A 55147-nucleotide genomic window follows, 5' to 3' on the forward strand; every position below is an offset into this window, starting at 1 on the left:
CGGCGTCTTCCAGGTGGAGAGCCGTGCGCAGCTGGCCACCCTGCCTCGCCTGCGCCCCAAGAAGTTCTACGATCTCGCGGTCGAGGTCGCGCTCATCCGTCCCGGTCCGATCCAGGGCGGTTCGGTGCATCCCTACATCCGGCGCAAGAACGGCCAGGAGAAATGGGATTTCGACCATCCGAAACTGGCGGGCGCGCTGGAAAAGACCCTCGGTGTCCCGTTGTTCCAGGAACAGATGATGCAGATCGCCCTCGATGTCGCCGATTTCACTCCGGCGGAGGCCGATCAGCTGCGACACGCCATGGGGGCCAAACGGTCCGAACGGAAAATGGAACGGCTCAAACGGCGCTTCCTCGAAGGCGCAGCGAAGAACGGCATCGAAGCGGAACTCGCGGAGAAGATCTTCGGCAAGCTCAAGGCGTTCGCGAATTTCGGCTTCCCGGAAAGCCACGCGCTGAGTTTCGCCTTGCTGGTGTTCACGAGCGCGTATTTCAAGTACTATCACCCGGACGCGTTCCTGGCCGGTCTGCTGCGCGCCCAGCCGATGGGGTTCTACTCGCCGCAGTCACTGGTCGCCGACGCGCGGCGGCACGGGGTGAAGGTGCTCGGCCCGGACATCAACGCGAGTCTCCCGCACGCGACGCTGGAACCGTTGCCGGAAGGGGGAGAACCGCTCGCCGTGCGGGGTGGTCTGTCCACCGTGCGGATGATCGGCGAGAACCTGGCGAAGGAGATCGTCGAGGAACGCGCACGCGGCGGCCCGTTCGCGGATCTGCCCGAAGTCGCCCGGCGGGTGCGGCTGACCAAACCACAGATCGAGGCACTGGCCACGGCCGGCGCGTTCGGCTGTTTCGGCGAGAGCAGACGGAGCGCGCTCTGGGCGGCGGGCGCGGTCGCCGACGAAAGCCTGGAGAAACTGCCCGGTCTCACCACCGGGGCCAAGGCGCCGATGTTGCCGGGTATGGACGAAATCGACGTCGCGGCCGCGGACGTCTGGGCCACCGGCGTGTCCCCGGACAGCTTCCCGACCCAGTTCGTCCGGGGCCACCTCGACGAACTCGGTGTCGTCACGGCGGCGGGCTTGCGCGAGATCCCGCACGGCACCCACGTGCTGACCGGCGGCGCGGTGACCCATCGCCAGCGGCCGGCGACCGCGGGCGGCGTCACCTTCATGAACCTCGAAGACGAGACGGGGATGATCAACGTCATCTGCACGATGGGGGTGTGGCAGCGCTACCACCGGGTGGCCCGAGGCAGTCCCGCGCTGCTGGTCCGGGGCGTGGTCGAACGCACCGGCGAGGTGGTGAACGTCCTCGCCGAACAGATCCGGCACCTGCCGCTGCGGATCACCGCCAAGTCCCGTGATTTCCGCTGACCCCGCTTGACGACCGGGTGACGTTCATGCTGTAGTTCGATCAACGTCGCAGTGCACCCGGCAAAGAGACCGTCGTGGGCGCGGAGGCGTCGGACCATGGGAAATCATGGAAACCCCTTCTTCATCGAACGGCCGGCTGACGGCGTTCGGAAATCAACTCGTTCAGGTTCATCAGTGGCTGCGTAAAGAGCTGGCCGGACTGCACGACGACCTCGGGTCGGTCGCGGCAGGCCGGGCCGGGCGACTGCGCGATCTGCGTGCGCATTGCCTTACCTTCTGCTCGGCGCTGACCAGGCATCACACCGGGGAGGACGGCGGCGCTTTCCTTGTGCTGTCGGAGAAATTCCCCGAACTACGGCCGGTACTCGAAGAACTCGCGCATGACCACGACGTCATGACCGGGATCATCGAACGACTCGAGGAACTCGTCGGCGGCGTCGGTCCGGACTCGAGCCCGGCCGAAATCCTGCACGTCCAGCGGGAACTCGACGGGCTCACGGCGATCATGGAAACGCATTTCCGCTACGAGGAGAAGCGGATCGTCGAGGCGCTCAACTCGCTGAACATGCCGGAGTGGCGGGAGACGAAGCCGTCTTTCCTGCTGAAATCGCATTAGGACACGTCCTGTCCTATACGGTCATTAGGGTTCTCCTCAACGCACTGAAACGACCGAGGAGAACCCTGATGACCAGCGCGAACACCGCCGCCAGCCCGATTCCCGCCGGCTACCACTCGGTGACCCCGTGGATCATTTCGCGCGACACCGCGGGCATGATCGACTTTCTGAAGCGGGTCTTCGACGCCGAGCCGCTGGGTGAACCGGTGTACGTCGAGGGCGGGAAGATCGGGCACGCCGAGGTCCGGATCGGTGACTCCGTCGTCATGCTGTTCGATGCGCAGGACGACTGGGTCGACACCCCGGCGTACCTGCGGCTTTACGTCGAGGACAGCGTGGAGACGCAGCGCCGGGCCGTCGAGGCGGGCGCCGAAGAGGTCACCAGGCAGACAGAACTCTTCTTCGGCGACCGTGTCGGCCGGGTCCGCGACCCGTTCGGCAACCTGTGGTGGATCCAGACCCGGCTCGTCGACCTCGAGTACCCGGAGATGGAGCGCCGCATGAACGACCCGAAGTTCATCGAGGCCATGCGGTACGTGTCGGGCTCGAAGATCGTCCCGGCCCGGTATGCGATCCTGGAGGGGTGACCGAGACTGCGGAAGACTACCGAGAAGCCGTCCTTTCCCAGCAATGGTGGGAAAAACGTAGTTTCGTCGGTTGCGACTTCACCGAGGCGGACCTCCGCGGGCTCCGTACCCAGGGGTGCACCTTCGATCAGTGCGACTTCACCAAGGTCGACTTCGAGGGCTCGCGCCACGAGGCGTCGGCGTTCCGCTCGTGCACCTTCGATCGCAGTGTGCTCGCCGGTACCCGGTGGAGCTCCTGTTCGATGCTCGGTTCGTCCTTTGTGGACTGTCGATTCCAGAAGATCGCGTTCACCGAATGCGATCTGTCGCTGGTCTCGCTGAGCCGCAATCGACTGTCCAAAGTGGATCTGTCCGGGTTGCGGCTGCGGGAGGCCAACCTGACCGAGGCGGATCTCACCGGCACCGATCTGCGCGGTGCCGACCTCACCGGGGCCCGGCTGGCGGGCGCGAAACTCGAGGGTGCCGACCTGCGCGGCGCCCGGCTGGACGCCAACGGCCTGGTGCAGGCGAACCTCTCGGGTGTCCACGTGGACACCGAGACCGCCGTGGCCTACGCCGCCGCGCACGGCCTCGTCATCCACTGACCCCTGAACGCTATGAAAGGTCCTTTCCTCGCAAATTTTGCGAGGAAAGGACCTTTCATAGCGCTTGAGGGAGCTAGTCGATCGGCGGTTCGCCCGGGTCCAGCTCGATGAGGTCGCCCTCGGCGAGCAGTTCCTCGATGGAAGCCGGCAACAGGTACGCCGACCCGCCACCGGGCTGGTTGAACCACGGGATCGCGACACCGGCGAGCGCTTCGAGCGGACGCTGCACGCGATACACGTGGTACGGCCGGTTCACCCACTCCGGCACGAGCGAGCGCTCCTCGAACGGCGTCCCGGCCGCGTAGGTCAGGTTGCCGTTCGGGCCGCCGAAGCGGTCCAGCTCGCTGCCGGCGGGCAGCTCACGCAGTTCCTTGCCGCGGAACAACGTCAGCGGCGGTTCACCGCTGAGCGGCGAGATCGGCCAGTTCTGCTTGGCGTCGGGCTGCCCAGCGTTCGCCGCGGCGGCGGCAGGCGGACGCGCCGGTTCCTCGCGCCGCATCGGCGGCGGAGGCGGCGTCACCGGCGGTTCGCGCCGGGGCGGGACGGGCGGCGGGCTCGACAGCGTCGGGTTCGGCCGCACCGGGGGAGCCGGCGGGACGGGAGCCGGAGCGGGCTCGTCGTCCAGGTCGTCCCCGAGCAGTTCCTCCGCCGTCGTGAACGCCGTCTGCTCCTGCGCCGGGATCGACTCCTGCGGCGGCACCGGATGCGAACCGGTGGCGATCTCGGGGGAGAGCGTCGCCAGTACCGGCGGTGCCGGAGCAGGCGGTTCCTCGGCAGGCTGCTCTTCGACAGCGGGCCGTTCGTCGAAGGACTGCTCGGCGGGGGGCGGAGCGCCGTTCGGGTTCAGCAGGACCTTGCCGAGCATGAACGCGGCCGCGTCCTCGGCGTCGCCGAACACCGCCGGGTTGGTCAACTTCCCGTCGTACCAGCCGACCCGCCAGCCACCGCCGTCGACCTGCTCGACACTCCAGCCGTGGTCGGCGGGCGAGCCGATGCGGTAGACGTCGTCGGGCACGTCGAGTTCGTCGAACTTCGACTGCAGCTCGTTCAGCACCGGCACGGGGTGCTCGGCGCGGCGCGGCCGCCGGTGATCCTGGGGTTCCGGGGCGGCACGACGCGGGGTTTCCTCGCGCCGTGGCTCGGGTTCCGGCCGGGGCAGATGCGCGGCCGCCACCGGGGCGGGCTGCTCCTGCGGCGGAGCGTCGACCTGCGTGACCTCGGAGTCCGACGGCGGGGGCACATTCGGTGCCTCCGCGTCGTGCGTGAGGAGGGGCAGGGAATCGGCGTCCGCCTGCTCGACCGGCGTGTAACCCGCTGTCGTCTCGGTGTCGTCCTCGTCGTACGAAACGTCCTCGGGTCGCGTGTCCTCGTGCTGCTGGGCGTAAGAGTCGCCCTGCAGAGGCCGCGCGTACGTCGTGGCCTCGGGATCGGCGAGTGGCCGCTGATGCGGGGCCTGCGGCTCCTGCTCGGGCTCGGCGCGCTGGTGCGGCTCCTCGTCCTGCCGGGCTTCGTCGGCGTAGACGTCCTGTTCGGACTCGTGGAACTGCGCCTCTTCGTGCGGATACTGCTCTTCGTAGCCGTCCGCGTACTGCTGCTCGGCGGCGGCTTCGTGGAAGTCCTGCGCCTGGTAGTCCTGAGTGTCGTAGTCCTCCTCGTACCGCTGGGCCTGCTCGGCCTGGTCCGGGAGGGTGTTCTCGGCCGCGGGAACGGCAGCGGCGGCCGCGACCGGTGCGGCCGACGCGGCGGCCACCGAAGCGGCGTCCGGGCCCTGCTGGTGCGAAGGCGGGACGGGCGGCTGAGCGGCCTGGTTCGGGCCGGGACCACCCGGACCCGCGAGCCCGTTGGGGCCGGGCTGACCGGGACCGCCCTGGTTGACCGGGGACTGCTGCGGCGGCACCGGACCGTTCTGGACCGGGCCGTTCTGCGGCGGACCCTGCGGCGGCGGGCCACCGGGGCCACCAGGGCCACCGTTGGGTCCACCCGGCCCACCGGGACCACCCGGGCCGTTCGGCCGCTGCTGAGGGGGCTGATTCCCCCGAGTGAGGTACCCCGCCGCGGCCTGCAGCGTCGGGTCGTCGACCTCGGGCAGCGTGAAACCGTTCTGCCGGACGTGCTCGATCAGGTCGAGTTCCGGCGAGACGCCGTACTCGCGCAGGTAGAAGTTGACGGCGGCGGGCCAGATCCACTGGCCGTCGCTGTGGAAGGCGACCGGGACGGTGGCCTCGGGAGTCTGCGCGAGCCTGTCGATGTCGTAGCCGCGCTCGGTGACCACCAGCGGCGCGTGGTCCAGGTATTCGAGCAGCCTGTCCTGCTCCTCGATCTCCAGATCGGGCCGGTTGATCACCGGACGACCGGCCGGGCCGATGGTGTCGAAGATGCGGGCGATGCGGAAATGCGGTCCCGGCTGCTCGGGGCCGAGACCGGACATGCGCCGGATCAGCCATTCGGGCACGTTCTCCTCGGAGCGGGGGAACATGCGGAGCTCGTCGGAGTACGCCTGCGGAGGCGGCGCGAGGCGCCACTGCGGCTCGTCGCGGTTGTACTCGAGGTTGTAGCTGGAGGGGTGGTCGAGCTGGTAACGAGCGTTGAACCAGGTGCCGCGGCCGTCGCGATACATCCCGGCACGGAGCCTGCCGAACAGCGTCGCGATGTCGTGCGTCGCGACCCATTCGTGCGCGGTGCCGTCCTCGGTGATGATCTCGCCGGTCATCTCGTGGTACCTGCCGACGGCTCGGTACTCGGCGGTCACCTTCCGCCAATCACGCGGCGCGGCCCGCAGCAGGGCGAGGCCGATCTGCTTGACCAGGGTGTCCTGCTCGGTCGCGTTCAGCTGAGTCGTCGGTTGTGCCACGGTCACATTTTGACCGTATCCGCGTCCGCGTGCACCCCGCATGTGGGTTTTGCCGCTCTTGACAACTCCGAAGACGCCCTGACCTGGTGTCCGGTTACTCACCCGGGATACTGACGAGGTGAACCGATTTGCCCGCGAGGCCATGAAGGACGAGGACTGATGGCGGTGGCCGGACAGCGGCGTGACCGTGGGGCACTGCTCCGTCACCTGCCGTTCCTGCTGGTGATGCTGGTGGTGGCCGTCGCGGCCCTGCGGATCGGCCAGTACCACTGGCGCCAGGGCGCCGTGCTGATCGGCGGGGCACTGATGCTCGCGGGTCTGCTGAGGGCGGTCCTCCCCGACGTGAAGGCGGGGCTGCTGGCGATCCGGGGCAAGCCGGTCGACGTCCTGACTTATGGCGCGCTTTCTGTCTTGATCCTTTTCATCGCCTTCACGATCACCGGCGGTCCCCTGTCCTGATGCGCGTGAAAGCCCCCATCCCTCAGTTGAGTCGAGGGAAGGGGGCCTTCACGCGCTTTGGGGGTCAGGAAGCCATCGCGGGGACCCGGGCCTCGCGGCGGTCGAGACCGCCGGAGACCGCGGCCAGGGAGAGTCCCAGCACGGCCAGCGACGCGCCGACCCAGTTGGGCGCGACCAGGCCGAGCCCGCCCGCGATCACCAGGCCGCCGAGGTAGGCGCCGATCGAGTTCGCGATGTTGAACGCCGACTGCACCGCGGCCGAGACCAGCGACGGGGTCCCGCCCGCCTTCTCCATGATCCGCGCCTGCATCATCGGGCCGATCATGAAACCGGCGAGGCCGACGAAGAAGATCGTCACCGCGGCGCCGACCTTGCCGTTAGCGGTGATCGTGAAGATCGCGAGCACCGTCGCGAGCCCGGTCAGCGCGACGTAGAGGCTCGGCATCAGCGCCTTGTCGGCGAGCCTGCCGCCGAGGTAGTTGCCGATCGTCATGCCGACCCCGGCCAGCGAGAGCAGCAGGGTGACGTTCGACGGCGAGTAGCCGGTGACGTCGGTCAGCATCGGCGCGATGTAGGACAGGCAGGCGAACACGCCGCCGAGGCCGAAGGTGACGATCGCGAGCGCGAGCCACACCTGCGGACGGCGGAAGGCGCCGAGTTCGCCGCGCAGCGACGGTTCGGCCGGTTTGCCCTGGTGCGGAACCAGTTTCGCGATCGCGGCAATGGCGGCCAGGCCGATCAGGGCGACGACGCCGAACGTCGCGCGCCAGCCGACCTTCTGGCCGAGCAGTGTCCCCAGCGGCACGCCGACGACGTTGGCCAGCGTCAGGCCCATGAACATCATCGAGACGGCCTTCGCGCGTTCGCCCTGCTTGGCCAGGCTGGACGCGACGACCGCGCCGGCGCCGAAGAACGCGCCGTGCGGCAGGCCCGCGAGGAACCGGAAGGCGACGCCGAACTCCTGGTTCGGCGAGAGCGCGAAGAGGGCGTTGCCGAGCGTGAACAGCCCCATCATCGCCAGCAGCATGGTCTTGCGTGGCAGCCGGACCGCGGCCGCGGTGAGCAGCGGGGCGCCGACCACGACGCCGAGGGCGTAGCCGGAGATGAGGTAACCGGCGGACGGGATCGACACGCCGAAATCAGTGGCGGCTTCGGGCAGCACGCCCATCATGACGAATTCGGTGGTTCCGATGCCGAAGGCACCGATGGCGAGCGCGAGCAGCGCGACGGGCACGGCTCTCCTTCCGGGGTCGTACGTGAGTAAACGATTACTCGCCCAGCGTCGCGGATGGGGAGCTGAATCGATTTAGGTCTCGGGCACAAAAGAAGACAGCGCGTGCGGCCCCAGCGTCGACGAGCTGTCCTGCATCCAGTTCAACGGATCAAGGGTGCCTTTGTCATCCCGGTTTCGGGTGAGGCTGACCACCCTCAGCGGCGAGCGGCGAGCACTCCTTGGAGCAGTCCGGGGAAGAGCTCGTCGAGATCGTTGCGGCGCAAGGAGTTGTAGCGGGTGGTGCCCTGCTGGCGGCCCATGATGACGCCCGCTTCGCGCAGGGTGCGCAGGTGATGGGTGAGTGTGGACTTGGTCACGGCGACGTCGAATCCGCTGCAGGAGATCTCGGTGCCGGGCTCGGCCAGCTGGCGGACCATGTCGAGGCGCACCGGGTCGGCGAGCGCGGCGAGGACCGCCTCGATCCGGATCTCGTCCTGCCCGGGGTAGACGTACTGCGGTGTCGTGGTCGCGGCCATGAGTCCATAGTACGACGCCCCTCGAACTTCTCGAAGGTTCGTAGTACGGTCGGCATCGAACTACGACAACCATCAAACAATGACCCCTGAGCGACTTTCGCCCCCTAATCGCGCTCCGGCGCCAGCCGAGCGCCCCGGGACCCAGGTCGCCTTTAGCGGGCTAAACGCGCTCCGTGGGGCACCTGGGCGACTGGGGCCCGGAGCGACTTCCGCCCCCTAATCGCGATCTGGGCCGGAAGCGGGAGGTGACGTGAAAAGGGGTCTAGAGCTGGGGAGTCCATGACTTTCGCACCACCTAGGACCTCGGTGCTGGCACTCGGCACCTTCGCGGTCGGCACCAGCGGCTACGTCGTCGCCGGGCTGCTGCCCGCGCTGACCGGCGAGCTCGGCGTCTCCGAGACGGCCGCCGCTCAGCTGGTCACCGCCTTCGCCATCGCGTACGCGGTCGGCTCGCCGCTCTTCGCCGCGGTCACGGGTCGCTGGGAGCGGCGCACCCTCCTGGTCGCCGCCCTCGTCGTCACCGCCATCGGCAACGCCCTCGCCGCCCTCGCGCCCGGCTACGTGACCCTGCTCCTGGCGCGGGTCGTCACCGCGATCGGCGCGGCCGTGTTCACTCCCGCCGCCAGCGCGGTCGCCGCCGAACTCACCACACCCGAACGCCGGGGCCGCGCCGTCGCGCTCGTCTTCGGCGGCCTGACCATCGCGACCATCCTCGGCGTCCCGCTCGGCAGCGTCCTCTCACAGAGCGTCGGCTACCAGGCCGTCTTCGCGCTCGTCGCGGCCTTCTCACTCCTTGGCGCCTTCGCGGTCCGAATGGTCCTGCCCGCCGTCCCGGCGCCGCCTCCGGTCCGCCTGGCCGAACGGTTCACCGTCGCCAAGGACCCGCGCGTACTCGCCATGCTCGGCGCGACCGTGCTCGGCTGCCTCGCCGCGTTCTCCGTCTACACCTTCATCTCGCCGGTCCTGTCCGCCACGGCGGGCGTCCACGGCACGACGGTCAGCCTGCTGCTGTTCGTCTACGGCGCGGGCGGCGCGCTCGGCAACATCCTCGGCGGCCGCGCGACCGACCGCTGGGGCGCCAAGGGGCCACTGCTGGTCGTGTTCGGCGGCATCACCGTGGTGCTCGCGATGCTGCCGCTCGTGGCGACCACCGTCGCGGGCGCGGGCGTCGTCCTCTTCCTCTGGGGACTGGCCACCTGGTCGATCAATCCGCCGATCCAGCACCGGCTGATCGAGTTGTCCCGGGAGAACACGGGGCTCGTCCTCTCGCTCAACGCGTCCGCCATCTACCTCGGCGTCGGCCTTTCCGGCCTGGTCGGGGGAGCGGTGCTCAGCGGCGGCGGCCCGCTCCTGCTGCCCGAAATCGCGGCGGTGCTGACCGCCCTGGGCGCGGCCGTGGTCGTGACGGGCTGGCGGAGCCGCGTGCGGCGGCCCGCGCTGGCCGAGTGACGCCTAATCGGCGCGAGACCGGACTTCGCAGTCGGGCCCGGGGAAGACCAGTCCTTCGTGCCCGTCGGCGAACCGGACGAGATACGGCGGGGCGCCGTGTTCTCCGCGTACCTCAAGGATTTCGCCGCGCTGCTCAGCCGAGCCCACCGTGCGTCCGTGCACGTGGATCTCGTCTCCGATGGTCGCGTGCATGAAAACCACCTCCGACGCTTCAAGGTTAGGAGCGTCGGAGGTGTTCGTACAGGTGCCTGCCACGATCGGCCGAGGGCTTCGGCGAAATTCGCGGGCTCGTCGTGACCGCCCTCGATAAGCTGCCCGGATGACCGACGTACTCGACGTGGTGGACGGGAGGAGCGGCGAACTCGTGCTTCGCCGCGCGGGCGAGGATTTCGAAGTCATCGCCAACGGAGTCTTCCTGATGGACACGCGCAACGGTGAATCCGAACGGTTGCTCGTCTCGGTGGCGGCGGATCTGGTGCCGGGCAAGGCACGGATGCTGATCGGCGGCCTCGGTGTCGGCTATTCGCTGCGCGCCGCGCTGGACCACCCCGGCGTCGGCGAGGTCGTGGTCGTGGAGCGCGAGCCCGCCGTGATCGGCTGGAACCGCGAGGGGCCGCTCAAGGATGTCCACGGCGACGCCCTCTCCGACGAGCGGGTCACCGTGGTCGAGGCCGATCTGGTGAAGTGGTTACGCCGGACGGAAGAGCGGTTCGACGCGCTGTGTCTCGACATCGACAACGGTCCTGAGTGGACGGTCACGGACGGCAACGCGAAGCTGTACCAGAAAGACGGGCTCGACATGCTCGCCGCGCGGCTTCGGCCCGGCGGCGTGCTCGGGGTCTGGAGCGCCGAGTCGGTTCCGGCGTTCGCGAAGCGGCTGCGAGCGCGATTCGGCGAGGTGCGGGAGCTGAAGATCCCGGTGCCACAAGGGGAACCGGACGTGCTGTGGTTCGCGCGGGTGTAGCGGACGCCGCGCGGGTCAACGCTCGCTGGTGCGACACGGTGTGCCGGTCACACGGACTCGCCGGCACGTTCGGCCCGCGCTCCTGGAGATCGGCACGCCGGACACCGCCGCTGTACCCGGACGCGGTGACCCTGACACCGGACGCGTCGGTGTCGGACGTGCTGGACGGCATCGACACGTCGCCTGGCTGTTCGGTCAAGGACAGTTTCGGTTGCCTGGACCTCTCCGAAGCGGGCTTCGAGGTGCTCTTCGAAGCCACCTGGATCGCGCGGGAGGTCCGGATGCCGCTCGAACCGGGCTGGTCCCGGGTGCCGGACCAGTTCGACGATTCCTCCGTCGCGGTGTGGTCCGACGGTGTCTCCGGCGTGACGGCCAACCGTGACGGCGACTTCGCCGGACTGTCCAATTTGTACACTCGCGGCGATCCCGACGACGCGTGGCGCGGCGCGACCTCGGCGGTCGCCACGACGTTTCCCGGCCTGCCGATCACCGGCTACGAACGCGGTGACGACCTCGCCGCCGCCCGGCGGGCCGGATACACGGCGCTGGGACCGCTGCGGATCTGGCTGAAATGATCGGACCATGGAGATCACCACCTGGCACCTCGAACAGACCTCGCCGGACGACCTGAGCGCCGCCAAACCACCCGCCACCCCAGTCACGGTCACCCGCGCCGAACTGGTCAGCCCGGAACTGAACCGGTATCTCTACACCGCCGTCGGCGGCGACTGGTTCTGGCTGGACCGGCTCGGCTGGACTTGGTCGCAGTGGATCGAGTGGCTGGACAGGCCCGGCGTCGAGACCTGGGTGGCCTACGCGCAAGGAACGCCGTGCGGGTACTTCGAACTCGACGGCAGCGCCGAAGGCGATCTTGAAGGCACTGTCGAACTCGCGTATTTCGGCCTGCTGTCGTCCTTCGTCGGGAAGGGCATCGGTGGGTATCTGCTGACCGTCGCGCTCCGTGAGGCATGGGCGCTCGCGGAACGGTGGCCCGGCAAGACGGCGACGCGCCGGGTGACGGTCCACACCTGTACTGCGGACGGCCCGGCCGCGCTCAAGAACTACCAGGCGCGCGGCTTCCGGATCTTCCGCACCGAAGTCGGGCAGGAAGACCTGCCCGCCGAGACGCCGGGGCCGTGGCCGGGAGCCGAGAAGAAGTAGCTACTCCGCCGGAGCCTTGACGGCTGCCTTCGCCGCCTTCTTGAACGCCCGCACCTCACCGAGGGTCTTCGTGTCGACGACGTCCGCGATAGAGCGCCGCGAGCCGCGGTCGCCGTACGCACCGGCGGCCGCGCGCCAGCCCTTGGGCTGCACGCCGAGCTGTTTGCCGAGCAGCGCCAGGAAGATCTTGGCCTTCTGCTCGCCGAAACCGGGCAGCGCCTTGAGTCGCTTGAGGACCTCGGGCCCGTCCGGCTTGGGCCGCCCGGAGGTCCAGATCCCGGCGGCGTCGCCGTCGTAGACCTCGACGATGTGCTGGGCGAGGTCCTTCACCCGGCGGGCCATCGAGCCGCCGTAGCGATGGATCGCCGGCGGGACCACGCAGAGTTCGACGAAGGTTTCGGTGTCCATCGCGACGATCTTCTCGATGTCGAAACCATCCATCCGGTCCGCGATCTTCTGCGGCCCGCGGAACGCGTGCTCCATCGGGAACTGCTGGTCCAGCAGCATGCCGACGAGCAGCGCGAACGGGTCTTCGCTCAGCAGTCGGTCCGCTTCCTCGTCCCCGACCAGGTGCAATGCGCGCGTCATGTGCACAGGATCTCACGACCGGACCGGGGTGTGCGTCCTCATCCGTGTGGGTCGACGAGCAGGTCCGCGGCCGCCGTGGTGACGGCGGCCGACACCGCCGCCAGCGCGGGGGAGTCGAGTTTCCACTGCTGCCAGAACAGCGGTACGTCGATCGGGTGGTCCGGGTCGAGACAGACGAAGGTGCCGTCGCGCAAGCGGTCCCCGATCTGCGCGACCGGCACCATGCCCCAGCCCATCCCGGCCGCGACGGCGTCGAAAAACCCTTCGGACGAGGGAACGTAGTGCCGCAGCGAACTCGCGATCGTGCCGCGTTCACGAGCGAAGCGGTCCTGAAGGTCGTCGCGGCGGTCGAAGACGACGACAGGGGCTTCGGCGAGGGTGAGGTCCGTGCCGAGCTCCGGGCTCGCGACGGCCAGGTACCGCATGTGCCCGAGCCGGTGCACCGAACAGCCCGCGACCGGATCCGGTGACGACGTCACGGCCGCCATCACCAGCCCCTCCCGCAGCAGGGTCGTGGTGTGGTCCTGATCCTCGCGGTGCAGTTCGAAGCAGATCTTCTGCTCGGGCGGCACCCGCGTGAGCGCCGGCAGGAACCACGTCGCCAGCGAGTCGGCGTTCACCGCGATCGGCAGCCGGACCGGTTCGTCGCCGGCGGTCAGGCCGAGTTCGGCCCGGGTGTCGGCCTCCAGCAGGGCCAGTTGACGGCCGAAGCGCACGACGGCCTGCCCGGATTCGGTCAGGCGCACCGGTTTCGTGCGGATCAGCAGTACCCGCCCGGTGCGCTGTTCGAGCGCCTTGACGCGTTGGCTGATCGCCGACGGTGTCACGTGCAGTGCCGAGGCGGCGGCGTCGAACGTGCCTTCGTCGGCGACCGCCAGCAGCGTCCGGACGAGGTCGAGCGGCAGATCGGTCATCATGAGCGCTAATGTTACGTAAGAATCTTTAGCTGTACTGTTGACCCGCCGCTTCCTAGTGTCCTTCCCATGGGAGACGTTCTGCTCAGCGCCGCCGCCGGTTTCGGCGCCACCATGGCCCTCATCGTCGCGATCGGCGCGCAGAACGCCTTCGTGCTGCGCCAAGGCATCCGCCGGGAATCGGTGCTCGTGGTCGTCCTGATCTGCATCGTCTCGGACGTCATCCTGGTGAGCCTCGGCGTCGGCGGAGTGGGTGCGTTGGTGGGGGCCTCACCTGAAGCGCTGACCATCGTCGCCCTGGTCGGTGGCGCTTTCCTGCTCTGCTACGGCGCTCTCGCTGCCCGTCGCGCGTTCAAGCCGGCGGCGCTGGAGACCGGTGGCCCCGAGACCGGCGGATCGTTGCGCCGCATCGTGCTGACCACGCTGGCGCTCACCTGGCTGAATCCGCACGTCTACCTCGACACCTTGCTCCTGCTCGGCGCGATCGCCGCGGGGCACGGTGGCGGCCGGTGGGCGTTCGGCGTCGGTTCGGTGCTGGCGAGCGTGCTCTGGTTCCTCGTGCTCGGGTTCGGCGCGAGGCTGCTCAGCGGGTTCTTCCGCAAGCCGTCGTCGTGGCGGGTGCTGGACGGACTGGTCGCCGCCACGATGATCGCCCTCGGCGTGACGCTGGTGGCCAGCGCCTGATCGGTTGCGGGGTGCCGCGGGCAGTTGTATGCATGAGTCATGCATGAATGGACCGCACTCCTCTCGGCCCTCTGCTTCGGCACCACCCATTTCGTCAGCGGAGTGCTGTCGAAGCGCGCTCCCGGGATGACGATCTCGCTGTACGCGCAGGTCGGAGGCACCGGGCTCAGCGTGGCCGCAGCGCTGGTCTTCAGCGGCCCCACCACGGCGCAAGCGCTTGCGTGGGGCGCCCTTTCCGGCCTCGGGACCGGCGTCGGCGTCGCTTTCCTTTACCGCGCGATGGGCCGGGGCGTGATGAGCGTCGTCGTCCCGGTCAGTGACCTCGGCGCGGTGGTCATCCCGGCCGCGGTCGCCGTGCTGGCCTTGGGCGAACGGCTGTCCGTGCCCGCCGCCGCCGGGATCGTGCTGGCGCTGCCGTCGGTGTGGCTGGTTTCCCGAAGCGGTGACGGACACGGCTCCGCGGGAGTGGCCGACGCGCTCATCGCGGGGGTCGGGTTCGCCCTGCAGTTCCTCGCCATGGCCAGGGTGCCCGCCGACGCCGGGTTCTGGCCGATCGCGGTCAGCCGGGCGGTGTCGGTCTGCGCGATCGTCCCCCTCGTGCTCCTGTCGTCGGCGGCGTTCCGGCTGCCCAGCGCGACGGCCGTGAAGGCGGCCGCCGCCGGGGCGCTCGGCTCGGTCGCGATCCTGCTGTACTGGTACGCCACGCAGCGGCAACTGGTCGCCGTCGCGACCGTGCTCACCGCGCTCTATCCGGCGATCCCGGTCGTGCTCGCGATGCTCTTCCTGCGCGAGCGCGCCAACCGGGCGCAGGTCGCCGGGCTGATCGGCGCCGGTGCCGCCGTCGGCCTCATCGCCATCGGATGATCACGGCAGGCGCGCGAGATCGTCGGCGGTGAGCACGAGGTCGGCCGCGGCCGCCGAATCGCGGATCGTCGCGGGCCTCGTCGAGCCGGGGATCGCGATCACCGACGGCGACTTCGCGAGCAGCCACGCCAGGCAGACCCGCTGCGGGCTGACACCGTATTCCTCCGCCACGGCAAGGAAACCCGCGTGCGCCGCGCCGATTCGCGCGGCCCCGGAGATGCCGCCGAGCGGGCCCCACGGTAGGTAGGCGAGCCCGAGTTCGGTGCACAGCGCCAGTTCCGGCTCGTGCGCCGGATACGCGGGTGAGTGTTCGTTCTGCACCGAAACGAGCTTCTCGCCGAGGATTTCGCGTGCTTCGAGTATCTGCGCACTGGACACATTGGACACCCCGGCGAGCCGGATCTTGCCTTCGTCGGCCAGGTCCTTGATCGCGCCGACGGACTCCGCCCACGGCACGTTCTCGTCGGGCTTGTGCAACTGGTAAAGCCCGATCGTGTCGACGCCGAGCCGTTTCAGTGAGCCTTCGCAGGCGTTCTTGAGATGCGTGGGTGTCCCGGTGACGGTCCACGAGCCGTCTCCGGGCCTGCCGCGTCCGCCCTTGGTCGCGACGAGTACCGCGTCCGAGTCACCGCCGTAGGTGGCCAACGCGTCGGCGATCAGCGTCTCGTTGTGCCCGGTTTCGCCCGCGTGCCAGTGGTAGGAGTCGGCCGTGTCGATGAGGGTGACACCGGCGTCGAGCGCGGCGTGGACGGTGGCGATCGCGCGGTCGCGGTCGGGGCGGCCTTCGATCGACAACGGCATCGCGCCGAGGCCGATCGCGCTGACTTCGACGTCGCCGATGGTGCGGTACTGCATGGTCAAAGTGCCTTTCGGAGTTCTTCGACGACTTCGCCGAGCCAATCGGTGGTGGAGGAGAAGGAGAAACCGAGACCGGTCGCGCGGGAGGTGTCCAGGACGGCGTACCGGTCGAAGGAGTACGGCGAGGCGTCCCGCTCGACGATCCGGAACCGCGGCTCGGCCACGATGGCACGGGCGATGTCCGTCGCGGACAGCTTTCCGTGCGAACCGGCGTTGATCGCCCCGGTGAAGTCCGCTTTCGTCGCCCAGGCGAGGAAAGCGGCGATTTCCCGCTCATGAATGAACGTCGCCGGCCGTGGTTCCGCGTGGACGCCGACGGCGTCACCCGCGTCCAGCCGTTCGACGTAATGCCGCAGCCGTCCGGTGAAATCATCGCCGCCGAGGACGTGCGCGACCCGTACCGAGGCGAACGGCACATCCCCGGCGGCGAAGACCGCTTCGGCCTGCCGTTTGCCTTCGCCGTAGTGCGCTTCGAGGAAATCCCCGTCGTGCCAAGGAAGTGCGAAGTCGGCGGACGGCAGGGCGACCAGCGATTCGGTCATCGGCGCGTCCGTCACGACTTGGTCGTAGACCTCGATCGTGGACGTCATCACGTACCGGTCCGCGCGGATCACCCGGCGCGCGATATCCGCTTGGACCGGGGTGTAGCAGACCTGGTCGAGCACGACGTCGAAGGAACGAGAACCCAGCGCGGCCTTCAACCCCGCTTCGTCGTCGCGATCGGCGATCAGATGGGCGACGCCGGACGGTGCCGGCGCGGAGCCGCGGTTGAGCACGGTGACGTCCAGCCCGGCGTCACGCAGCCGCTCGACCACTCCGCGGCCGAAGTACCGGCTCCCACCCAGAACGAGCACTTTCTTCATGTTCACCAGTGTTACCCTGGCGATCCAGGCGTTTGAAGGGGAAATAATGGGCGTATCGGCCGAATCACTGAAAGAACAACGGCAAAATCCGGCTTCCACTGAAAGCTCACTGGACGTGATCGACAGGCGACTGCTGGAACTCCTTCAGGAGGAAGGCCGCATCACCCTGAGCGAACTCGGCCGCCGCGTTTCGCTGAGTCCGGCGGCCGTCGGCGAGCGGGTCAAACGGCTCGAAGCCGACGGCACGATCACCGGCTACGCGGCGCTCGTCTCGCCGTCCGGCGTCGGCCTCGGACTGCGGGCGTTCGTGCGGATGGCGCCGCACAGCGGGTTCACCGTCCGGCATCCGCGTACGCGGAAGCTCATGGACCGCCCCGAAATCCTCGAACTGCACCATGTGGTCGGGGAGGACTGCTGGATCCTCAAGATCGCCGTCCGCGACACCACGCACCTGGAAGACCTCCTCGAAGACCTGTCCACGCTGGGCGCCACGACGACGTCCATCGTGATGTCCAGTCCGATCGAACGACGGGTCCTGCTGCCCTTGTGATCTGTCACAAGAAGAGGCAGTCAAGTCTGGTTTTTGTCCTGGTTCTCGCCATTGGTTTGTGACGGATGATGACTCGCATCACATACTGACGAGTAACCGGAGGCAGGGATGCGGGTTCGGGTCACCAACGGCGGTGCCACGAAGATCAGAAGGATCCTCACCACGCTTGTCGCGGCTTTGACGTTGACGGTCGCCGCCCCCGCGGTGGCGGACGCCGCGACGACGAGCGGCTGGAACGACTGGTCGTGCCGTCCGAGTGCGAAGCATCCCGAGCCTGTCGTGCTGGTGCACGGTCTCGGCGGCAACGCGACGACCAACTGGTTCTATCACGCGCCGAAGCTCAAGAACGCCGGTTACTGCGTCTACTCGCTGACCTACGGCGCCACTGTCCTGGGTGGACAGTTGTTCGGCGGGCTCGGCTCCATGCGGAAAAGTGCCGTCGAACTCGACGCGTTCGTCGACCGCGTGCGTTCGAGCACCGGCACGGACAAGGTCGACATCGTCGGGCATTCCGAGGGTACGACGATGCCCGCGTACTACCTCAAATTCGGGGGTGGCGCGGAAAAGGTGAAGCATTTCGTCGGCTTCGGTTCGAACTTCGAGGGCACGTCGCTCAACGGCCTTTCCGAGCTGGCCAGGGCCGTCCTTTCGGTGCCCGGCATCGACCTGCTCGCCGACGGGGTGTGCGGGGCGTGCCGGGAATACCTCGCGCCGTCGGCCTTCCTCGACGATCTCGCCCGTGGCGGCGTGAGCGTGCCGGGGCCGACCTATACGAGCATCGTCAGCCGCCACGATCGAGTGGTCACGCCGTACACCAGCGGTGTGCTGGGCGAACCGGGCACGACCGACATCGTGCTGCAGGACCGGTGCGCGACGGATCTGCCCGGTCACCTGAGCCAGGCGATCGACCCGAACGTGACGGGCCTGATCCTCAAAGCGCTCGATCCGGCGAACGCGCCCGCGCCGGCGTGCGTGCCGTTCTTCGCGCCGCTGTAGACCTCAGGGTCTGGTCGCGTGCACCACGAACACCGACCGGGTCCGGTCCGGCGTTGCGACGTCCAGGCGGTTGACCGTCACCTCGGTGAACCCCGCTTCGGAGGCCAGTTCCGCCGCCTCGTCCTCGGTTTCCGGCAGCTTCAAGTCAGTGGGGACGATGGCGGCGAACGCCGCCGAGGGCCGGAACGCCGACGCCAGTGGCAGGCTGAAGCCCACCCGGCCGCCGGGGCGCAGCACCCGCAGCCAGTCGCGGAGCGCGGCCGCGCCGAGGAAATGCAGCGAAGACGCGCACAGCACGACGTCCGCGCCTTCGTCCTCGACCGGCGACGGAACCGCCGAGGCGACCTGCCAGGTGATGCGCTTGCCGGGATCGTGGGTCGCCGCCTTCGCCTCGGCCTGGGCGATCATGCCCGGTGAGATGTCGATCGCGAGGACCTCACCCGGCTCCAGGCGCAGCGCGGCGAACGCGGCCACGCCGGTGCCGGTCGCGACGTCGAGAACGCGTTCGGGAGCCGTGCGGCCGAGGCCGTCGACGAGCGCGTCGGCGACGAGGCCGTGAAAGGTGTCTTCGTCGTAGTGCGCGGCGATACCGTCGAAGAGACCGGCCGCGATTTCCTCGCTCACGGCCTCGACCTTATCGGGCAACCGGCGTCGTCCGGCGAAACCCAGGTCGGCGCGGTGATACCAGCACAGCTCCGGGTCGCCTTCGAGCCAGCAGAGCAGGACGTCGACGCCGTCGAGGTCGGCGGGGAAGTCGATCAGGAGCGGAGCGAACCCCTTCAGCTCCGCGCCGGTCCGCTGGACGGTGGTCATCAGATCGTCCAGCCGGGCCTGCGCGGCCTTCCACTCCGGCATCCCGCCGAGCGCGGTCTCGCGGCCGCCCGGGCGCAGGGACGCGGCGAGCTCGGCCGCGTCGGCACGCAGGCGGACGAGCTCGTCGAGCACGGGGCGTAGCCGGGCGAGTTCGGCGCGGGCTTCAGGAACGGTGAACAATCCCATGCGCCGATGGTCCCAGTCCGCTCAGCGGCGGCGCCGGGCGAGTCTCGCCGCGAGGCCCGCGCCGATCAGGAGGAACCCCGTCCCGAGCAGTCCGCCGATGAACAGCCAGCTCGTGACGCCGTAGGTGACATCGTTCTGTGGCAGGTACTTCACCAGCCGGAAGCCCCATTCGGGCACCGCGGCGGCGGCCACGCCGGGTGCGACGCCCCAGACGAGGCCGCCGACGATCGGGCCGGTCGCCGAGAGCGCGCCGAGCAACCCGACCGCGAGCAGCAGGATCCCGCCGCCCACCAGCAGACCGATGCCGAAGACGTCACGCTGGGTGCTGAGGGTCGCCTGGACGAGCATCTGCTGCCGCAGGCCGCCCCAGGCCAGCAGGCCGAGGGCGACCGGCGTCAGGATCAGGCCGCCGGCGCCGCTGAGCACCCGGCGCACGCCGCGGCCGGCACGGCTGTCTTCGGCGACCACGTCGTCGTCGAAGGGCTCGTACGGTTCGTACGACTCGACGTCCTCGTAAGGCCTGCGAGGGTCCTTGGGCTGCTGGTCGTACTCGCCGTACTCCTGGTAGTCCTCGTCGTCGTACTCCGCGACGTACCGGTGCGATGACATGGGCGGGCCACCTCCCTTAACCGGACTACGGATGCCAGGCCCGCCCGGTTCACATCGATCTCGCCCGGGAGCGCGTTTAGCCCGCTAAACGCGCTCCGGGGCGGCGGCGGGTGAGGGTGCCGACCAGGCCCGCCCCGACGAGCAGGACCCCGCTTCCGAGCAGGGAACCCATCACCAGCCAGGTCGCCAGGCCGACGCCGAGTTCACGGCCGCCGATGTCGTACATGAGGCCCAGGAGATCCGAGGAGCCGGCGAGAGCGGTCAGTCCGGGCAGCACGCCCCACATCACGCCGCCGATGACCGGACCGAGCCCGGACAGCGCCCCGAGGAGTGCGACGCCCAGCAGGAGAAGGGCGCCGAACAGCAGCAGGATCAGTCCCATGGGGTCCTCGCCGACGCTGTAGGCCTGCGCGAACACGCGCTGCAGCCGCGAGCCGCCGTAGATCACCATGCCGAGCGCGACCGGCGTGAGCAGCACGCCGCCGAGCGCGCTGATCACCCGAGGCACCGCGCGGCTGCTTTGCTTAGGCTGGAGGTAAGGCTCCGGCGCCGGCTGCTGCTCGTGGGGCGGCACGGCGTAGGGGTTGGTGGACATGGAGACCGCCTTTTCCGAGGACCGGGAGAGAAGTGCGGTTCGATGATGTCGCGGTTTCGCGGGTCCCGTGACGGCCGGATGGCCGTCGTCCGACCGGGTGACGTCGGCCACATCGGCCTCGTGGAGACTTGATGCCGACCACTACTGGAACCATCCAGGACCGCTAAGCAGTACGCTTGTACCGCTACCGGAGATTTCAGAAGAAGAACGCGAAGATCCGCGGAAGGAGCACCGCTGCTCATGGCCAAGATCAAGGTCCAGGGCACCGTCGTCGAGCTCGACGGCGATGAGATGACCCGCATCATTTGGCAGTTCATCAAGGACAGGCTGATCCACCCGTACCTGGACGTGAACCTGGAGTACTACGACCTGGGCATCGAGGAGCGGGACCGCACCGACGACCAGGTCACCGTCGACTCCGCCAACGCGATCAAGAAGCACGGCGTCGGCGTCAAGTGCGCCACGATCACGCCGGACGAGGCGCGTGTCGAAGAGTTCGGCCTGAAGAAGATGTGGCTCTCGCCCAACGGCACGATCCGCAACATCCTCGGCGGCGTGATCTTCCGTGAGCCGATCGTCATCCAGAACATCCCGCGCCTGGTGCCCGGCTGGACCAAGCCGATCATCATCGGCCGCCACGCGCACGGTGACCAGTACAAGGCGACCAACTTCAAGGTCCCGGGTCCCGGCACGCTGACCATCAGCTACACCCCGGACGACGGCTCCGAGCCGATGGAGTTCGAGGTCGCGAAGTTCCCCGAGGGCGGCGGCGTCGCCATGGGGATGTACAACTACCGCAAGTCCATCGAGGACTTCGCGCGCGCCTCGCTGCAGTACGGCCTCGACCGCGAGTACCCGGTCTACATGTCGACCAAGAACACCATCCTGAAGGCCTACGACGGCATGTTCAAGGACGTGTTCGAGGAGATCTACCAGGCCGAGTTCAAGGCCGACTTCGACGCCAAGGGCATCTCTTACGAGCACCGCCTGATCGACGACATGGTCGCCGCCGCGATGAAGTGGGAGGGCGGCTACGTCTGGGCGTGCAAGAACTACGACGGTGACGTGCAGTCCGACACGGTCGCGCAGGGCTTCGGCTCACTGGGCCTGATGACGTCGGTGCTGCGCACCCCGGACGGCAAGACCGTCGAGGCCGAGGCCGCGCACGGCACGGTGACCAGGCACTACCGCCAGCACCAGCAGGGCAAGCCGACCTCGACCAACCCGATCGCGTCCATCTACGCGTGGACCCGTGGCCTCGAGCACCGCGGCAAGCTGGACTCGAACCCGGAGCTGATCGGGTTCGCGAACAAGCTGGAGCAGGTCGTCGTCGAGACCGTCGAGAGCGGCAAGATGACCAAGGACCTCGCGCTGCTGATCAGCAAGGACCAGCCGTTCCAGACCACCGAGGAGTTCCTCGCGACGCTGGACGAGAACCTGGCCAAGAAGATCAGCCAGGGCTGAGTCTCTCGCTAAGTACGTGAAGGCCCCCTTCATTGCGCTAGACGTCAATGCCAGGAACTTAAGGGCAGCGGCTTGGCTTGTTTCTGGTGCGCTTGCCCAGCTCGGGAAGCTTCCCCGGTCGTAACGGCCCGATGCGAGCGACAGTCGGCCGCCGACAAGGTGTGGGAAGTCCGTGAAGGCCTCCTTGCCTACCTTGAAGGTAGGTAAGGAGGCCTTCACGGACTTAAGGATACGGTCAAACAGTAGCTAAACAGACATTTCTACTTGACTTGTGTCCCTTGTGGACGATGGGGAACGGCGGGTGCCACCCCTTAAATCCCTGGCATTGGCGCTAGATGCGGTGAAGGGGGCCTTCACGTACCTCGGCCCGGCGTGTGACGGTGGGTAGTACACGCGCCGTCCGGTTGGCGCCTCCGGGTGGTTGGCATTCCGGGATCTGGGCGACCGCCCCGGCTTCTGCCACTCTGTTCGAGGAAGAAAACGATTCCCTTGTTCGAGGAGTGACCACCATGGCCATCTCGAAACCGGTTTTGTTCGCCGGCGGCGGACTGGCGTTGATCGTCATCGTCGCCATCTCGGGTCAGGACAGGGAGTCAAGCGCATCGAGCCCGACCGGTTGCCAGGTCGTGGTGACGGCCGACGTGCTCAACGCCCGCGACACCCCCGGCGGTCAGAAGATCGTCGGCAAGTACGTCAAGGACGCGAAGATCGACGCCCAGCCGGTGGTCGAGAACGGCTTCCGCAAGATCGCCGAGGGCAAGTGGGTCTCCGCCCAATACGCGACCCCGGTCGAAGGCTCCAAGTGCGGCCCGTGACCCCGCCCAGATCGCGTTCAGCCCGTTAAAGGCGACCCGCCCGCCAGATCGCGTTCAGCCCGCTAAAGGCGACTTGGTGCGGTCCTGCGCAGATCGCGTTCAGCCCGCTAAACGCAGGTGGGTGCCCTCTTCGGCCGCCAGTACCTCGCCACTGAACTCCCTCCGTGCCTCGGCCACCGAGACCTCGCGGTCGGAGCCGGGCCAGAAGTGGGTCAGCAGCAGCCTTCGGGCGCCTCCGCGTTCGGCCCAGTGCCCGGCCTCGCCCGCCGTCGACACCAGCCGCGGCGTCTCGGCGGGAGAGGGCCCCTGCAGGGTGGCGTCGGCGATGAGCAGGTCGGCGTCACGCCCCAGCTCCGCCAAGGCCGGGCTTGGCCCGCTGTCGCCGGTGTAGGCGACGGTGAGCCCGGGCGCCGTCAGCCGGACGCCGTAGTTCGGCACGTGATGCGGCAGCAGGAACGTGGTCATCCGGAACGGCCCGATCTCGCGCGGCGGGCCGAGTTCGAACACGTCGAAGATCGTCGTCGGATGCGGTCGTGGCTCCAGCACCTCCAGCCGCCGGACCGTGCCCGGTGTGCAGTGCAGCGGGATCCTCGGCTCATCAGGCAGGCCGTAGGCGCGGGCCCGGCCGAGCGCGCTCACGTCCGCGCAATGGTCGGGATGCTCGTGCGTCACCACCACCGCGTCGACCCGGCCCTCGGGGCAGTGCTGGAACAGCCTCGACGCGGCGCCGTAGCCGAGGTCCAGCACGATCCGGAAACCTTCGTGGACCAGGAGGAAGCCGGCGCAGGCACGGCCCGGTTCAGGCCAGGCGCCGCAGCTGCCCAGCACGGTCAGCTCGCTCATGCGCGCAGTTTCGCAGAACGAACGCCCTGACGGTTCTGTCGGACCCTCCGGGTAGCGTGCGAAGGGTGCTGACCGTCTCCACTGTGAATGTCAACGGCCTCCGTGCCGCCGCGAAAAAGGGCTTCGTCGAGTGGCTCGGCTCCACCAAAGCCGATGTCGTCGCCTGCCAGGAGGTCCGGGCCGAGCTCAAGGAGCTCCCGGCCGGTGCCGCCGCGCCCGAAGGCTGGCACGTGGTGCACGCGCCGTCGGCGCAGAAGGGGCGCAACGGCGTCATGCTCTTCAGCCGGGCCGAGCCGGACGAGGTCCGCATCGGGTTCGGCGAGCCCGAATTCGAGGACAGCGGCCGCTACGCCGAGATCCACCTGCCGAACGTGGTGGTCGCCAGCCTGTACCTGCCCAGCGGTGACGTCGGAACCCCGCGCCAGGACGAAAAGGAGCGCTTCATGGCAGCGTTCCTGCCGTATCTCGTCGACCTGCGAGCCAAGTCCGAGGCCGACGGCCGCGAGGTCGTCGTCGTGGGCGACTGGAACATCGCCTACGACAGGATCGACCTGAAGAACTGGCGCGGGAACCAGAAGAGCTCGGGCTTCCTCCCGGAGGAGCGGGAGTGGCTCGGCCGCGTGTTCAGCGAGGCCGGTTATGTCGACGTCCAGCGCAAACTCGACCCGGAAGGCCCTGGCCCGTACACCTGGTGGTCGTACCGCGGGAAGGCGTTCGACAACGACACGGGCTGGCGTATCGACTGCCAGATCGCCACCCCCGGCCTTGCCGAGCGGTGCACCTCGGTCGTCGTCGAGCGGGCCGTGTCCTATGACCAGCGGTGGTCCGACCACGCGCCGGTGACGGCGACCTACTCGGGCTGAGCAGGCACCCGGTGATTCCGGAGCACGGCCATTCGCCGTGACCTCCGGGATCCGGTCACGCACAATCAGGAACAGGAGGTGGCGGTCATGCACGAGTCGATCGAACTCAAGAAGCACGAGATCGAGCAGCTGTGCCGGGCACACTCAGTGCGCCGCCTCGAGCTGTTCGGCTCAGCCGTGAGTGACAGGTTCGACCTGGGGTCCAGTGACGTCGACGTGCTTGTCGAGTTCGATGCCGGGCCGGGGTTCGACTACTTCGGTACCTACTTCGAACTGAAGGAAGGCCTCGAGCCTGTCCTGGGTCGTCCTGTTGACCGTTGCAAGACGCGTAGGTCCGACCATGCGCCGGTGACGCCGATCTGCTCCGGATAGGCTGCAAGCCGGGAGAACCGGGGGTCGCGATGGAGACGAGCGAAGCCAGGCGTATCGAGGCGACGAACGCCGAGCGCTACCAGATGTCCGGCCAGTACGGGTGGGAGTTCAGCCCGGACGCGCCGAACCTGCTCGAACGCTGGACGGTGCTGCCGTTCAACCAGCGCGGCGACAAGCGGATGGCGTTCGGCGCGCTGAGCGGCGCGTACAACGGGCTTCGATTCAGCGTTTTCGACTACCACCGCCGCCCGACGGTCACGAGCGTGCACACGCGGTGGACCAACAAGAAGGTCAACGAGCTCGAAACGATCTCGATCGACTCGGTCTGGGCGGTCACCCTGCCCGCGCCGATGCCGAACTTCCAGATCGTGTCGAGCATCGAATCCGCTTGGGACGTCGAGCAGTATCCCGAACCCGCCACCGCGGACCGGAAGTTCAACCGCTGGTACAAGCTGATCGACACCGATCCGAACGTCGCGGTCCAGATACTGACACCGCAGGTCGCCGCCACGATGCGGTCGTTGAAGCTGCACACCTGGTCGCTGGCGGGGGCGGAACTGGTCTACGTCGAGAATCCGACGTTCGGCCGGACCAAACCGGATGACGTGCTTTCGACGCTCGGCAGGCTCGCGCAACTGGTGCCGTTGCTGCCTTTCCATCTCGGTGGCGCGCAGCCCGCCGCGCCGCAACCGCAGTCCCAGTACCCGCCCCAGCCGCAGCAGTATCCGGCCCAGCCGTATCCGCCGCAGAATCCCGGGTATCCGCAGCACTATCCGCCCCCGCCGCAGTACGGCCAGCCGCCGTATCCGCCGCAGCAGCCGGGATATCCGCCACCCCAGTACCCGCCGCAGCCGTATCCGCAGCCCGGATACCCTCCGCAACCCGGGTCGTACGGGCCTCCGCCTGGTTACCCGCCGCGCGGCTACTGACGGTTCTTCGCGCTCTCTGTCCACACTGGACTTTCGACGAAGTGGTTGTCGAACTTTTCCTGGCTGTCCAAGAGATCCTGGACGGTCGCTTCGCCGTGGCCGACCTTCTCCAGCAGCCTGAAGTAGTCGAACCGTTCGACACCGGGGACGAACACGATCAGCACGTCCGCCGATGAGCCCGTCGCCGCGCGGAAAGCGTGCGTCGTCAGCGGCGGGACGACGAGCATGTCGCCCTCGGAAACGGTGACGATCTCTTCTCCCACAAGGACTTCCATCCTTCCGCCGAGCATGAAGAACAGCTCGGAGGATCCGGTGTGGTAGTGCGGCGCCGCACCGTCGGCGCCGACCCCCAGCCGTGTTCTCGCGCTGCTCATGACGCCACCCGTGGTCGAGACGTCGGCGAGCAGGGTGACGAAGTTCGGGGCGGCGCCGACGGTTTCGGCTTCGGCGGCGCGGACGAGGACGGCTTCGCGGGTTTCGCTGCGCTGAGTCATACCGCGATAGTTCCATCGCTGATAGTTCGCTGTCAAACTATCTCCCGTCGAATAGACTGTCGTCGTGAGTGAAGAACGAAACGCCGACGCGATCGACGCGGTGGTCGGCGCATGGCGGCGGGAACGGCCGGACCTGGATCTGACCGCCATCGGGGTCGCCGGGCGCCTCGGCCGCGCGGTGCTGCTGACGACGCCGATGGTGGAGGCCGTGTTCGCGAAACACGGGTTGAAACAAGGAGAGTTCGACGTGCTCGCGGCGCTCAGGCGGTCCGGGAAGCCGTACACGCTGATCCCGTCCGAGCTGTCCGCGACGCTGATGATGTCCAGGGCCGGGATGACCAGCCGGATCGACAGGCTGGAATCGGCGGGACTGGTCGAGCGCGCGCTCGATCCGGAGGACCGGCGCAGCTTCCGGGTCACGCTGACCGAGCGCGGCTACGAAGTCGTCGACGCCGCGATGACCGAGCACACCGCGAACGTCACGAAGCTGCTCGCGCCGCTCGGCGAGGACATCGGCGTGCTGGACGCTTCACTGCGCCGGCTGCTGATGTCCCTCGAAAACTGAAGGGGCCCTTCGCCGCGGGTGACGCGGCGAAGAGCCCCTTAGCTCCCTGGATGGATCAGCAGTACAGGTTGCCGCCGGGGTCGACGCCGAGGATGCCGGTGAACTGCTGGTACTTGCTCACGCGGCTCTGCACCTGGCCTGGGTTTCCGCCGTTGCACTCGAGACTCCCGTTGATGCTGCGGATCGTCTCGCCGAAGCCGCGGCTGGTGACCATCGCGTCGTGCGGGGTCATCGTGCCTGGGCCGCTCTGAGTCATCCAGTACCAGATACCGGTCTTCCAGGCGACCGCCGCGTCGTTCTGCACCAGCCACGGGTTGGTCAGCAGCGGCAGGCCCAGCGCGTCACCGGCGGCTTTGTAGTTGAAGTTCCAGCTCAGCTGGATCGGACCGCGGCCGTAGTAGGCGGCGTTGCCCGCCGGGCAGCCGTAGGGCTGGGTCGTGTCGCAATAGTGCGGGTAGTTGGACGTGTCCTGTTCGACGACGTGGACCAGGCCGCCGGTCTCGTGGCTGACGTTCGCCAGGAAGGCGGCCGCTTCCTGCTTCTTGACGGTGTCGCTGCCGATGCCCGCGAAGGCGGGGTACGCGCTCAGGGCGGTGACCAGGCCGTTGTAGGTGTAGAACGAGTTCCGGCTCGGGAACATCTGGTTGAACTGGGCTTCGCTGACCACGAAGCCGGACGGGTTCGGTGGGTTGGTCGTACCGCCGCCGCAGGCGCCCTGATCGGCCCATACCTGCGCCGTTCCCGGCGTTTCGTTCTGTGTCCACCACTTCGCGGACCAGTTGTGCCCGTTGTGGGAGGCGGTGTTGCCGCCCCAATAGACCGAGCTCGCGTTCCACGGCGCCACGCAGTCCGCCGCGGCGGCGGACTGGGCCGGAACGACCACGGCGACCGTGGTGGCGGCGAAGGTGGCGGCGACCGCCACGAGAATGCGTCGAAGAGACATCGGTGGCTCCTTCGTACGAGGGGACCATGCAGGGATAATGGTCTATACCTTTTAAGGGGTATGGCCAACAGGTATAGACCATTGCGCGCAAGAAACCAACCGGCGAAAGCCGGATCGTGCCTGTTCGGCCGCATAATGACGGCGAAGCGGTCCAAGCAGTCCGGTTTCGGCGGAACCGCTTCCGTCCGCGGCACACTTTGAGGAGAGGGGTGCTCGAAAGACCCCCCTTGTGAGGGGCTACTCTCGTGCCCCGAGTTGATCAGAACCGACAGGTCTTGACACGCTCGGTAGTTTTTTGACCAGCAACCTGGAAATGCTCACTCGTTCGGGTTAGCGTTCCGGTTCGGCAATGTCACGTCACGGGAGGCACTCCGGTGCGGAACCCAGTTCATCTCCTGATGCGGTCGGCTCTGCCCGCGGCCAGGGCCGCGGCGGTCGTCGCGATCCCTGTCGCGCTGCTCGTCGCGGGCGCTGTCCCGGCGTCGGCGGCGGAGTCGACGACGCGCTCGGAGATGGCGTTCGGTCTGTTGGGCCCGGTCGGCCTGATCGCCGTCGCCCTCGGCATCGTCGGTATGGCCTTCGGGGTCTTGCGTCAGCGCCGGAAGGCGCGCGCCGCCGCCGTGGGTGTCGCCACCCCGGTCCAGCCCGTCGGCCAGGACGTCACCGCGATGGCCGAGGCAGTGCTCGCCGAGGACGACGGCCTCGCCCGCCCGCAGCGCCCCTGACCTGCACCTTCTCGGCTCAGATCGCGTTTAGCCCGCTAAAGGCGAGTCGGGTGGTGGGCGGAGCGGATCGCGATTAGCCCGCTAAAGGCGACTTGCCGGATTTCTTGGGTAGGTACACCTAGTCCGGCCCGGATTGTTTAGCGGCGCGCTGATCGCCACGCTCAGGTCCATGACGGTGACGCGGCGTCGCAGCCGGCCCGGTGATCCTTTCCCCCGTGCCCTGGACCTGGCGATCACGGAGAGCGGTCTCGGTCTCGACCGGATCCGCCACCGGCTCGCCCAGCAGGGTGTCCGGGTCAGTGTCGCGACCTTGAGCTACTGGCGAACAGGAAGAAGCCGCCCCGAGCGGTGCGACTCCCTGAAGGCGGTCGCGCTGCTGGAGCGGCTCTTCGAACTTCCGCGCGGATCCTTGCTGAACCGGCTGGGCCCGCGTCGCCCCCGGGGGCGGTGGGGCGACGCGGGAACCGGATCAGACTCCGGCGTTGGTGCGGATCCAGCTACGGAAGTAGGGGACGTCGACGTAGATGGACGGCCCGGTCGCGCAGGTGCTGCTGTTGTTCCCGGCGCGGCTCGTGGCGCCGACCAGCTGCCAGACACCGTTGACCTGCTTGATCTGCGGGCCGCCGGAGTCGCCGTAGCAGGCGCCCGAGTTCCCGTTGGGGTTGTTGGTGCAGATCTCGCTGGCGCCGCTGATGCCGAGGCACCGGCTGTCGGCGACGATCGAGGTGTTCAGCTCCTGCAGGGTGATCGGGGCACCGCAGCCACCCTGCGGGGCGCAGGTCTGGCCCCAGCCGATGATCCGCGTCGCGGTGCCGACGGCCCCGGACGTGTCGGCGATCGTGACCGGCGCCTGCGAAACCGCCGTCGAGAGGCGCAGCAGCGCCAGGTCGGCGCTCGGGTGGGCGATCCGCTGGGCCACGCGGGCCACGGTGCCGCCGCTGGTGCGGTTCGTGGTGCCGACGCGTACCTGGTACGGCGTGCCGCAGTGCTTCGCGGTGACCACCCAAATCGAGCTGATCAGTGAGCCACCACACTGGTGACCGCCGGAGCTCGACTGCTGCGACACCATGAACGAGTAGACCTGGGTCGCGTTGCCGCCGCCGACGATGTTCGGCTGGACGCCGCCGGTGGGCTCGGTCGCGGTCGCGACGCCGGGGAGCGAGAACACGGCCGCGGCCGCGATGGCCAAGCCCATCAGCAGGGATCGTGCCTTCATCTGGGTTCTCCTTCGGTGTGGCCGGAAGATCCGGTGCCATGAACGCTAGGAACCGGGCTCCTCGCTCAGAACCGTCGGAAGTATGTGGCGTTTAACCGTTTAGACCGTTCGGCCGGGGTGACCTCCGGTGACCCGCCACGGCGCGGCCTGACAGAATCCGGGCGTGTCCGACGAACTGAAGCGCCCGCGGGTGCTCTCCGGGATCCAGCCGACCGCCGACTCGTTCCACCTGGGCAACTACCTGGGTGCGCTGCGGCAATGGGTGCGGCTGCAGGACACGCACGAGACCTTCTACATGGTCGTCGACCTGCACGCGATCACCGTCGAGCAGGACCCGAAGGTGCTGCGCGACCGTACTCGGCGCTCGGCGGCGCAGCTGCTCGCGCTCGGCGTCGACCCGGCCCGCAGCGCGCTGTTCGTCCAGAGCCAGGTGCCCGAGCACGCCCAGCTGAGCTGGGTGCTGGAATGCCAGACCGGCTTCGGCGAAGCGAGCCGGATGACCCAGTTCAAGGACAAGGCCGCGAAGCAGGGCACGGATCGCGCCAGCGTCGGCCTGTTCACCTACCCGGTCCTGCAGGCCGCGGACATCCTGCTGTACCAGGCGAACGAGGTCCCCGTCGGTGAGGACCAGCGGCAGCACCTGGAGCTGACGCGCAATCTCGCGCAGCGGTTCAACAACCGCTACGGCAAGACGTTCACCGTGCCGGAACCGCATATCGTCAAGGACACGGCGAAGATCTACGACCTGCAGGACCCGACCGCGAAGATGAGCAAGTCCTCCTCGACCGGCAACGGCCTCATCGAACTGCTCGAAGACCCCAAGAAGTCGGCGAAGAAGGTGCGCTCGGCGGTCACCGACACCGGCCGCGAGATCGTCTTCGACGCCGAGAACAAGCCGGGCGTCTCGAACCTGCTGACGATCCTCTCCGCGTTGACCGACCAGCCGATCGCCGAACTCCAGACCTCGTACGAGGGCAAGGGCTACGGCGATCTGAAGAAGGGCGTCGCCGAGGCGTTCGTCGAATGGGTCACGCCCGTTCAGGCACGCGTCCAGTCCTATCTGGACGACGTCGCCGAGCTCGACAAGGTGCTGGCCCTCGGTGCGCAACGGGCCAGGGAAGTCGCTTCGGTGACGTTGCGGAACGTCTACGCGAACATCGGGTTCCTGCCCCCGGCGGGCTAGCTCGCGTTGCGGGCCGCTCTGGGCGTGGTTAGCGTCTACTGGTGGCGAAAGATGACGGCGTGAAGCCGGAAGAGGACAAGCTGTTACCCCGTCTCCGGCGAAAGTACGGCTGGCTCGATCACCTCATCCGGGCGAACGACGCCTTCACCGAGCGCTACGGCAACCACTACGCCGCCGCGATCACCTACTTCAGCGTGCTTTCGGTGATCCCGATCTTGATGGTCGCCTTCGCGGTCATCAAGATCGTGCTCGCCGGCGACCAGACGGTGACGAACCAGCTCGTCGACGGCATCAAGAAGTCGGTGCCGGAGGGGCTGAGCGATCTGGTCGGCAGCATCATCAAGGCGGCGCTGGACTCCGGCGGCGGTATCGGGATCTTCGGTCTGCTGCTCGCGCTGTACTCCGGTGTCGGCTGGATGTCGAACCTGCGTGACGCGCTGACCGCCCAATGGGGCCAGGAAAAGCAGAAGCTCCCGCTGGTCTCGACGACGATCAAGGATCTGCTGTCCCTCGTCGGACTCGGCGTCGCGCTGGTGGTCTCGTTCGGTCTCACCGCGGCGGGCAGCGGGGTCGGACGGTTCCTGCTCGAACTCGTCGGCCTGGAAAACCAGGGCTGGGCCGTGTTCCTGCTGAAGGTCGCGACGATTCTGCTCGGCCTCCTCGCGAACACGCTGGTGTTCCTGTGGGTCATCGCGAGGTTGCCGCGTGAGCACGTCGCGCTGCGCAGTGCCGTCAAGGGCGCGGTGTTCGCCGCCGTCGGTTTCATCGTGCTTCAGCAGGCCGCGACGTTCTACCTCGGCAGCGTCACGAAATCGCCGGCGTTCGCGTTGTTCGGCCCGGTGATCGGTCTGCTCGTGTTCGCGAACCTGGTTTCGCGGTTCCTGCTGTTCGTCACCGCGTGGACGGCGACCGCGAAGGAGAACATGTCGACGGTCATCGAGCCACCGGCCCCCGTGGCCATTCACCCGAGGGTGACCGTGCAGCAGGGGCCGGGCCTCGGTGCCGTCGGCGGCGCTTTCGCGACCGGCGCGCTGTTGGGCTGGCTGGGCCGCCGAAAGTCCTGACCGGGGCCGCTACTTGCTCGCCATGGCCTTTTTGCGCTGATGGCCGACGACGAACGACGCCACGATGATCAGGAAGACGACCAGCGTGATGATCCAGCCGATCGTCCCGAACGGGTCTTCGGCCGCGACCGCGGCACCGCTGTTCGACGCGCCGTCGGCGTTGGGTGCGGCCTTGGCGACGCCGGTGTCCACGGTCTCCGCCGGTTTGTAGTCGATCCGCCCGACCGATTCGGCCTTGTCCTGGCGCAACGCGATGCCGTAGTCGAGGAGCTTCGCGGCCTGCTCGGTGACCCGGGTCGGGCGCTGCTCCGCGCGAAGCATCACGACGGCGACACGGTGGCCGTTCTGGAGCGCGCCGCCGACGTAGGTGTGGCGCGCGTCGTCCGTGAAGCCGGTCTTCCCGCCGAGGAATCCGGGATAGGAACCGAGCAGCTTGTTGTCGTTGTAGATCGTGATGGCCGGTTTCCCCGCCGTCGGCGGGATTTCGAACGACTTGGTCTTGACCACCTGCGCGAATTCCGGCTGCCTCATCCCATAGTGGAAGATCAGGCTCATGTCGTAGGCCGAGGTCGTCATGCCGGGCCCGTCGAGCCCGGACGGCGTCGCGGCCCGCGTGTCCGTGGCGCCGATGCGGGCGGCCAGCGCGTTCATCTTCCCGACGGTGACGTCGACACCGCCCAGCACGGTGGAGAGCGCGTGCGCCGCGTCGTTGCCGGAGTGCATCAGCAGCCCGTGCAGCAGTTGGTCCACTGTGTACTGACCGCCGGCGGCGATGCCGACGCAGGTGCACTCCTGCTCGGCGTCCTCCTTGGTCGGGACGACGACCTTGCGCGGTGGTAGTTCGGTGACCACGACCAGCGCGAGCAGGGTCTTGATCAGGGAAGCGGGTCGCTGACGGGCGTGCGGATCCTTCGCCGCGATGATGTCGCCGGTTTCGAGGTCCTGCAGTACCCACGACGCGGCGGTGGTCCCCTCGGGCGGGTTCAGCGCGCGTTTGGGGAGCACGAGCCCGCATTCGGCCATCCGCTCGCCGCCGACCGGGGCGGGTGGGACCGGCAACGGCGCCGGAACGGCCTCGCCGGGGCGCGGCTTCTCGGAGGTGTCGACGGGCGGCGGTGGCACCGACTTGTTCGCGCACGGCTGCGCCTGGTCTGGAGGCTTCGGGGCGGCTGTGGCCACCGGCGTCACCGCGAGGGCGAGCACACCGGAGACGAGGACCAGGAGCGACCGGGAGATAGCGCTGTGCACCCGAGCAATGTAGCGTCGCGGCGCCCGCTGCATACTCAGGGGCATGCGCATTTCGCGAGGTACTTCGATGTTCCTGCTGGGTTTCGGCGTGTGGTCGTGGATCATCTGGATCACGTTCGCCAAGAATCTCTGGGACAGCGACCGCGCCTGGGCCGCCGACGGCTCGCCCACCGCCTACTTCATCGTGCACGCGGTGCTGACGGTCGTCTCGTTCGTGCTCGGCACCATCATCGGCCTGATCGGTCTGCGCACGCTTCGTGGCGCCAAGTCACGGGACGCGGAAAAGGCTGACGCCTGATCAGGTTTGCCGTCCTTTTGACGGTGGCGGGCCCGGCGTCGGCTCCTTAACGTTCACTCCACCGAATCATGGAGGTTGAATGTCCCGGATCAGACGTCTGCTCGTCCCCGCGCTCGTCGCGGCGGCGGCGGGAACCGTGTTCGCGGCCCCGTCGGCGAGTGCCGCGCCCGCACCTCAGTGCGACACCGTGAGCGCGCCGTTCAACTACGTGGTGCTCTACAACCCGCGTACCCCGGAGCGGAAGGTCGACACCGAGCTTCGCGCGAAGTGCGGCGAGAAGGTGGCGTACTACCCGGAGATCGGCGTCGCGGTGGCGACGTCGCGCAACGCCGACTTCCAGGCGAAGATCGGCGTTTTCCGCGCCTACTCGGGTGGCCGTGACGTCGCGTTCCCGCCCGCGGCTTCGGCAAGGGCGACCCGCTCCGCGGTGGTCGACACCAAGGAAACCGAAGAGACCACCAGCGTCGCCGTCGACGAGGACCTGTCGGCCCAGCAGTGGGACATGCGGGCGATCCAGGCACCCGAGGCGAACAAGATCTCCGGTGGCAGCAACTCGGTGACCGTCGGCGTGCTGGACTCGGGCATCGAGCCCACCCACCCCGCGCTGAAGGCGGCACTGGACCCGAACACGTCCGCCGGCTGCAACTCGGGCGCGCCCGACACCTCGCCCGCCGCCTGGGCGCCCACGACCTCCGACCACGGCACGCACGTCGCCGGAACGATCGCGGGCAAGGACGCCGCGCGCGGCTTCACCGGCATCGCGCCCGGCGTCAAGCTGGCGTCGGTGAAGGTCGTGAACGACGACGGCCTGATCCTTCCCGAGGCCGCGGTGTGCGGGTTCATGTGGGCCGCGAAGCACCGCTTCCCGGTCACGAACAACAGCTACTACATCGACCCGGGCATGTTCTACTGCACGAAGGAGCCGGGCGACGCGGCCGCGTTCGAGGCCGTCCGCCGCGCGGTGGTCTACTCGACCGGTCGTGGTGTCCTGAACGTCGCCGCCGCCGGCAACAGCGGCTTCGACCCGGACAAGCAGACCACCGACCCGAACCGCCCCCACCCGATCGACGAGAGCTGCGGCATCCTGCCCAAGGCCATCGACGGCGTCGTCAACGTCTCGGCCATCGGCTACGCGGGCACGAAGTCGTCGTACAGCAACTACGGTGACGACGTTTCGGTCACCGCCCCCGGCGGCGACCGCGCCCAGCTGCCGCCCGCCGGCCAGGGTGTGGGCTGCCCGCTGTCGACGATCTTCAACGGTGGCTACGGCGCCAAGTGCGGCACCTCGATGGCGTCCCCGCACGTCGCCGGTGTCGCCGCGCTGCTGGCGTCCCGCTACCGCCACGCTCCGCCGCGGCTGCTGACCTGGCTGCTGGAGCACCAGGCCGACCCGGTCGCGTGCGGCACCGCGGCGCCGGTCTGTGAAGGCACGGAGAAGGACAACTCGTTCTACGGGCACGGCCGCGTCAACGCACTGGACGCGGTGAAGTAGTTCCTTTCGATTGTCCCCATTCCGTGAAGGCCTCCTTGAGGGACCCAGGGTCCCTCAAGGAGGCCTTCACGGAACATCAGGCGGCACGGGAGACGAGGCCGACGAGTGGGCGGGGGCGTGCGGAGGCGGCGAGGTGAGCTGCTTCCAGCTCGGCCAGTACTCCAGCGGGGTCTTCCAGCAGTTGAGAAGGCAAGGTCTGTACGACAGTGATCCCAGCGGTCGCATAACGCGTGTTGCGTACGATCGTGCGCTTGTAGTCCTCGCGGTAGAAATGAAAGTCGAACGAGTCGATCTCCCACGCCAATGCGACGTCATCCCACCAGGCATCAGGACGGCCGACGTATTCGCCACTGCTGTCACAGATCTTCGGATTCCAGTGGCTTGGCTGGAAGGCGAGGCTACGGCTCAGAATCTTCGCTCTTGCCTCCGCTACGGAGCAAAGATCCTTCCACTCGCCGAGAATTCGGCGAGGAATCGCCGTTCCCCGTTTTGAGCCCGTGTTCAGTTCACGAGCAAGCGCTTCGGGTGAACACCGACCGCGCTGAATCGCTTCGACAAGGACACTGCCCACGGATTCGACCGACTGCAAGCGGCGGCAAGCGTCGGTGGTCGCGCGCACGAGCGGCGCCAGTGGGATCCCGCCGCGCGTATGCGGTTCCGGTAGCCGATGAGTTCGCTCGACGGTCACGAACCCGGCGCTACGGATTTTGCTTTCGTGCGGGATGAGTACGTGAACATCGGCGTCAGGCGGGAGTTCGCGCGGTCGCAGACCATGCCGACGGCAAGCCTCCGTCCCGGTCACCAGTGCACGAGGCCCCGCGTACAGCAGCGCGGCTATCACGCGCTCATCGGACGTCGGCGGAGCCTTGTGAAGAAGGATGATTCCCGGAAGCAGGCGCTGCCATGGACCACCTGGAAGGCATCTTCGGTAGATGACCTTGCTGCTCATGTCGAGCGATTCCAAGGTCGTTGCCCTGATGACGCCGTGTCGGCTTCGCTGATCGAGCAGTTCGGGGTGCTCAGCCCATCTGCCACGCTTGTTCATGATCACAGCGTGGGTGCGGCGGCTCCACGATCACCAGAGGCATTTCGCTGACCTGTGGATAACCCGCCCTTTGTGGATAACTTCCCGAAATCCGTGAAGGCCTCCTTGAGGGACCCAGGGTCCCTCAAGGAGGCCTTCACGGACAGAGCGCAGAAGTGTCAGACGCGCTTGAAGAGGAGGGCGCGCTTGACTTCCTGGATCGCCTTCGTGACCTGGATACCGCGCGGGCAGGCGTCGGTGCAGTTGAACGTCGTCCGGCAGCGCCACACGCCTTCGGCGTCGTTCAGGATGTCCAGCCGCTCTTCGGCGCCTTCGTCACGCGAGTCGAAGATGAACCGGTGCGCGTTGACGATCGCGGCCGGGCCGAAGTACGAGCCGTCGTTCCAGTACACCGGGCACGAGGAAGTGCAGCAGGCGCACAGGATGCACTTGGTCGTGTCGTCGAACCGGTCGCGGTCGGCCTGCGACTGGATCCGCTCGCGCGTGGGCTCGTTTCCATAGGCGATGAGGTACGGCTTGACCGCACGGTACGCCTCGAAGAACGGGTCCATGTCGACGTAAAGGTCCTTGAGCGTCGTCAGGCCCTTGATCGGCGCGATGGTGATGACGGTCTTCTTGCCGCCGGTCTCCAGCAGGTCCTTCATCAGGACCTTGCACGCCAACCGGTTGATGCCGTTGATCTGCATCGCGTCGGAACCGCAGACGCCGTGCGCGCACGAGCGCCGGAACGAGAACGTCCCGTCGATGTAGTCCTTCACGTAGAAGAGCAGGTTCAGCAGCCTGTCGGTGCGCTGCGCCGGGACGTCGTAGGACTCCCAGTGCGGCTCGGTGTCGACCTCGGGGTTGAACCGCAGGATCTTCAGCGTGACGGTGATCGGCGTGTGGTCGGAGGACACGGCCTCCGACTTCTCGGGGGTTGCCGTGGTCATCAGTACTTCCGCTCCATCGGTTCGTAGCGGGTGAAGGTCACCGGCTTGTAGTCCAGTCGGATGTCGGCGGACAGCTCAGAACCCTGCTTGTAGGCCATGGTGTGCCGCATGAAGTTCGTGTCGTCGCGGTTCGGGTAGTCCTCGCGCGCGTGTCCGCCGCGGGACTCCTTGCGCGCCAGGGCGCCGACGACGAGGACTTCGGCGAGTTCGAGCAGGAAGCCCAGCTCGACGGCCTCGAGGACGTCGGTGTTGTACCGCTTCCCCTTGTCCGACACGGTGATCCGGCCGTACCGCTCCTTCAGCGCCTGCACGTCGGTCAGCGCCTGCTTCAGCGTGTCCTCGGTGCGGTACACCGAAGCGTGCGAGTCCATCGTGCGCTGCAGTTCGGTGCGGATGTCGGCGACGCGTTCGTCACCGTGCTCCGAGAGCAGCAGCGACAGCTGGTCTTCGACGATCTTGGTCGGGTTCTCCGGCAGCTCGACGTGATCGTGGTTGAGCGCGTACTCCGCGGCGGCGATGCCGGCGCGGCGGCCGAAGACGTTGATGTCGAGCAGCGAGTTCGTGCCGAGCCGGTTCGAACCGTGCACGGAAACGCACGCGACCTCGCCGGCGGCGTACAGGCCGGGGATGACGTTTTCGTTGTCCCGCAACGCTTCGCCGTGGACGTTGGTCGGGATGCCGCCCATCACGTAGTGACAGGTCGGGAACACCGGCACCGGCTCCTTGACCGGGTCGACACCCAGGTAGGTCCGGGAGAACTCCATGATGTCCGGGAGTTTCGCGTTCAGCGTCTCCTCGGGGATGTGCGTGACGTCGAGGACGACGTAGTCCTTGTTCGGCCCGCAACCACGGCCCTGCAGCACTTCCTGCACCATCGACCGGGCGACGATGTCGCGCGGCGCGAGGTCCTTGATGGTGGGGGCGTAGCGCTCCATGAACCGCTCGCCGTCGGCGTTGCGGAGGATGCCGCCTTCACCGCGCACGGCTTCGGAGATGAGGATGCCGAGCCCGGCGAGACCGGTCGGGTGGAACTGGAAGAACTCCATGTCCTCCAGCGGCAGGCCCTTGCGGAAGATGATGCCGAGGCCGTCACCGGTGAGGGTGTGCGCGTTCGACGTCGTCTTGAAGATCTTGCCCGCGCCGCCGGTGGCGAACACGATCGACTTCGCCTGGAAGACGTGCAGCTCGCCGGTGGCCAGCTCGTAGGCGACGACGCCGGAAGCGGCCGGGTTGCCGTCCTCGTCCGGGGTCAGGATGAGGTCCAGCACGTAGAACTCGTTGAAGAACTCGGTGCCGTGCTTGACGCAGTTCTGGTACAGCGTCTGCAGGATCATGTGCCCGGTGCGGTCCGCGGCGTAGCAGGCGCGGCGGACCGCGGCCTTGCCGTGGTCACGGGTGTGCCCGCCGAAGCGGCGCTGGTCGATCTTGCCCTCGGGCGTCCGGTTGAACGGCAGGCCCATCTTCTCGAGGTCGAGGACCGCGTCGATGGCTTCCTTCGCCATGATCTCGGCGGCGTCCTGGTCGACCAGGTAGTCGCCACCCTTGATCGTGTCGAAGGTGTGCCACTCCCAGTTGTCCTCTTCGACGTTCGCCAGCGCGGCGCACATACCGCCCTGGGCGGCGCCGGTGTGCGAACGCGTCGGGTAGAGCTTGGTGAGGACCGCGGTGCGGGCACGCTGGCCGGATTCGATGGCCGCGCGCATGCCGGCGCCACCGGCGCCGACGATCACCACGTCGTACTTGTGGAACTGCATGAGGACTCCGCTTAACGTGTGGTGGGCGTCAGTTGGCCGAGATACCGGGATCGAAGGTGAAGATCACCATCGTGCCGACGGCGAGGATCAGCACCATCGAGACGTAGAGCACGATCTTCAGCCAGAACCGGGTGCTGTCCTTGCGGGCGTAGTCGTCGATGATCGTGCGCAGCCCGTTGCCGCCGTGGATTTCGGCGAGCCACAGCATCGACAGGTCCCAGAACTGCCAGAACGGCGAGGCCCAGCGGCCGGCGACGAAGCCCCAGTTGATGCGGTGCACGCCGCCGTCGAGGATGTTCATGATGAACAGGTGGCCGAGCACCAGCACGATCAGGGCGAGGCCCGAGATGCGCATGAACAGCCAGCTGTAGAGCTCGAAGTTGCTCCGCCGGGCGGCGGGGCGCTTCGGGGAGCGCGGCTTGTCGAGTGCGAGAACTTCGGATGCCATGGTCAGTTCCCCCCGAAGAGCGTCTCGACGGTGCGCTTCATCATGAAGAAGGCACCGGGAATCATCACCACGACCCAGATGGCCAGGATGGTCCAGAGCATCGGCTTCTGGAACTTCGGTCCCTTCTCCCAGAAGTCGACCAGCATGACCCGGATGCCGTTGAGCGCGTGGAACAGCACCGCGCCGACCAGGCCGACCTCGAGGAGGTTGACCAGCGGGGTCTTGTAGGTCTCGATGACCTCGTTGTACGTGTCGGGCGACACGCGCACGAGCGCGGTGTCGAGGACGTGCACGAAGAGGAAGAAGAATGTCAGCACGCCGGTGATGCGGTGCAGCACCCAGGACCACATACCGGGGTCGCCCCGGTAGAACGTCCCTTGCCGGCGTGAGGCACCCGCCCGATCGCTCGCTGCCGCCTCGGTGGCGGTGCTAGCCGTGGTGGACATCGGTGAACGGCCTCCAACGTCATGGCTTGGGCCCGCTGACCGCTGGTTTCCGCGCCTGCCGCCGGGACGTCCACTGGGGACGGCTCCGGCGACGGTGCCGAGATCATGGTCATCGAGCGTGGATGAAAAAGATGCTAGACCCGGACCTCACGGTGGGCTCACCTCCGGGTTCGTCTGTGTGATGGACCAGACATCACGCCCCGTCGCGAGTGGCGGTGGCGAGTCCGTTCCGATTCGTCGCTTACGCCCCGAGACCGGTCGTTCACGACGCCGGACATCGGATCTCTCTCAGCGGTACATCGCGGAGCTTGTCGGCAGGATCGGCCGAATGAGTCGTCATGCCTGCGAATCATTGACGAGGTATATGTCATATCTTACGTTCAAGCCGGACAGACATCCGATCACTCGGCCGAGTTCACGATGGGGTGACCATGGGCCAGCCTGCCGGCTTCCCGCGACGCGACCTGCTCGGCGGCACCGTCGCCGGAGTCCTCTTAGGAGCGCTTCCGGGGACGGCGTCGGCCGATCCGCCGGAGAGGGCCGAATCGCGGACCGGCTGCCACGGGATGAGCACGGACGCGGAGTGGTCGCGGTTCCTCGCGGGACAGGATCCCTGCTGGGAGCGGCTGCCGCGCACCTGGTACGAGGGGCCGTTCCTGGGCAACGGTTTCGTGGGCACGCAGGTCTATCGCGACCAGGGCGCGCTCGAATTCACCGTCGATCACAGCGAATCCCAGGACCATCGGCCCGCCTTCGGCAACGAGTGGGGCGTCGCACGGCTCCCGATCGGGAAGGTCCTGCTCACACCGGTGGGTGAACTCACCGGAGCGAGACTGCGCCTCGACCTCTGGAACGCCGAACTCACCGGGACGGTGACCACGGACAAGGGCACGCTGGAGATCCGCGCGTTCGTGCACAGCACCCGGGATCTCCTGGTGGTGGACGTCGCACCGAGCGCGGGAGAACGAGGGTTCGGGCTCACCTTCGCGCCGGTTCCCGCGGTGAGCCCGCGCATCGTCCGCGAGCAGCCGCCGAAAGGCTTCGAGCCGAATCCGCCGCCGGTCACCCGGGTCGAGGGCGAAACCACCGTGGTCGTCCAGCCGCTCGTCGCCGGCGGGCAGAACGCGACCGTCTATCAAGTGCGCCGGGCCGCGCACGGCGGCCGGACACTGTTCCTGTCGACGGCGCACAGCCATCCGGGCACCGACGCCGAGGCAAAGGCGCGGTCGGTCGTCGGGGGAGTGTCCACCGTGGACGCGCTGGCGGGGACACATCGGCGCTGGTGGCATGCCTTCCACCGGCGGAGCTTCCTGTCCATTCCGGACGCGAAGCTGCAGGGTTTCTACTGGATCCAGCTGTACAAACTGGCGTCCGCCGCCCGCGCCGAAGCGCCGATCATGGCGACCACCGGGCCTTGGCTGGAGCCGACGCCGTGGCCTTCGGTCTGGTACAACCTCAACGCCCAGCTCGAATACTGGCCCGTGCACGGCGCCAACCACCTCGAACTCGATCCGATCCCGCGCACCATCGCCGAGAACCGGCAGACACTGATCGACGGCCTCCGGCCCGAGTACCGCGCCGACTCGATGGGACTACGGCGCAGCGCCGACGCGCGGTTCGCCGACGCCGGGTTCGTCGGTGTCCCCGGGCCGGACGCGGACGCGGAGATCGGCGATCTGCCGTGGCTGCTGCACAACGTCTGGCTGAGCTATCGCCACACCATGGACGTGGCGATCCTGCGCGACGTCCTGTTCCCGGTGCTGCGCAAGGCGATGAACTATTACCTGCACTTTCTCGCGCCCGGTGCCGACGGTCGTCTGCATCTGCCACCGACGTTCTCACCCGAGTACGGCCGCGCGCCCGACTGCCATTACGACCTCGCGCTGATCCGGTGGAGCTGCCGAACCCTGTTGGACGCGGCGAAGACCTTGCGTATCAACGATCCACTCGCGCCGAAGTGGCGGGAAGTGCTCGAAAAACTGGTCGACTTCCCCGTCGACGAAAACGGCTTGATGGTCGGCGCCGGCGTCCCGTTCGCCAAATCCCACCGCCACTACTCACATCTTCTCGCGGCTTATCCGTTGTATCTGCTCAACGTCGACGATCCCGCGCAGGCGGAGCTGATCTCGAAGTCGCTGGCGCATTGGATCAGTTTCGAAGGCGCCCTGCGGGGGTTCAGTTTCACCGGTGCGGCCTCGCTTTCCGCGGCGCTGGGACGCGGGGACGACGCGCTGAAGCAGTTGCGCGAATTCGTCACGCGGTTCGCGCAGCCCAACACCATGTACTACGAAGCGGGCCCGGTCATCGAAACGCCGTTGTCCGCCGCGCAATCGATCCACGACATGCTGTGCCAGAGCTGGGGCGACACGATCCGGATCTTCCCCGCCCTGCCCGCGACCTGGCGCGATGTCACCTTGCACGACTTCCGGACACAGGGCGCGTTCCTGGTCAGCGCGGTGCGCGAGGCCGGGGTCACGAAGTTCGTCCGCGTCCGGAGCCTGGCGGGCGAGCCGCTGAAACTCAGGCCGTCGATCCCCGGGAAACTCGAGGTCGAGGGCGCGCGGCACTGGCGGCAGCGGCCCGACGGCACGGTGATCATCGAGCTCGCTCGCGGCCACGAGGTGCTGGTCTATGCCCAAGGGAGGCGGCCGGACACGAGGATCGCGCCGGTCCCGATCTCCGAACCCGCGCCGCCGTGGGGACTTCCCGCGCTGCCGCCCGCCGGAGACCTGGTCCTGGTGGATCTCGCCGCGGTGCTGAACTCCGACGGCGTCACGAGCGAGTTCTACCTCGGGGACGGCGATTTCGACGGCGGAGGCAACACCTATCCGGCCGCTCAGCTGCCGCAGACCGGGCAGGTGACCGACGACGGCGTGCCGTTCCTGTTCGTCAACGGCAGCGAGGGCACGCCGAACAACGTCGTCGGCGCGACGATCCCGTTGCCCGCGGGAAAGTACGCGACCTTGCATCTGCTGGGCGCCGCGGACACCGGCAACGCGGTCACCGCGATCACAGTGTCCTATGTGGATGGCTCGGCCGACGTGCCCCTGCGCCTCACTGGATGGCGTTCCGCGGCGGCCTTCGGCGAGAGCGAGGCCGTCACCGCCGATCAGCTGCACTCCCGCGCGGGTGTCCAGCCGGTGAAGCTCGCGATCTTCCATCAGCGTGTCCCGCTCGACCCGGCGCGTCAGGTCGTGTCGGTCACGCTCCCTGCCGCCGCCACCCCGCGACCGCATGTCTTCGCGGTCACCCTCGAGAAGGGAAAGTAGCCATGGAGAACCTCGACCGCCGGAAGGCGCTCATCCTGGGCGCCGGGGTGCTCGGCGCGGCCGCGCTCGGTACCGGGACGGCGGAGGCGGCGACCTGGACGCTGAAGTGGAGTCCCGATCCGGTGAAGGACGGTCTGCGCGCGTTCGAAGGTCTGGAGGACGACCGCGCCGGCTCGCATCCGGGCGTCAAGCACATCTACCCCGAAGGCGACCACTGGCGCTTCGACATGCACACGCGAGATGTCGACACATCGACAGACCGGCAGCGCAACGAGGCGAAGGGGATGCGCGACGGCGACACGACGTACAAGATCCTGCGCGACCAGACCTGGCGGATCTCCTACCAGGCCTTTTGGCCTGCCGAGCTGACCGCGACGACGGCGTTCACCCACCTGTTCCAGATGAAGGTCCCCGATGTCGGCCCTCCACAGTGGACCCTCACGCCACGCCAGAAGGGCGGCAAAGGGGTGCTGACCATCGCCGGTGACTCGGGCGCTGAGGCCGACCTCGCCGACTACGCGCCGCTGCAGAACAAGTGGATCGACGTGTCCTGGGAGTTCAAGGCGTCCCACAGCGGCTACCTGCGCTGTGTGCTCAAGGACGGTTCCAAGACCGTCGCCGACGTCCGGAAGGCCGCGGATCTGTGGCGGGACGTGAACTATCTCCGGCCGAAGTGGGGCGTTTACCGCAGCCTGGAGTCGTCCGGTCTGAAGAACTGTCACCAGAACATTCGCGGGCTGAAGTCCTTCCAGCTCGTGTGAGGAGCCGGGTGCGTGCTCACCGACGGTGGCGAAGGCGCCGAACGTGACCAGGGAGCCTTCACGCGACTACTCCGTTTCGATCACCGTAAGTACTCCATTCGTCGCGCGTACGACTCATGAGTAAACGTTTGTGTTACGTAGCGTGCCTTTCCTATGGCGGCTAAGCGGCCGTTAGGTACCGTTCCTCGGTCGACCCGGCATTCATCGCCGGGCCGTTTCTTCGGACCATCCGCTGGATCAGCGGGGAGGGAGACACACGTTGCGTCGCATGCGTGGAACCGCGCTGGCCGCCGCTGCCATGGCCGGTGCTCTGGTACTGGCTGGGTGCGCGAAGGATTCCGGAGCGGGGAACAACAACAACGCGAGCACGGGGGATCAGTCCGCCAGCTGCGTGACCGCGCCCAAGCCGCCCGCCGCGGCCGCCGCCTCGACGAGCACCAGCCAGGCCGGCGAGAAGGTGGACGGCAGCAAGCTCAAGGTCGCGCTGGCCTTCGACGTCGGCGGCCGCGGTGACGCGTCGTTCAACGACTCCGCCGCCGCCGGTACCGACAAGGCCAAGGCCGAACTCGGCGTCACGTCGGTCACCGAAAGCACCGCCGCCGCGACCGAGGACGAGGCCGCGAAGTCGCAGCGTCTCGACCAGCTCGCCTCGCAGGGCTTCAGCCCGGTCATCGCGGTCGGCTTCGCCTACGCCAAGGCCGTCGGCGCCATCGCGCCGAAGTACCCGAACACCCAGTTCGCGATCGTCGACGACGACTCCGTCAAGGCGCCGAACGTCACCCCGCTGGTGTTCGCCGAGGAGCAGGGCTCGTTCCTGGCCGGTGTCGCCGCCGCCTACAAGTCGAAGAAGTGCCATGTCGGCTTCGTCGGTGGCGTCAACACGCCGCTGATCCAGAAGTTCGAGGCCGGCTTCCTCCAGGGTGTGAAGGCCGCTTCGACCAAGGCCAAGATCGAGGACGAGTACCTCACCCCGGCCGGTGACTTCTCCGGGTTCCAGGACCCGGCGAAGGGCAACGTGAAGGCCGCCGCCCAGATCGCCAAGGGCGCGGACGTCGTCTACCACGCCGCCGGTGCCTCCGGTAAGGGCGTTTTCGAGGCCGCGAAGTCGAACAACGCCATGGCCATCGGCGTCGACTCCGACCAGTACAACCAGAAGACGGTCGAGGCGTCGAAGGACGTCATCATCACCTCGATGCTCAAGCGCGTCGACGTGGCGGTGTTCGACTACCTCCGCGCGCTCGCGAAGGGCGACCTGACGTCGCTGCCGAAGCGGTTCGACCTCAAGGTCGACGGCATCGGCTACGCCACCTCCGGCGGCAAGATCGACGACATCAAGGACGTCCTCGAGGGCTACAAGGCGCAGATCGTCTCCGGGGCGATCACCGTGTCGGACAAGCCGCAGAAGTAAGGTTCTTTCGCAGCGGGGCTCGGGAGGGTAACCCCTTCCGAGCCCCCACCTGTTTACTCCCATGAACTGGATGGCTTCTTCATGAACGCTCCCCAGGCCGAGGTCACCGACGCCCCCGACCGGGGTGAACCGGCCGTGCAGCTGACCGGGATCACGAAGCGATTCCCCGGTGTCGTCGCCAACTCCGACGTCAACCTCACCGTCACCAAGGGCGAGGTGCACGCCGTCTGCGGCGAGAACGGCGCGGGCAAATCGACCCTGATGAAGATCCTCTACGGCATGCAGCAGCCGGACGAGGGCGACATCGCGATCAACGGCGAGCCGGTGAAACTGCGCAATCCGCAGGACGCCATCAAGGCCGGGATCGGGATGGTCCACCAGCACTTCATGCTGGCCGACAACCTGACCGTCGGGGAGAACGTCTTCCTCGGCGCGGAGAACCTGCACGGCATCGGCCGCGCCGCCAGGGCCAAACTGGCGGAGTTCGCCGAACGGGTCGGCCTCCACGTCCGGCCGGACGCGCTGCTGGAGGAACTCGGCGTCGCCGACCGCCAGCGCGTGGAGATCGTCAAGGTGCTCTACCGCGGCGCGCGGATCATCATCCTCGACGAGCCCACCGCGGTGCTCGTGCCGCAGGAGGTCGACGCGCTGTTCGAAACCGTCCGCGCCATGCAGAAGGACGGCTTCACCTTCCTCTTCATCTCGCACAAGCTCGACGAGGTGCGCGCGATCGCCGACACGGTCACCGTGATCCGCCGCGGCACCACCGTCGGCACGGCCGATCCGAAGACGATCACCTCGCGCCAGCTGGCCGAGATGATGGTCGGCTCGGAGCTGCCCAGCCCGGAGACCCGCGAGTCCACCGTGACCGATCGTGCCGTCCTCCGCCTGGACGACGTGTGCCTGAGCGCCGAGGGGTCCGAGCGCAACGTGCTCGACCACATCTCCTTCACCGTGCACGCGGGCGAGGTGCTCGGGATCGCCGGAGTCGAGGGCAACGGCCAGACCGAACTCGTCGAGACGATCATGGGCATGCGCAAGGGCGGCGGCCGGATCGAGCTGACCGGGGTCGACGGCAAGGTCGTCGAACTGCACAAACTGGGGACGCTCGCCCGCCGCGAGGCCGGGATCGGCTACATCGCCGAAGACCGCACACGGCACAGCCTTTTGCTCAGGCAACCCTTGTGGGTCAACAGGATTCTCGGCTACCAGACGCGCGAGCCGGTGGCGAGGGGGCAACTGCTCGACATCGCCGGCGCGCGTGAGGACACCCGCCGCATCGTCGAGGAGTACGACGTCCGTACCCCGGGCATCGACGTCCCGGCCGCCGCGCTTTCGGGTGGTAACCAACAGAAGCTGATCGTCGGACGCGAGCTCTCCGGGGATCCGGTCCTGCTGATCGCGTCGCATCCGACACGCGGTGTCGACGTCGGCGCGCAGGCGTTGATCTGGGAACAGATCCGCCAGGCCCGCGCGGCCGGCCTGGCCGTCCTGCTGGTTTCGGCCGACCTCGACGAACTGATCGGGCTTTCCGACACCATCCAGGTCATGCTGCGCGGACGGCTGGTCGGCGCGGCCGACCCCGCGACCGTGACCCCGCAGGAACTGGGCTGCGCGATGACGGGTGCCTCCGAAGACACTGACGAAACTGGAGGTGCAGCGTGAGTTCCTGGCGTACGAGGCTGCTGCCGCCTCTGCTCGCGATCGTCTTCGCCGTCATCCTGACGGCGATCGCGCTGATCATCTCGGGTGCCGATCCGCTGCAGGCGTACGGCACGATGATCGGCCAGCTCTTCAAGGGCTCGACAGCCGTCGACACGGTGAACCTCGCGACGGTCTACTACCTGTCCGGGCTCGCGGTGGCCATCGGCTTCCAGATGAACCTCTTCAACATCGGTGTCGAGGGCCAGTACCGGTTCGCCGCCATCGTCACCGCCATCATCGGCGGGGCGTTGCAGCTGCCGCCGGTGATCCACGTGCTGGCGATCCTGGTCGTCGCGGTGCTCAGCGGCATGCTGTACGCGGCCATCCCGGCCGTGCTGAAGGTGACCCGAGGCGTTTCCGAGGTCATCTCGACGATCATGCTGAACGCGATCGTCGGCGGCATCGTGGCGTTCCTGGTCAACGCGGACCAGTTCGGCGTGCAGACCGGCAACAACATCGCCACCCGCGAGATCGCCGACACCGGCCGGATCCCCGGCATCCCGATCGGCTCCGGTGAGCTGTTCGGCTTCGTGTTCATCGCCGCGCTGATCGGCGCCGCCTACTGGTTCATGCTCAACCGGACCCGGTTCGGCTTCGAGCTCAAGGCGTCCGGCGAATCGACCACGGCGGCCGCCGCCGGTGGCGTGAACGCCAAGAAGATGACGCTGATCGCGATGCTGCTTTCCGGCGGTGTCGCCGGTCTGGTCGCGATGCCGGAACTGCTCGGCCGCGACTTCAGCTACGGCATCACCTCGACCCAGATGTACGGCTTCACCGGGATCGCGGTCGCCCTGCTCGGCCGCAACCACCCGGCCGGGATCGCGCTGGGCGCGCTGCTGTGGGCGTTCCTCGACCGGTCCGCGGTGTCGCTCGAGCAGATCAACGTGTCCAAGGAGATCGCCACGATCATGCAGGGCGTGATCGTGCTGTCGGTCGTCATCGCGTACGAGGTCGTGCGCCGCGCCGATCTGGCCGCCGAACAGCGTCGCGTCGGTCGCGCGCTGGCAGGCAACGGCCGCAAGGGGTCGAGCGTTTCCGAGGGAGGTGCGGTGTGACCACCGCGGACGTTCTTTCGCCCAACACGGGCGGGACCACCATGCCGGTGAAACGGCAGAAGCGCCGTATTCCGGGCTGGGCCAAGGGCGCCATCTGGGGTCTGCTGGCGGTCGGCGTGCTTTCGGCCGCCTCGTACGCCACCGGTGTCAACACGCTGACCTCGACCAACACCGCGCACACCGCGTTGCGGCTGGCGCTGCCGATCCTGCTGTGCGCGCTCGGCGGGCTCTGGGCCGAACGCGCGGGCGTGGTCAACATCGGCCTCGAAGGCATGATGATCCTCGGCACCTGGGGTGCCGCCTGGGGCGCGTACCACGGCGGGGTCTGGGCCGGGCTGATCTCGGCGGTCGTGTTCGGCGCGCTCGGCGGGCTGCTGCACGCCGTCGCGACGGTGACCTTCAACGTCAACCACATCGTCTCCGGTGTGGCGATCAACCTGCTCGGTCTCGGCGTCGCGAAGTATCTCGCGAACCTGGTGTTCACCCCGCTTTCGGGTAACCCGCGCCAGTCGCCGCCGGTCCCGAAGTTCGACACCTACTCGGCGACGTTCCTCTCGGACTGGCTCGCGGATCTGGAGAAGATGCAGCGCGTCTTCATCTCCGACCTCGCCGGGATCCTCAACGGCCTGATCACCGAGGTCGCGCCGCTGACGATGATCGCGATCGCGCTGGTCCCGATCAGCTACCTCGTGCTGTGGCGGACGCGGTTCGGCCTTCGGCTGCGGTCCTGCGGTGAGAACCCGGTCGCGGCCGAATCCCTCGGCGTGAACGTCTACGTGCACAAGTACATCGCCATGCTCATCTCCGGCGGGCTCGCCGGAATGGGTGGCGCGTCGCTCGTGCTGCTCGCCGGCGGTGCGGACTACCTGGAGAACCAGACCAACAACCGCGGCTACATCGGCCTCGCGGCGATGATCTTCGGCAACTGGCGGCCGGGTGGCCTGCTCGGCGGCGCGGCGCTGTTCGGTTACGCGGACGGGCTCCAGCTCGCCGGTGGCGGGACCGCGGTGCTCGCGCTGCTGTACGGCGCGGTGATCCTGCTGGCCGTGATCGTGGTCGTGCAGTTGTTCCGCCGTCAGTGGATCGCCGCCGCGCTCGGTGTCGCCGGCGCGGGGCTGCTGTACGCGATCTATTGGACCAACGACGACCTGCCCAGCGACCTCATCCCGTACACCGCGCACTTCGTGACGCTGATCGTGCTGGCGGTGGCTTCGCAGCGGCTACGGCCGCCCAAGGCGGACGGCGCTCTCTATCGGCGAGGTGAGGACTGACATGGCGGAGTTCGACTGGGAAGCCCTGCGGGCTCAAGCCGTCGAGGCGGCGAAGTCGGCGTACGCGCCCTACTCGGGTCTGCACGTCGGCGTCGCGGGTGTGGTGGACGACGGCCGGATCGTCGTCGGCTGCAACGTCGAGAACGCGTCCTACGGTCTGGGCATGTGCGCGGAATGCACGATGGCGGGGCAGCTGCGGCTGACCGGCGGCGGCAAACTCGTCGCGGTCGCCTGCCGCAGTGGCGCCGGTGATCTGCTGATGCCGTGCGGCCGCTGCCGTCAGATCCTGTTCGAGCACGGCGGCGCGGAGTGCCTTGTGGACACTCCCAGCGGGATCCTGCCGATGTCCGCGGTGCTGCCGGACGCGTTCGGACCGGACGACCTACCGTGAGCGCGTTCGCCGCCGTCGACGTCATCCGCGCGAAGCGGGACGGCGGACGGCTGTCCGACGAGCAGATCGACTGGACCATCGACGCGTACACCCGCGGCGAGATCGCCGAGGAGCAGATGGCCGCGCTCGCGATGGCCATCTTCCTGCGGGGGATGGACTCCGGCGAGATCGCGCGCTGGACCGGCGCGATGATCGACTCGGGGGAGCGGCTGGATCTGAAGGTCAGCCGTCCGACGATCGACAAGCATTCGACGGGCGGGGTCGGCGACAAGATCACGCTTCCGCTGGCGCCGCTCGTGGCGGCGTGCGGGGCGGCCGTGCCGCAGCTGTCCGGGCGCGGGCTCGGGCACACCGGCGGGACGCTGGACAAACTGGAGTCGATCCCGGGCTGGCGTGCCGCTTTGTCGACTTCGGAGATCATGCGGCAGCTCGACGACGTCGGCGCGGTGGTCTGTGCGGCGACGTCCGGGCTGGCTCCCGCGGACAAGAAGCTGTACGCGCTGCGGGACGTGACTTCGACGGTGGAGTCGATTCCGCTGATCGCGAGCTCGATCATGAGCAAGAAGATCGCCGAGGGCTCGGCCGGACTGGTCCTCGATGTGAAGACCGGGTCCGGCGCGTTCATGAAGACGCTTCCGCAGGCTCGTGAACTCGCGCGGACCCTGGTGGAGATCGGGACCGCGCACGGCGTCGCGACGACGGCGCTGATCACGGACATGAACGTGCCTTTGGGCTATGCCGTCGGAAACGCGATCGAGGTCGCGGAGTCGGTCGAGGTGCTGCGCGGCGGTGGCCCGGCCGACGTCGTCGAGCTGACCGTGGCTTTGGCCAGGGAGATGCTGGCGCTGGCGGGTCTGTCCGAAGTGGACCCTGCGGAGGTGCTCGCGTCGGGGCGGGCTTACGAGACCTGGTGCCGGATGATCGCCGCGCAGGGCGGGGATCCGGAGGCCGCTTTGCCGCGGCCTAAGCATGTGCATGTCGTCGAGGCGCCTTCGGACGGTGTCTTGTCCTCGCTGGACGCGTACTCGGTCGGGGTCGCCGCTTGGCGGCTCGGGGCCGGGCGGGCGCGCAAGGAGGATCCGGTGCAGGCCGCGGCGGGTGTGCTGTGCCTGGCGAAACCGGGCGACGAGGTCAAGGCCGGACAGCCCCTCCTGGAGCTGCACACGGACACCCCGGACGCCGTCCCGTCCGCACTCGCCGCGCTCACCGACGCCTACGCGGTCGCCTCCGAAGCCCCGGCGTCCACGCCCCTGGTCCTGGAGACCGTCCGCCCCTCCTGAGCGCGTTTAGCCCGCTAAACGCAGGTCGGCGTGGCAGGGGGCGCTCGGTTCTGCGGCCGGACGAGTGCGCGACGTCAGTGCCCGGCGGATCGCGTTTAGCCCGCTAAACGCAGGTCGGCGACGTCGGGCGGGCGGATCGCGATCAGGGGGCGAAAGTCGCTCCGGTCGGTCCTGCGTTTCGTCCTCTGGATGCGGTGGTTCGTACTGCGTACTTCCGCGTTTAGAGGACGAAACGCGTGGAGCGCGGATCGCGTTTAGCCCGCTAAAGGCGACGCGGCGGGGCCGGGCTGAGTAGCGTGAAGGCCCCTTCCCTTGGCTCAGCCCAGGGTCGCGGCAAAGTCGCAGAGTTGCTGGTCGGCACTGTTTCTTGGTGGTCCGGATGTGGCATCGCTGATGCCTGCGGGGTCCGAGTGTGGAGGATTTGGGACGTTCAACGTCCCAAATCCTCCACACTCGAGGTGCACCGGGTTCAGGGGCATGCCCCTGAAGCTCTGTTGATCAAGCTTCGCAACCGGGTGTGAACCCGTGTCTATGAAGGAATTGGGATACTCAACGTCCCAATTCCTTCATAGACGTCGGCCTGCGCCATGACGAAAAGGCCCCCGACCTGCACGGTCCCGACTTTGCCGGGACCCTGTGGCTCAGTCGAGCGAAGGGGGCCTTCACGTGCTTACAAGCGGATCAGTCGGAGGTCTCGTCGCCGCCATCGGCCTTGGTCTTGGCGTCGGCCGCCTTGGGCGCCCGGCCGTTGCGGGAGCTGCGGCGCGGCTGACGCGGCGCGGGCGGCGGCGGGGAGATCTGCTGCAGGGCCGGGCCACCGCCGAGCATCAGCTCCGCGAAGGTCGCCATGGCCTCGTCCAGCTGGCCGCCGATGCGGCGCACGGACTCGTCGTTGCTCTTGCGCACCAGCGTGTCCACCGAGTCGGTGTCCGGCTGCTTCGACAGCGTGCTCTCGACCTTGGACAGGCCGCTGCGGATCGACCCGTCGAGGTCGCCGAGCCGTCCGGTGAAGCCGTCCTCGACCTTGTCGAGCCGCTCGGCCAGGTCGTCGAGCCGCGAGGTGACCTTCTCGAGCCTGTCGCCGAGGCCGTCGAGCCGCTCCGAGGCGTCGATCATCTCGCCGGTCTCGGTCAGCGCGGTCTTGAGCGCGTCGGCGTTCGCGGCGAGGCTTTCCTTGGTGGCCTTGTCGAGGTTCTCGACGCGGGTGCGCAGCTCGCGGTCGACGGTGTCGACGCGGTCGCGCAGGACCGACTCGGCCTGCTCGACGCGCTCGCGCACCGGGCCGATCACCGACTGCGGCAGCGAGTCGGTCTTCACGTCCTGCTTGTCGAGGTGCGCGCCGAGCTCGTCGAGACGGCGGTGGATGTTCTGGAGCTTGTCCTCGAGACCGTCCATCCGGCCCGCGACGCCTTCGAACTTCGCGGCCATGCCGTCGAGGCGGCCGTCGAGCTGGGCGAACGGCTTGGCGAGCTTGTCGACGATGCTTTCGACGGCGCGGGTCAGCGCGGCGAGCGCGTTGTCCTGCGCTTCGAGCCGCGACATGGTCTCGTCGAGGCGCTCGGCGAGCACGCTGACCTCGGTACGGTCGGGCATCTCCGAGAGCCGCTTGCGGACGGCGCCGAGCGAGTCGACCGGGGCCAGACGGGCGTAGATGTCGTCGAGCGCGTCGAAGATCTGCTGCTGTTCGCTCTCACGCACTTCGGCCGCGCGCACCAGCATGTTGCGCATCCGGTCGAAGGACGGGGCTGCAATGTTGTTGTCAGTGGTCACTGCGGTGTCCTTCGTGGGCGGGGAAATGGGAGGGACGTGACCCGAAGCTTATCCATTGCGAAATTGCTGTGCGTATGGCCCCCGGGTATCGGACAATGTCACCCGCTGCCCCTGATGGCCGATTCAGCCGTTGATCGACAAAGCTGAGGGTTAAGCCGAGCAGGGGACTTACCGCCATGTAGGGGAATGACAGGCTGGTTACCGTTACGTATGTCCTCTGAAAGCAGCAGTTCCCGCATCCCGGAGGCGGTACTGACCCGTGCTCCGAAGGTCCTCCTGCACGACCATCTGGACGGCGGGCTGCGGCCTGCCACGGTGGCCGAACTCGCCGACCAGACGGGGTACACGGCCTTGCCGGTCAAGGATCCCGTCGAGCTCGGCCGATGGTTCCGCGACGCCGCAGACTCCGGCTCCCTCGTCTCGTACCTTGAGACGTTCGCGCATACCTGCGGCGTGATGCAGACCGAGGAAGCGCTGGTCAGGGTGGCCGCCGAGGCGGTGGAAGACCTCGCCGCCGACGGGGTCGTCTACGCCGAGGTGCGCTACGCCCCCGAACTCTTCGTCGAACGCGGCCTGTCACTCGATGCGGTGGTCGAGGCCGTTCAGGCCGGTTTCGAGGAAGGTGAACGGAGAGTGGCCGCCGGAGGCGGCCGGATCCGGGTCGGGACGTTGCTCTGCGCGATGCGCCAGCACGCCCGCGCCCTCGAGATCGCGGGCCTCGCCGTCCGCTACCGCGACGCCGGCGTCGTCGGCTTCGACATCGCCGGACCGGAAGATGGATTTCCGCCTACCAGAAATCTCGACGCATTCGAGTTTCTTCGTACGAATAATGCGCATTTCACCATTCATGCCGGGGAGGCGTTCGGGCTCCCGTCCATTTGGGAGGCGATTCAGCATTGCGGTGCCGAACGGCTCGGTCACGGTGTGCGCATCGTCGAGGACATCAAGACCGACAGTGACGGCACGGTCCATTTGGGACGGTTGGCCGCCTACGTCCGCGACCGCCGGATCCCGCTGGAGATCTGCCCCACGTCCAATGTCCAGACGGGAGCGGCGCGCTCGATCGGCGAGCATCCCATCGGCCTGCTCACCCGGCTGCGCTTCCGGGTCACGGTCAACACCGACAACCGGCTGATGAGCGGCTGCTCGATGACCAGCGAATTCGCCGCGCTGGCCGAGGCGTTCGGCTTCGGCCTGGCCGATCTGGAGTGGTTCACCATCAATGCGATGAAATCCGCGTTCCTCGATTTCGACCAACGGCTCGGCATCATCAACACGGTCATCAAGCCCGGGTACGCCGCGCTGCGCTGAGGCGCCGGAGGCCCGAACGCGGCCGCCACTTCGGCGGTTGCGTTCGTTAGCATAGCCAACTATATTTCACTATATAGGAGAACTTTCCCAAATAGTGGAACGGTGGCGAAGATGTCGCAGGTCATGGACGTGGGGATCGGCGGAAAACGACGCTGGCTCATTCTCGCGCTCGGCCTCGCCGCGCAGACCGCGAGCTGTTCGTTCCTCTACGGGATCCCGTTCCTGGTGCCGTCCATGCAGCGTGCGGAGGGGCTCACGCTGGCCGAGGCGGGAACGGTGGTGGCGGCGCCGAGTCTTGGCCTGTTGTTCACCTTGATCTTGTGGGGTGCGGCCGCGGATCGTTACGGAGAGCGTTTGGTCATCGCTCTAGGGCTGGGTGCATCGGGATTACTCCTCGTGTACGCGGCTCTCGGTGATCACTCGCTCGGGGTTCTCTTTGGGGTGTTCCTGCTCGCCGGCGCGTGCACCGCGTCAGTGAACGCCGCCAGTGGCCGGGCCGTCCTCGGCTGGTTCGGCCCGGCCGAACGCGGCTTCGCGATGGGTGTCCGCCAGACGGCTCAACCGCTCGGAGTGGGAGTGGCCGCGTTCGGCCTCCCGCCACTCGCGGATCGCTGGGGTTTCCAGGTCTCGCTCCTGCTGCCCGCGTTGGCCGCGATCGTCGTCGCGCTGCTCGTCGCCTGGCTCCTGGTCGATCCGCCGCGCCCGGAGACGCGATCCGCGACCGGCGAGAAGCCGCCGTCGCCGTACCGGAAGCCGGCGTTGTGGCGGGTCCACGGTGCGAGCGCGCTGCTCGTCGTCCCGCAGTTCACGGTTTCCGCGTTCACGCCGGTGTACCTGGTGACCATGCACCACTGGACGGCCGCGTCGGCGGGCTTGTTCGTCGGCGGTGTCCAGATCCTCGGCGCGCTGGGGAGACTCGCGTCGGGTTACTGGTCCGACCGCGTCGGCAGCAGGCTGCGGCCGATGCGGCAACTGGCCGTTTCGAGTGCCGCGGTGATGCTGCTGGTCGCGCTCGGGGACGCGACGTGGCCGTGGCTGGTGCTGCTCGCGCTCGTACTGGCCGCGGTGATCACCGTGTCCGACAACGGACTCGGGTTCACCGCTTCGGCGGAGATGGCCGGGCTCGCGTGGGCCGGGCGGGCGATGGGCACGCAGAACACCGGCCAGAACATCGCCGCCGCGCTGACCCCGCCGATGCTCGGCCTCGTGATCGGCGACTCGCGGTACGCGCTGGCCTTCTGCGTGGCGGCGGTCTTCCCCGTCCTCGCGATCGCGCTGGTGCCCGTCAAGCACGAGAACCCCCAAGTGCGATGAGCCTTTTTCATCCTGGGGTTCAGAGGTGTGGGTGTCGTGGGGGGGGGGGGGGGGTTTTTCCCCACCCCCCCCCCCCGAACCAGGGGAGTCTGGTTTGTTTGTGTTGGGGGGCGCGTTTTTCCCCGGGGGTTTTTTCCCGGTTCTTAGCGCACCGGCACCTTC

Annotated in this window: 56 protein-coding genes (1 of these 56 running past the window's edge); 34 read left to right on the forward strand and 22 right to left on the reverse strand. The window is 67.9% G+C overall.

Annotation, left to right across the window (positions count from 1 at the left end; genetic code table 11):
• The 4 genes from ACZ7KI_RS04140 to ACZ7KI_RS04155 all read left to right on the forward strand — a co-directional run.
• Nucleotides 1-1375, forward strand: the final stretch of a protein-coding gene (locus tag ACZ7KI_RS04140; RefSeq protein ID WP_470271727.1) for an error-prone DNA polymerase. The gene continues 1979 nt to the left of window position 1, outside the view; only the last 1375 of its 3354 coding nucleotides appear in the window; the start codon falls outside the window, past its left edge; its stop codon occupies nucleotides 1373-1375.
• Nucleotides 1376-1481: 106 nt separating this feature from the next.
• Nucleotides 1482-1991 carry a hemerythrin domain-containing protein gene (locus ACZ7KI_RS04145; protein WP_470271728.1) on the forward strand — a complete coding sequence of 170 codons (510 nt, stop codon included), beginning with the start codon at nucleotides 1482-1484 and terminating at the stop codon, nucleotides 1989-1991.
• Nucleotides 1992-2059: 68 nt separating this feature from the next.
• Complete coding sequence (locus ACZ7KI_RS04150; RefSeq protein ID WP_470271729.1) at nucleotides 2060-2578, forward strand: VOC family protein; 519 nt, start codon at nucleotides 2060-2062, stop codon at nucleotides 2576-2578.
• Nucleotides 2575-3162: a pentapeptide repeat-containing protein gene (locus ACZ7KI_RS04155; RefSeq protein ID WP_470271730.1), complete on the forward strand. Its 588-nt coding sequence runs from the start codon at nucleotides 2575-2577 to the stop codon at nucleotides 3160-3162. The genes ACZ7KI_RS04150 and ACZ7KI_RS04155 overlap by 4 nt, the downstream gene beginning before the upstream one ends.
• Nucleotides 3163-3235: 73 nt before the next feature.
• Here ACZ7KI_RS04155 and ACZ7KI_RS04160 read toward each other — a convergent pair whose 3' ends face one another.
• Complete coding sequence (locus ACZ7KI_RS04160; protein WP_470271731.1) at nucleotides 3236-6055, reverse strand: TNT domain-containing protein; 2820 nt, start codon at nucleotides 6053-6055, stop codon at nucleotides 3236-3238.
• Between the two features lie 117 nt (nucleotides 6056-6172).
• Here ACZ7KI_RS04160 and ACZ7KI_RS04165 point away from each other — a divergent pair, with 117 nt between their 5' ends.
• Nucleotides 6173-6472 (forward strand): DUF3017 domain-containing protein, encoded by a 300-nt coding sequence (locus ACZ7KI_RS04165; RefSeq protein ID WP_470271732.1) that lies wholly within the window; start codon nucleotides 6173-6175, stop codon nucleotides 6470-6472.
• A 64-nt stretch (nucleotides 6473-6536) separates the two neighbouring features.
• Here ACZ7KI_RS04165 and ACZ7KI_RS04170 read toward each other — a convergent pair whose 3' ends face one another.
• Nucleotides 6537-7706, reverse strand: coding sequence for an MFS transporter (locus tag ACZ7KI_RS04170; protein ID WP_470271733.1), 1170 nt, complete (start codon nucleotides 7704-7706; stop codon nucleotides 6537-6539).
• A 194-nt stretch (nucleotides 7707-7900) separates the two neighbouring features.
• Entirely contained in the window at nucleotides 7901-8221 is a 321-nt protein-coding gene (locus tag ACZ7KI_RS04175; protein ID WP_465500928.1) for an ArsR/SmtB family transcription factor, read from the reverse strand.
• Nucleotides 8222-8500: 279 nt separating this feature from the next.
• On the opposite strand from ACZ7KI_RS04175, the gene ACZ7KI_RS04180 reads away from it, so the two are divergent.
• Nucleotides 8501-9670, forward strand: a complete 1170-nt coding sequence (locus ACZ7KI_RS04180) for an MFS transporter (protein ID WP_470271734.1) — start codon at nucleotides 8501-8503, stop codon at nucleotides 9668-9670.
• Between the two features lie 3 nt (nucleotides 9671-9673).
• On the opposite strand, the gene ACZ7KI_RS04185 is transcribed toward ACZ7KI_RS04180, so the two are convergent.
• Nucleotides 9674-9862, reverse strand: coding sequence for a DUF1918 domain-containing protein (locus ACZ7KI_RS04185; RefSeq protein WP_470271735.1), 189 nt, complete (start codon nucleotides 9860-9862; stop codon nucleotides 9674-9676).
• Between the two features lie 127 nt (nucleotides 9863-9989).
• On the opposite strand from ACZ7KI_RS04185, the gene ACZ7KI_RS04190 reads away from it, so the two are divergent.
• From ACZ7KI_RS04190 to ACZ7KI_RS04200, 3 genes are read left to right on the forward strand one after another with little or no spacing between them, the layout of a single operon-like run.
• The gene (locus ACZ7KI_RS04190) at nucleotides 9990-10634 is read left to right on the forward strand and encodes a spermine/spermidine synthase domain-containing protein (protein WP_470271736.1); all 645 of its coding nucleotides are present in this window, start codon (nucleotides 9990-9992) and stop codon (nucleotides 10632-10634) included.
• The gene (locus tag ACZ7KI_RS04195) at nucleotides 10616-11209 is read left to right on the forward strand and encodes a hypothetical protein (protein ID WP_470271737.1); all 594 of its coding nucleotides are present in this window, start codon (nucleotides 10616-10618) and stop codon (nucleotides 11207-11209) included. Before ACZ7KI_RS04190 ends, ACZ7KI_RS04195 begins: the two co-directional genes overlap by 19 nt.
• 7 nt (nucleotides 11210-11216) lie before the next feature.
• Nucleotides 11217-11795, forward strand: coding sequence for a GNAT family N-acetyltransferase (locus tag ACZ7KI_RS04200; RefSeq protein ID WP_470271738.1), 579 nt, complete (start codon nucleotides 11217-11219; stop codon nucleotides 11793-11795).
• On the opposite strand, the gene ACZ7KI_RS04205 is transcribed toward ACZ7KI_RS04200, so the two are convergent.
• Nucleotides 11796-12383 carry an HhH-GPD-type base excision DNA repair protein gene (locus ACZ7KI_RS04205; RefSeq protein WP_470271739.1) on the reverse strand — a complete coding sequence of 196 codons (588 nt, stop codon included), beginning with the start codon at nucleotides 12381-12383 and terminating at the stop codon, nucleotides 11796-11798. It abuts the gene before it with no gap.
• Nucleotides 12384-12421: 38 nt separating this feature from the next.
• The gene (locus ACZ7KI_RS04210) at nucleotides 12422-13300 is read right to left on the reverse strand and encodes a LysR family transcriptional regulator ArgP (protein ID WP_470271740.1); all 879 of its coding nucleotides are present in this window, start codon (nucleotides 13298-13300) and stop codon (nucleotides 12422-12424) included.
• 66 nt (nucleotides 13301-13366) lie between these two features.
• Here ACZ7KI_RS04210 and ACZ7KI_RS04215 point away from each other — a divergent pair, with 66 nt between their 5' ends.
• Nucleotides 13367-13981, forward strand: coding sequence for a LysE/ArgO family amino acid transporter (locus ACZ7KI_RS04215; protein ID WP_470271741.1), 615 nt, complete (start codon nucleotides 13367-13369; stop codon nucleotides 13979-13981).
• 39 nt (nucleotides 13982-14020) lie between these two features.
• Nucleotides 14021-14845: an EamA family transporter gene (locus tag ACZ7KI_RS04220; protein WP_470271742.1), complete on the forward strand. Its 825-nt coding sequence runs from the start codon at nucleotides 14021-14023 to the stop codon at nucleotides 14843-14845.
• Here ACZ7KI_RS04220 and ACZ7KI_RS04225 read toward each other — a convergent pair whose 3' ends face one another.
• Together ACZ7KI_RS04225 and ACZ7KI_RS04230 are read right to left on the reverse strand one after the other, a co-directional pair.
• Nucleotides 14846-15700: an aldo/keto reductase gene (locus tag ACZ7KI_RS04225; RefSeq protein ID WP_470271743.1), complete on the reverse strand. Its 855-nt coding sequence runs from the start codon at nucleotides 15698-15700 to the stop codon at nucleotides 14846-14848.
• Between the two features lie 2 nt (nucleotides 15701-15702).
• On the reverse strand, nucleotides 15703-16566 hold the full coding sequence (locus ACZ7KI_RS04230) for an NAD-dependent epimerase/dehydratase family protein (RefSeq protein WP_470271744.1): 864 nt from the start codon (nucleotides 16564-16566) through the stop codon (nucleotides 15703-15705).
• 115 nt (nucleotides 16567-16681) lie between these two features.
• Between ACZ7KI_RS04230 and ACZ7KI_RS04235 the strand changes: the two genes are divergently transcribed.
• Both ACZ7KI_RS04235 and ACZ7KI_RS04240 read left to right on the forward strand, forming a co-directional pair.
• The gene (locus tag ACZ7KI_RS04235) at nucleotides 16682-17116 is read left to right on the forward strand and encodes an Lrp/AsnC family transcriptional regulator (protein ID WP_410604526.1); all 435 of its coding nucleotides are present in this window, start codon (nucleotides 16682-16684) and stop codon (nucleotides 17114-17116) included.
• Between the two features lie 108 nt (nucleotides 17117-17224).
• Nucleotides 17225-18112 (forward strand): esterase/lipase family protein, encoded by an 888-nt coding sequence (locus ACZ7KI_RS04240; RefSeq protein WP_470271745.1) that lies wholly within the window; start codon nucleotides 17225-17227, stop codon nucleotides 18110-18112.
• Nucleotides 18113-18115: 3 nt separating this feature from the next.
• On the opposite strand, the gene ACZ7KI_RS04245 is transcribed toward ACZ7KI_RS04240, so the two are convergent.
• The 3 genes from ACZ7KI_RS04245 to ACZ7KI_RS04255 all read right to left on the reverse strand — a co-directional run bounded on the left by ACZ7KI_RS04245 (nucleotide 18116) and on the right by ACZ7KI_RS04255 (nucleotide 20315).
• Nucleotides 18116-19111, reverse strand: coding sequence for a DUF2203 family protein (locus ACZ7KI_RS04245; RefSeq protein ID WP_470271746.1), 996 nt, complete (start codon nucleotides 19109-19111; stop codon nucleotides 18116-18118).
• A 21-nt stretch (nucleotides 19112-19132) separates the two neighbouring features.
• On the reverse strand, nucleotides 19133-19720 hold the full coding sequence (locus ACZ7KI_RS04250; protein ID WP_470271747.1) for a hypothetical protein: 588 nt from the start codon (nucleotides 19718-19720) through the stop codon (nucleotides 19133-19135).
• A 76-nt stretch (nucleotides 19721-19796) separates the two neighbouring features.
• Nucleotides 19797-20315 (reverse strand): hypothetical protein, encoded by a 519-nt coding sequence (locus tag ACZ7KI_RS04255; RefSeq protein WP_470271748.1) that lies wholly within the window; start codon nucleotides 20313-20315, stop codon nucleotides 19797-19799.
• 240 nt (nucleotides 20316-20555) lie between these two features.
• Here ACZ7KI_RS04255 and ACZ7KI_RS04260 point away from each other — a divergent pair, with 240 nt between their 5' ends.
• Nucleotides 20556-21779 (forward strand): NADP-dependent isocitrate dehydrogenase, encoded by a 1224-nt coding sequence (locus ACZ7KI_RS04260; RefSeq protein WP_061983438.1) that lies wholly within the window; start codon nucleotides 20556-20558, stop codon nucleotides 21777-21779.
• Nucleotides 21780-22288: 509 nt separating this feature from the next.
• Nucleotides 22289-22594 (forward strand): hypothetical protein, encoded by a 306-nt coding sequence (locus tag ACZ7KI_RS04265; protein WP_082857811.1) that lies wholly within the window; start codon nucleotides 22289-22291, stop codon nucleotides 22592-22594.
• Nucleotides 22595-22693: 99 nt separating this feature from the next.
• Here the strand turns inward: ACZ7KI_RS04265 and ACZ7KI_RS04270 are convergent, their stop codons facing one another.
• The gene (locus ACZ7KI_RS04270) at nucleotides 22694-23437 is read right to left on the reverse strand and encodes an MBL fold metallo-hydrolase (protein WP_470271749.1); all 744 of its coding nucleotides are present in this window, start codon (nucleotides 23435-23437) and stop codon (nucleotides 22694-22696) included.
• Nucleotides 23438-23493: 56 nt separating this feature from the next.
• On the opposite strand from ACZ7KI_RS04270, the gene ACZ7KI_RS04275 reads away from it, so the two are divergent.
• From ACZ7KI_RS04275 to ACZ7KI_RS04285, 3 genes are all read left to right on the forward strand, one after another.
• Entirely contained in the window at nucleotides 23494-24300 is an 807-nt protein-coding gene (locus ACZ7KI_RS04275; protein WP_470271750.1) for an exodeoxyribonuclease III, read from the forward strand.
• 87 nt (nucleotides 24301-24387) lie between these two features.
• Nucleotides 24388-24672: a nucleotidyltransferase family protein gene (locus tag ACZ7KI_RS04280; protein ID WP_470271751.1), complete on the forward strand. Its 285-nt coding sequence runs from the start codon at nucleotides 24388-24390 to the stop codon at nucleotides 24670-24672.
• Nucleotides 24673-24701: 29 nt separating this feature from the next.
• Entirely contained in the window at nucleotides 24702-25601 is a 900-nt protein-coding gene (locus ACZ7KI_RS04285; protein WP_470271752.1) for a hypothetical protein, read from the forward strand.
• Here ACZ7KI_RS04285 and ACZ7KI_RS04290 read toward each other — a convergent pair.
• Nucleotides 25595-26095 (reverse strand): cupin domain-containing protein, encoded by a 501-nt coding sequence (locus ACZ7KI_RS04290; RefSeq protein ID WP_470271753.1) that lies wholly within the window; start codon nucleotides 26093-26095, stop codon nucleotides 25595-25597. The two genes, ACZ7KI_RS04285 and ACZ7KI_RS04290, sit on opposite strands and share 7 nt — an antisense overlap.
• 64 nt (nucleotides 26096-26159) lie before the next feature.
• Here ACZ7KI_RS04290 and ACZ7KI_RS04295 point away from each other — a divergent pair, with 64 nt between their 5' ends.
• On the forward strand, nucleotides 26160-26660 hold the full coding sequence (locus ACZ7KI_RS04295) for a MarR family winged helix-turn-helix transcriptional regulator (protein ID WP_470271754.1): 501 nt from the start codon (nucleotides 26160-26162) through the stop codon (nucleotides 26658-26660).
• Between the two features lie 55 nt (nucleotides 26661-26715).
• Here ACZ7KI_RS04295 and ACZ7KI_RS04300 read toward each other — a convergent pair whose 3' ends face one another.
• On the reverse strand, nucleotides 26716-27603 hold the full coding sequence (locus ACZ7KI_RS04300; RefSeq protein WP_470271755.1) for a glycoside hydrolase family 19 protein: 888 nt from the start codon (nucleotides 27601-27603) through the stop codon (nucleotides 26716-26718).
• A 398-nt stretch (nucleotides 27604-28001) separates the two neighbouring features.
• On the opposite strand from ACZ7KI_RS04300, the gene ACZ7KI_RS04305 reads away from it, so the two are divergent.
• Entirely contained in the window at nucleotides 28002-28328 is a 327-nt protein-coding gene (locus tag ACZ7KI_RS04305; RefSeq protein WP_470271849.1) for a hypothetical protein, read from the forward strand.
• Nucleotides 28329-28797: 469 nt separating this feature from the next.
• On the opposite strand, the gene ACZ7KI_RS04310 is transcribed toward ACZ7KI_RS04305, so the two are convergent.
• Nucleotides 28798-29544 (reverse strand): S1 family peptidase, encoded by a 747-nt coding sequence (locus tag ACZ7KI_RS04310; RefSeq protein WP_470271756.1) that lies wholly within the window; start codon nucleotides 29542-29544, stop codon nucleotides 28798-28800.
• A 163-nt stretch (nucleotides 29545-29707) separates the two neighbouring features.
• Here ACZ7KI_RS04310 and trpS point away from each other — a divergent pair, with 163 nt between their 5' ends.
• A complete protein-coding gene (trpS, locus tag ACZ7KI_RS04315; protein WP_465500953.1) occupies nucleotides 29708-30727 on the forward strand; it encodes a tryptophan--tRNA ligase in 1020 nt (339 codons plus the stop codon).
• 41 nt (nucleotides 30728-30768) lie between these two features.
• Nucleotides 30769-31791 (forward strand): YhjD/YihY/BrkB family envelope integrity protein, encoded by a 1023-nt coding sequence (locus ACZ7KI_RS04320; protein WP_470271757.1) that lies wholly within the window; start codon nucleotides 30769-30771, stop codon nucleotides 31789-31791.
• Between the two features lie 9 nt (nucleotides 31792-31800).
• Here the strand turns inward: ACZ7KI_RS04320 and ACZ7KI_RS04325 are convergent, their stop codons facing one another.
• Entirely contained in the window at nucleotides 31801-33039 is a 1239-nt protein-coding gene (locus tag ACZ7KI_RS04325) for a D-alanyl-D-alanine carboxypeptidase family protein (RefSeq protein ID WP_470271758.1), read from the reverse strand.
• 43 nt (nucleotides 33040-33082) lie between these two features.
• Here ACZ7KI_RS04325 and ACZ7KI_RS04330 point away from each other — a divergent pair, with 43 nt between their 5' ends.
• The gene (locus tag ACZ7KI_RS04330; protein WP_026467335.1) at nucleotides 33083-33337 is read left to right on the forward strand and encodes an SCO4848 family membrane protein; all 255 of its coding nucleotides are present in this window, start codon (nucleotides 33083-33085) and stop codon (nucleotides 33335-33337) included.
• A 79-nt stretch (nucleotides 33338-33416) separates the two neighbouring features.
• Nucleotides 33417-34829, forward strand: a complete 1413-nt coding sequence (locus ACZ7KI_RS04335; protein WP_470271759.1) for a S8 family peptidase — start codon at nucleotides 33417-33419, stop codon at nucleotides 34827-34829.
• Between the two features lie 76 nt (nucleotides 34830-34905).
• Here ACZ7KI_RS04335 and ACZ7KI_RS04340 read toward each other — a convergent pair whose 3' ends face one another.
• From ACZ7KI_RS04340 to sdhC, 5 genes are all read right to left on the reverse strand, one after another.
• The gene (locus tag ACZ7KI_RS04340; protein WP_470271760.1) at nucleotides 34906-35874 is read right to left on the reverse strand and encodes a hypothetical protein; all 969 of its coding nucleotides are present in this window, start codon (nucleotides 35872-35874) and stop codon (nucleotides 34906-34908) included.
• 158 nt (nucleotides 35875-36032) lie between these two features.
• Entirely contained in the window at nucleotides 36033-36803 is a 771-nt protein-coding gene (locus ACZ7KI_RS04345; protein WP_465500959.1) for a succinate dehydrogenase iron-sulfur subunit, read from the reverse strand.
• Nucleotides 36803-38557: a succinate dehydrogenase flavoprotein subunit gene (gene sdhA / locus ACZ7KI_RS04350; protein ID WP_470271761.1), complete on the reverse strand. Its 1755-nt coding sequence runs from the start codon at nucleotides 38555-38557 to the stop codon at nucleotides 36803-36805. Before sdhA ends, ACZ7KI_RS04345 begins: the two co-directional genes overlap by 1 nt.
• A gap of 28 nt (nucleotides 38558-38585) precedes the next feature.
• Nucleotides 38586-39005 (reverse strand): succinate dehydrogenase hydrophobic membrane anchor subunit, encoded by a 420-nt coding sequence (locus ACZ7KI_RS04355; protein WP_037315751.1) that lies wholly within the window; start codon nucleotides 39003-39005, stop codon nucleotides 38586-38588.
• A 2-nt stretch (nucleotides 39006-39007) separates the two neighbouring features.
• The gene (gene sdhC, locus ACZ7KI_RS04360; protein WP_073847418.1) at nucleotides 39008-39451 is read right to left on the reverse strand and encodes a succinate dehydrogenase, cytochrome b556 subunit; all 444 of its coding nucleotides are present in this window, start codon (nucleotides 39449-39451) and stop codon (nucleotides 39008-39010) included.
• A 431-nt stretch (nucleotides 39452-39882) separates the two neighbouring features.
• On the opposite strand from sdhC, the gene ACZ7KI_RS04365 reads away from it, so the two are divergent.
• The 8 genes from ACZ7KI_RS04365 (at nucleotide 39883) to ACZ7KI_RS04400 (ending at nucleotide 50590) form a co-directional block, all read left to right on the forward strand.
• Complete coding sequence (locus ACZ7KI_RS04365; RefSeq protein WP_470271762.1) at nucleotides 39883-42720, forward strand: glycosyl hydrolase family 95 catalytic domain-containing protein; 2838 nt, start codon at nucleotides 39883-39885, stop codon at nucleotides 42718-42720.
• Between the two features lie 2 nt (nucleotides 42721-42722).
• Nucleotides 42723-43481: a Tat pathway signal sequence domain protein gene (locus ACZ7KI_RS04370; protein WP_470271763.1), complete on the forward strand. Its 759-nt coding sequence runs from the start codon at nucleotides 42723-42725 to the stop codon at nucleotides 43479-43481.
• Between the two features lie 268 nt (nucleotides 43482-43749).
• Nucleotides 43750-44889, forward strand: a complete 1140-nt coding sequence (locus tag ACZ7KI_RS04375) for a BMP family lipoprotein (protein ID WP_470271764.1) — start codon at nucleotides 43750-43752, stop codon at nucleotides 44887-44889.
• Between the two features lie 81 nt (nucleotides 44890-44970).
• Complete coding sequence (locus ACZ7KI_RS04380; RefSeq protein WP_470271765.1) at nucleotides 44971-46554, forward strand: ABC transporter ATP-binding protein; 1584 nt, start codon at nucleotides 44971-44973, stop codon at nucleotides 46552-46554.
• A complete protein-coding gene (locus ACZ7KI_RS04385) occupies nucleotides 46551-47648 on the forward strand; it encodes an ABC transporter permease (protein ID WP_470271766.1) in 1098 nt (365 codons plus the stop codon). Before ACZ7KI_RS04380 ends, ACZ7KI_RS04385 begins: the two co-directional genes overlap by 4 nt.
• Nucleotides 47645-48919: an ABC transporter permease gene (locus ACZ7KI_RS04390; protein ID WP_470271767.1), complete on the forward strand. Its 1275-nt coding sequence runs from the start codon at nucleotides 47645-47647 to the stop codon at nucleotides 48917-48919. The genes ACZ7KI_RS04385 and ACZ7KI_RS04390 overlap by 4 nt, the downstream gene beginning before the upstream one ends.
• 1 nt (nucleotide 48920) lies before the next feature.
• The gene (locus ACZ7KI_RS04395) at nucleotides 48921-49310 is read left to right on the forward strand and encodes a cytidine deaminase (protein ID WP_470271768.1); all 390 of its coding nucleotides are present in this window, start codon (nucleotides 48921-48923) and stop codon (nucleotides 49308-49310) included.
• On the forward strand, nucleotides 49307-50590 hold the full coding sequence (locus ACZ7KI_RS04400; protein WP_470271769.1) for a thymidine phosphorylase: 1284 nt from the start codon (nucleotides 49307-49309) through the stop codon (nucleotides 50588-50590). The genes ACZ7KI_RS04395 and ACZ7KI_RS04400 overlap by 4 nt, the downstream gene beginning before the upstream one ends.
• A gap of 681 nt (nucleotides 50591-51271) precedes the next feature.
• Here the strand turns inward: ACZ7KI_RS04400 and ACZ7KI_RS04405 are convergent.
• Nucleotides 51272-52360: a PA containing protein gene (locus ACZ7KI_RS04405; RefSeq protein WP_470271770.1), complete on the reverse strand. Its 1089-nt coding sequence runs from the start codon at nucleotides 52358-52360 to the stop codon at nucleotides 51272-51274.
• Nucleotides 52361-52570: 210 nt separating this feature from the next.
• Here ACZ7KI_RS04405 and ACZ7KI_RS04410 point away from each other — a divergent pair, with 210 nt between their 5' ends.
• Together ACZ7KI_RS04410 and ACZ7KI_RS04415 are read left to right on the forward strand one after the other, a co-directional pair.
• The gene (locus ACZ7KI_RS04410) at nucleotides 52571-53671 is read left to right on the forward strand and encodes an adenosine deaminase (RefSeq protein ID WP_470271771.1); all 1101 of its coding nucleotides are present in this window, start codon (nucleotides 52571-52573) and stop codon (nucleotides 53669-53671) included.
• 111 nt (nucleotides 53672-53782) lie between these two features.
• On the forward strand, nucleotides 53783-54985 hold the full coding sequence (locus tag ACZ7KI_RS04415) for an MFS transporter (protein ID WP_470271850.1): 1203 nt from the start codon (nucleotides 53783-53785) through the stop codon (nucleotides 54983-54985).
• The last annotated feature ends 162 nt before the right edge of the window (nucleotides 54986-55147 follow it).

The organism is Amycolatopsis sp. NPDC039088, assembly GCF_055598845.1.

Coding starts and splice junctions, on each gene's coding strand:
- ACZ7KI_RS04145 (WP_470271728.1), top strand. CDS start 1,482: ATGGAAACCCCTTCTTCATCGAACGGCCGGCTGACGGCGTTCGGAAAT.
- ACZ7KI_RS04150 (WP_470271729.1), top strand. CDS start 2,060: ATGACCAGCGCGAACACCGCCGCCAGCCCGATTCCCGCCGGCTACCAC.
- ACZ7KI_RS04160 (WP_470271731.1), bottom strand. CDS start 6,055: ATGCGGGGTGCACGCGGACGCGGATACGGTCAAAATGTGACCGTGGCA.
- ACZ7KI_RS04165 (WP_470271732.1), top strand. CDS start 6,173: ATGGCGGTGGCCGGACAGCGGCGTGACCGTGGGGCACTGCTCCGTCAC.
- ACZ7KI_RS04175 (WP_465500928.1), bottom strand. CDS start 8,221: ATGGCCGCGACCACGACACCGCAGTACGTCTACCCCGGGCAGGACGAG.
- ACZ7KI_RS04180 (WP_470271734.1), top strand. CDS start 8,501: ATGACTTTCGCACCACCTAGGACCTCGGTGCTGGCACTCGGCACCTTC.
- ACZ7KI_RS04185 (WP_470271735.1), bottom strand. CDS start 9,862: ATGCACGCGACCATCGGAGACGAGATCCACGTGCACGGACGCACGGTG.
- ACZ7KI_RS04190 (WP_470271736.1), top strand. CDS start 9,990: ATGACCGACGTACTCGACGTGGTGGACGGGAGGAGCGGCGAACTCGTG.
- ACZ7KI_RS04200 (WP_470271738.1), top strand. CDS start 11,217: ATGGAGATCACCACCTGGCACCTCGAACAGACCTCGCCGGACGACCTG.
- ACZ7KI_RS04205 (WP_470271739.1), bottom strand. CDS start 12,383: ATGACGCGCGCATTGCACCTGGTCGGGGACGAGGAAGCGGACCGACTG.
- ACZ7KI_RS04210 (WP_470271740.1), bottom strand. CDS start 13,300: ATGATGACCGATCTGCCGCTCGACCTCGTCCGGACGCTGCTGGCGGTC.
- ACZ7KI_RS04215 (WP_470271741.1), top strand. CDS start 13,367: ATGGGAGACGTTCTGCTCAGCGCCGCCGCCGGTTTCGGCGCCACCATG.
- ACZ7KI_RS04220 (WP_470271742.1), top strand. CDS start 14,021: ATGCATGAATGGACCGCACTCCTCTCGGCCCTCTGCTTCGGCACCACC.
- ACZ7KI_RS04225 (WP_470271743.1), bottom strand. CDS start 15,700: ATGCAGTACCGCACCATCGGCGACGTCGAAGTCAGCGCGATCGGCCTC.
- ACZ7KI_RS04230 (WP_470271744.1), bottom strand. CDS start 16,566: ATGAAGAAAGTGCTCGTTCTGGGTGGGAGCCGGTACTTCGGCCGCGGA.
- ACZ7KI_RS04240 (WP_470271745.1), top strand. CDS start 17,225: ATGCGGGTTCGGGTCACCAACGGCGGTGCCACGAAGATCAGAAGGATC.
- ACZ7KI_RS04245 (WP_470271746.1), bottom strand. CDS start 19,111: ATGGGATTGTTCACCGTTCCTGAAGCCCGCGCCGAACTCGCCCGGCTA.
- ACZ7KI_RS04250 (WP_470271747.1), bottom strand. CDS start 19,720: ATGTCATCGCACCGGTACGTCGCGGAGTACGACGACGAGGACTACCAG.
- ACZ7KI_RS04255 (WP_470271748.1), bottom strand. CDS start 20,315: ATGTCCACCAACCCCTACGCCGTGCCGCCCCACGAGCAGCAGCCGGCG.
- ACZ7KI_RS04260 (WP_061983438.1), top strand. CDS start 20,556: ATGGCCAAGATCAAGGTCCAGGGCACCGTCGTCGAGCTCGACGGCGAT.
- ACZ7KI_RS04265 (WP_082857811.1), top strand. CDS start 22,289: ATGGCCATCTCGAAACCGGTTTTGTTCGCCGGCGGCGGACTGGCGTTG.
- ACZ7KI_RS04270 (WP_470271749.1), bottom strand. CDS start 23,437: ATGAGCGAGCTGACCGTGCTGGGCAGCTGCGGCGCCTGGCCTGAACCG.
- ACZ7KI_RS04280 (WP_470271751.1), top strand. CDS start 24,388: ATGCACGAGTCGATCGAACTCAAGAAGCACGAGATCGAGCAGCTGTGC.
- ACZ7KI_RS04285 (WP_470271752.1), top strand. CDS start 24,702: ATGGAGACGAGCGAAGCCAGGCGTATCGAGGCGACGAACGCCGAGCGC.
- ACZ7KI_RS04290 (WP_470271753.1), bottom strand. CDS start 26,095: ATGACTCAGCGCAGCGAAACCCGCGAAGCCGTCCTCGTCCGCGCCGCC.
- ACZ7KI_RS04300 (WP_470271755.1), bottom strand. CDS start 27,603: ATGTCTCTTCGACGCATTCTCGTGGCGGTCGCCGCCACCTTCGCCGCC.
- ACZ7KI_RS04305 (WP_470271849.1), top strand. CDS start 28,002: ATGCGGTCGGCTCTGCCCGCGGCCAGGGCCGCGGCGGTCGTCGCGATC.
- ACZ7KI_RS04310 (WP_470271756.1), bottom strand. CDS start 29,544: ATGAAGGCACGATCCCTGCTGATGGGCTTGGCCATCGCGGCCGCGGCC.
- ACZ7KI_RS04330 (WP_026467335.1), top strand. CDS start 33,083: ATGCGCATTTCGCGAGGTACTTCGATGTTCCTGCTGGGTTTCGGCGTG.
- ACZ7KI_RS04335 (WP_470271759.1), top strand. CDS start 33,417: ATGTCCCGGATCAGACGTCTGCTCGTCCCCGCGCTCGTCGCGGCGGCG.
- ACZ7KI_RS04340 (WP_470271760.1), bottom strand. CDS start 35,874: ATGAACAAGCGTGGCAGATGGGCTGAGCACCCCGAACTGCTCGATCAG.
- ACZ7KI_RS04345 (WP_465500959.1), bottom strand. CDS start 36,803: ATGACCACGGCAACCCCCGAGAAGTCGGAGGCCGTGTCCTCCGACCAC.
- sdhA (WP_470271761.1), bottom strand. CDS start 38,557: ATGCAGTTCCACAAGTACGACGTGGTGATCGTCGGCGCCGGTGGCGCC.
- ACZ7KI_RS04355 (WP_037315751.1), bottom strand. CDS start 39,005: ATGGCATCCGAAGTTCTCGCACTCGACAAGCCGCGCTCCCCGAAGCGC.
- sdhC (WP_073847418.1), bottom strand. CDS start 39,451: ATGTCCACCACGGCTAGCACCGCCACCGAGGCGGCAGCGAGCGATCGG.
- ACZ7KI_RS04365 (WP_470271762.1), top strand. CDS start 39,883: ATGGGCCAGCCTGCCGGCTTCCCGCGACGCGACCTGCTCGGCGGCACC.
- ACZ7KI_RS04370 (WP_470271763.1), top strand. CDS start 42,723: ATGGAGAACCTCGACCGCCGGAAGGCGCTCATCCTGGGCGCCGGGGTG.
- ACZ7KI_RS04375 (WP_470271764.1), top strand. CDS start 43,750: ATGCGTGGAACCGCGCTGGCCGCCGCTGCCATGGCCGGTGCTCTGGTA.
- ACZ7KI_RS04380 (WP_470271765.1), top strand. CDS start 44,971: ATGAACGCTCCCCAGGCCGAGGTCACCGACGCCCCCGACCGGGGTGAA.
- ACZ7KI_RS04395 (WP_470271768.1), top strand. CDS start 48,921: ATGGCGGAGTTCGACTGGGAAGCCCTGCGGGCTCAAGCCGTCGAGGCG.
- ACZ7KI_RS04410 (WP_470271771.1), top strand. CDS start 52,571: ATGTCCTCTGAAAGCAGCAGTTCCCGCATCCCGGAGGCGGTACTGACC.
- ACZ7KI_RS04415 (WP_470271850.1), top strand. CDS start 53,783: ATGTCGCAGGTCATGGACGTGGGGATCGGCGGAAAACGACGCTGGCTC.